Origin of the sequence: Planosporangium mesophilum (assembly GCF_016863255.1) — a bacterium.
GTDB lineage: Bacteria > Actinomycetota > Actinomycetes > Mycobacteriales > Micromonosporaceae > Planosporangium > Planosporangium mesophilum.
This window is the reverse complement of sequence record NZ_BOON01000005.1, coordinates 169,096-226,310: the sequence shown is the minus strand read 5'-3', so window position 1 is coordinate 226,310 and position 57,215 is coordinate 169,096. Positions and strand designations below refer to the sequence as shown.

General features: G+C 71.9%; 53 protein-coding genes and 1 tRNA gene (2 of these 54 only partly in view). 34 read left to right on the top strand and 20 right to left on the bottom strand.

Annotated features, from left to right (window positions below; genetic code table 11):
- The 7 genes from Pme01_RS03545 to Pme01_RS03515 form a co-directional block, all read right to left on the bottom strand.
- On the bottom strand, positions 1-781 hold the 5' portion of the coding sequence (locus tag Pme01_RS03545; RefSeq protein ID WP_168112685.1) for a succinate dehydrogenase/fumarate reductase iron-sulfur subunit. 278 nt of this gene lie to the left of the window's left edge; 781 of the gene's 1,059 nt are visible here — the first part of the coding sequence; it begins with the start codon at positions 779-781; its stop codon lies off the left edge, out of view.
- On the bottom strand, positions 781-2,742 hold the full coding sequence (locus tag Pme01_RS03540) for a fumarate reductase/succinate dehydrogenase flavoprotein subunit (RefSeq protein WP_168112686.1): 1,962 nt from the start codon (positions 2,740-2,742) through the stop codon (positions 781-783). Before Pme01_RS03540 ends, Pme01_RS03545 begins: the two co-directional genes overlap by 1 nt.
- Before the next feature lie 24 nt (positions 2,743-2,766).
- Positions 2,767-3,576 carry a succinate dehydrogenase subunit SdhC gene (sdhC, locus tag Pme01_RS03535; protein ID WP_168112687.1) on the bottom strand — a complete coding sequence of 270 codons (810 nt, stop codon included), beginning with the start codon at positions 3,574-3,576 and terminating at the stop codon, positions 2,767-2,769.
- A gap of 302 nt (positions 3,577-3,878) precedes the next feature.
- Complete coding sequence (locus Pme01_RS03530; RefSeq protein WP_168112688.1) at positions 3,879-5,273, bottom strand: TldD/PmbA family protein; 1,395 nt, start codon at positions 5,271-5,273, stop codon at positions 3,879-3,881.
- Positions 5,270-6,706, bottom strand: a complete 1,437-nt coding sequence (locus Pme01_RS03525) for a TldD/PmbA family protein (protein ID WP_168112689.1) — start codon at positions 6,704-6,706, stop codon at positions 5,270-5,272. The genes Pme01_RS03530 and Pme01_RS03525 overlap by 4 nt, the downstream gene beginning before the upstream one ends.
- Before the next feature lie 73 nt (positions 6,707-6,779).
- Positions 6,780-7,085 carry a 4a-hydroxytetrahydrobiopterin dehydratase gene (locus tag Pme01_RS03520; protein WP_239087995.1) on the bottom strand — a complete coding sequence of 102 codons (306 nt, stop codon included), beginning with the start codon at positions 7,083-7,085 and terminating at the stop codon, positions 6,780-6,782.
- A gap of 73 nt (positions 7,086-7,158) precedes the next feature.
- On the bottom strand, positions 7,159-9,267 hold the full coding sequence (locus tag Pme01_RS03515) for a S9 family peptidase (RefSeq protein WP_168112690.1): 2,109 nt from the start codon (positions 9,265-9,267) through the stop codon (positions 7,159-7,161).
- A 107-nt stretch (positions 9,268-9,374) separates the two neighbouring features.
- Here Pme01_RS03515 and mshB point away from each other — a divergent pair, with 107 nt between their 5' ends.
- The 3 genes from mshB to Pme01_RS03500 all read left to right on the top strand — a co-directional run bounded on the left by mshB (position 9,375) and on the right by Pme01_RS03500 (position 11,274).
- Positions 9,375-10,253 (top strand): N-acetyl-1-D-myo-inositol-2-amino-2-deoxy-alpha-D-glucopyranoside deacetylase, encoded by an 879-nt coding sequence (gene mshB, locus Pme01_RS03510; protein WP_168113373.1) that lies wholly within the window; start codon positions 9,375-9,377, stop codon positions 10,251-10,253.
- Between the two features lie 2 nt (positions 10,254-10,255).
- Positions 10,256-10,705: a DUF6113 family protein gene (locus tag Pme01_RS03505; protein WP_239088006.1), complete on the top strand. Its 450-nt coding sequence runs from the start codon at positions 10,256-10,258 to the stop codon at positions 10,703-10,705.
- Positions 10,706-10,812: 107 nt separating this feature from the next.
- On the top strand, positions 10,813-11,274 hold the full coding sequence (locus Pme01_RS03500; RefSeq protein ID WP_168112692.1) for a hypothetical protein: 462 nt from the start codon (positions 10,813-10,815) through the stop codon (positions 11,272-11,274).
- A gap of 10 nt (positions 11,275-11,284) precedes the next feature.
- Here Pme01_RS03500 and Pme01_RS03495 read toward each other — a convergent pair whose 3' ends face one another.
- On the bottom strand, positions 11,285-12,232 hold the full coding sequence (locus Pme01_RS03495; protein ID WP_168112693.1) for a GNAT family N-acetyltransferase: 948 nt from the start codon (positions 12,230-12,232) through the stop codon (positions 11,285-11,287).
- Positions 12,233-12,317: 85 nt separating this feature from the next.
- Here Pme01_RS03495 and fdxA point away from each other — a divergent pair, with 85 nt between their 5' ends.
- Both fdxA and dapC read left to right on the top strand, forming a co-directional pair.
- Complete coding sequence (gene fdxA, locus Pme01_RS03490; RefSeq protein ID WP_168112694.1) at positions 12,318-12,644, top strand: ferredoxin; 327 nt, start codon at positions 12,318-12,320, stop codon at positions 12,642-12,644.
- A 5-nt stretch (positions 12,645-12,649) separates the two neighbouring features.
- Entirely contained in the window at positions 12,650-13,801 is a 1,152-nt protein-coding gene (gene dapC, locus Pme01_RS03485; protein WP_168112695.1) for a succinyldiaminopimelate transaminase, read from the top strand.
- Here the strand turns inward: dapC and Pme01_RS03480 are convergent.
- On the bottom strand, positions 13,782-14,807 hold the full coding sequence (locus Pme01_RS03480; RefSeq protein WP_168112696.1) for a prephenate dehydrogenase: 1,026 nt from the start codon (positions 14,805-14,807) through the stop codon (positions 13,782-13,784). The two genes, dapC and Pme01_RS03480, sit on opposite strands and share 20 nt — an antisense overlap.
- A 132-nt stretch (positions 14,808-14,939) precedes the next feature.
- Here Pme01_RS03480 and Pme01_RS03475 point away from each other — a divergent pair, with 132 nt between their 5' ends.
- Complete coding sequence (locus tag Pme01_RS03475; protein WP_168112697.1) at positions 14,940-15,350, top strand: hypothetical protein; 411 nt, start codon at positions 14,940-14,942, stop codon at positions 15,348-15,350.
- A gap of 13 nt (positions 15,351-15,363) precedes the next feature.
- Here the strand turns inward: Pme01_RS03475 and dapD are convergent, their stop codons facing one another.
- The gene (gene dapD / locus Pme01_RS03470; protein ID WP_168112698.1) at positions 15,364-16,329 is read right to left on the bottom strand and encodes a 2,3,4,5-tetrahydropyridine-2,6-dicarboxylate N-succinyltransferase; all 966 of its coding nucleotides are present in this window, start codon (positions 16,327-16,329) and stop codon (positions 15,364-15,366) included.
- Between the two features lie 107 nt (positions 16,330-16,436).
- Between dapD and dapE the strand changes: the two genes are divergently transcribed.
- The 10 genes from dapE (at position 16,437) to nudC (ending at position 30,642) form a co-directional block, all read left to right on the top strand.
- Complete coding sequence (dapE, locus tag Pme01_RS03465; RefSeq protein WP_168112699.1) at positions 16,437-17,498, top strand: succinyl-diaminopimelate desuccinylase; 1,062 nt, start codon at positions 16,437-16,439, stop codon at positions 17,496-17,498.
- 38 nt (positions 17,499-17,536) lie between these two features.
- A complete protein-coding gene (locus Pme01_RS03460; RefSeq protein WP_168112700.1) occupies positions 17,537-18,433 on the top strand; it encodes an LOG family protein in 897 nt (298 codons plus the stop codon).
- On the top strand, positions 18,434-18,979 hold the full coding sequence (locus Pme01_RS03455) for an LOG family protein (RefSeq protein ID WP_168112701.1): 546 nt from the start codon (positions 18,434-18,436) through the stop codon (positions 18,977-18,979).
- 145 nt (positions 18,980-19,124) lie between these two features.
- On the top strand, positions 19,125-22,211 hold the full coding sequence (locus tag Pme01_RS03450; protein WP_168113374.1) for an ATP-dependent helicase: 3,087 nt from the start codon (positions 19,125-19,127) through the stop codon (positions 22,209-22,211).
- Between the two features lie 139 nt (positions 22,212-22,350).
- Positions 22,351-25,632: an ATP-dependent helicase gene (locus Pme01_RS03445; RefSeq protein ID WP_168112702.1), complete on the top strand. Its 3,282-nt coding sequence runs from the start codon at positions 22,351-22,353 to the stop codon at positions 25,630-25,632.
- Between the two features lie 71 nt (positions 25,633-25,703).
- On the top strand, positions 25,704-25,898 hold the full coding sequence (locus tag Pme01_RS03440) for a hypothetical protein (protein WP_168112703.1): 195 nt from the start codon (positions 25,704-25,706) through the stop codon (positions 25,896-25,898).
- An 89-nt stretch (positions 25,899-25,987) separates the two neighbouring features.
- Complete coding sequence (locus tag Pme01_RS03435) at positions 25,988-27,019, top strand: hypothetical protein (RefSeq protein ID WP_203935406.1); 1,032 nt, start codon at positions 25,988-25,990, stop codon at positions 27,017-27,019.
- Between the two features lie 34 nt (positions 27,020-27,053).
- Positions 27,054-28,373, top strand: a complete 1,320-nt coding sequence (locus Pme01_RS03430; protein WP_168112704.1) for a M16 family metallopeptidase — start codon at positions 27,054-27,056, stop codon at positions 28,371-28,373.
- Positions 28,370-29,692 carry a M16 family metallopeptidase gene (locus Pme01_RS03425; protein ID WP_239087994.1) on the top strand — a complete coding sequence of 441 codons (1,323 nt, stop codon included), beginning with the start codon at positions 28,370-28,372 and terminating at the stop codon, positions 29,690-29,692. The genes Pme01_RS03430 and Pme01_RS03425 overlap by 4 nt, the downstream gene beginning before the upstream one ends.
- 35 nt (positions 29,693-29,727) lie before the next feature.
- The gene (gene nudC / locus Pme01_RS03420) at positions 29,728-30,642 is read left to right on the top strand and encodes an NAD(+) diphosphatase (RefSeq protein ID WP_168113376.1); all 915 of its coding nucleotides are present in this window, start codon (positions 29,728-29,730) and stop codon (positions 30,640-30,642) included.
- Here nudC and Pme01_RS03415 read toward each other — a convergent pair.
- Entirely contained in the window at positions 30,608-30,853 is a 246-nt protein-coding gene (locus Pme01_RS03415) for a mycoredoxin (protein WP_168112705.1), read from the bottom strand. The genes nudC and Pme01_RS03415 overlap by 35 nt on opposite strands.
- A 77-nt stretch (positions 30,854-30,930) precedes the next feature.
- Here Pme01_RS03415 and Pme01_RS03410 point away from each other — a divergent pair, with 77 nt between their 5' ends.
- From Pme01_RS03410 to Pme01_RS03400, 3 genes are all read left to right on the top strand, one after another.
- Positions 30,931-33,072 carry an ATP-dependent DNA helicase UvrD2 gene (locus tag Pme01_RS03410; protein WP_168112706.1) on the top strand — a complete coding sequence of 714 codons (2,142 nt, stop codon included), beginning with the start codon at positions 30,931-30,933 and terminating at the stop codon, positions 33,070-33,072.
- A 134-nt stretch (positions 33,073-33,206) separates the two neighbouring features.
- A complete protein-coding gene (locus tag Pme01_RS03405) occupies positions 33,207-33,494 on the top strand; it encodes a hypothetical protein (RefSeq protein ID WP_168112707.1) in 288 nt (95 codons plus the stop codon).
- Positions 33,495-33,609: 115 nt separating this feature from the next.
- Positions 33,610-33,990: a WhiB family transcriptional regulator gene (locus Pme01_RS03400; protein WP_168112708.1), complete on the top strand. Its 381-nt coding sequence runs from the start codon at positions 33,610-33,612 to the stop codon at positions 33,988-33,990.
- Between the two features lie 338 nt (positions 33,991-34,328).
- On the opposite strand, the gene Pme01_RS03395 is transcribed toward Pme01_RS03400, so the two are convergent.
- From Pme01_RS03395 to Pme01_RS03385, 3 genes are all read right to left on the bottom strand, one after another.
- Positions 34,329-35,642 carry an ABC1 kinase family protein gene (locus tag Pme01_RS03395; protein WP_168112709.1) on the bottom strand — a complete coding sequence of 438 codons (1,314 nt, stop codon included), beginning with the start codon at positions 35,640-35,642 and terminating at the stop codon, positions 34,329-34,331.
- A 4-nt stretch (positions 35,643-35,646) separates the two neighbouring features.
- A complete protein-coding gene (locus Pme01_RS03390) occupies positions 35,647-36,717 on the bottom strand; it encodes a ThiF family adenylyltransferase (RefSeq protein WP_168112710.1) in 1,071 nt (356 codons plus the stop codon).
- 218 nt (positions 36,718-36,935) lie between these two features.
- Positions 36,936-37,091 (bottom strand): DUF5679 domain-containing protein, encoded by a 156-nt coding sequence (locus Pme01_RS03385; protein WP_426635364.1) that lies wholly within the window; start codon positions 37,089-37,091, stop codon positions 36,936-36,938.
- A 416-nt stretch (positions 37,092-37,507) separates the two neighbouring features.
- On the opposite strand from Pme01_RS03385, the gene Pme01_RS03380 reads away from it, so the two are divergent.
- The gene (locus tag Pme01_RS03380; protein ID WP_239087993.1) at positions 37,508-38,065 is read left to right on the top strand and encodes a M48 metallopeptidase family protein; all 558 of its coding nucleotides are present in this window, start codon (positions 37,508-37,510) and stop codon (positions 38,063-38,065) included.
- Positions 38,062-38,682: a hypothetical protein gene (locus tag Pme01_RS03375; RefSeq protein ID WP_168112711.1), complete on the top strand. Its 621-nt coding sequence runs from the start codon at positions 38,062-38,064 to the stop codon at positions 38,680-38,682. The genes Pme01_RS03380 and Pme01_RS03375 overlap by 4 nt, the downstream gene beginning before the upstream one ends.
- Before the next feature lie 28 nt (positions 38,683-38,710).
- Here Pme01_RS03375 and Pme01_RS03370 read toward each other — a convergent pair whose 3' ends face one another.
- Positions 38,711-39,964: a zinc-dependent metalloprotease gene (locus Pme01_RS03370; RefSeq protein ID WP_168113378.1), complete on the bottom strand. Its 1,254-nt coding sequence runs from the start codon at positions 39,962-39,964 to the stop codon at positions 38,711-38,713.
- A 138-nt stretch (positions 39,965-40,102) separates the two neighbouring features.
- On the opposite strand from Pme01_RS03370, the gene Pme01_RS03365 reads away from it, so the two are divergent.
- The 7 genes from Pme01_RS03365 (at position 40,103) to Pme01_RS03335 (ending at position 47,456) form a co-directional block, all read left to right on the top strand.
- Positions 40,103-41,125, top strand: a complete 1,023-nt coding sequence (locus Pme01_RS03365) for a YlbL family protein (RefSeq protein ID WP_168112712.1) — start codon at positions 40,103-40,105, stop codon at positions 41,123-41,125.
- A 98-nt stretch (positions 41,126-41,223) separates the two neighbouring features.
- A complete protein-coding gene (locus tag Pme01_RS03360; protein WP_373315441.1) occupies positions 41,224-44,190 on the top strand; it encodes a UPF0182 family membrane protein in 2,967 nt (988 codons plus the stop codon).
- 153 nt (positions 44,191-44,343) lie between these two features.
- A tRNA-Met gene (locus Pme01_RS03355) sits at positions 44,344-44,420 on the top strand.
- A 286-nt stretch (positions 44,421-44,706) separates the two neighbouring features.
- A complete protein-coding gene (locus Pme01_RS03350) occupies positions 44,707-45,036 on the top strand; it encodes an STAS domain-containing protein (protein ID WP_168112713.1) in 330 nt (109 codons plus the stop codon).
- Between the two features lie 117 nt (positions 45,037-45,153).
- Positions 45,154-46,371, top strand: a complete 1,218-nt coding sequence (locus Pme01_RS03345) for a PP2C family protein-serine/threonine phosphatase (RefSeq protein ID WP_168112714.1) — start codon at positions 45,154-45,156, stop codon at positions 46,369-46,371.
- Positions 46,372-46,530: 159 nt separating this feature from the next.
- Positions 46,531-46,956, top strand: a complete 426-nt coding sequence (locus Pme01_RS03340; protein WP_168112715.1) for an ATP-binding protein — start codon at positions 46,531-46,533, stop codon at positions 46,954-46,956.
- Between the two features lie 260 nt (positions 46,957-47,216).
- Positions 47,217-47,456, top strand: coding sequence for a hypothetical protein (locus tag Pme01_RS03335; RefSeq protein ID WP_168112716.1), 240 nt, complete (start codon positions 47,217-47,219; stop codon positions 47,454-47,456).
- Positions 47,457-47,497: 41 nt separating this feature from the next.
- On the opposite strand, the gene Pme01_RS03330 is transcribed toward Pme01_RS03335, so the two are convergent.
- Positions 47,498-49,051 carry a phospholipase D-like domain-containing protein gene (locus Pme01_RS03330; protein ID WP_168112717.1) on the bottom strand — a complete coding sequence of 518 codons (1,554 nt, stop codon included), beginning with the start codon at positions 49,049-49,051 and terminating at the stop codon, positions 47,498-47,500.
- A 77-nt stretch (positions 49,052-49,128) separates the two neighbouring features.
- Between Pme01_RS03330 and Pme01_RS03325 the strand changes: the two genes are divergently transcribed.
- Entirely contained in the window at positions 49,129-49,407 is a 279-nt protein-coding gene (locus Pme01_RS03325; RefSeq protein WP_168112718.1) for a hypothetical protein, read from the top strand.
- A gap of 64 nt (positions 49,408-49,471) precedes the next feature.
- A complete protein-coding gene (locus Pme01_RS03320) occupies positions 49,472-50,581 on the top strand; it encodes an FUSC family protein (RefSeq protein ID WP_168112719.1) in 1,110 nt (369 codons plus the stop codon).
- Between the two features lie 6 nt (positions 50,582-50,587).
- Here Pme01_RS03320 and Pme01_RS03315 read toward each other — a convergent pair whose 3' ends face one another.
- Both Pme01_RS03315 and hisN read right to left on the bottom strand, forming a co-directional pair.
- Positions 50,588-51,448 (bottom strand): hypothetical protein, encoded by an 861-nt coding sequence (locus tag Pme01_RS03315; RefSeq protein WP_203935416.1) that lies wholly within the window; start codon positions 51,446-51,448, stop codon positions 50,588-50,590.
- A gap of 89 nt (positions 51,449-51,537) precedes the next feature.
- The gene (gene hisN / locus Pme01_RS03310; RefSeq protein WP_168112721.1) at positions 51,538-52,329 is read right to left on the bottom strand and encodes a histidinol-phosphatase; all 792 of its coding nucleotides are present in this window, start codon (positions 52,327-52,329) and stop codon (positions 51,538-51,540) included.
- Positions 52,330-52,421: 92 nt separating this feature from the next.
- Between hisN and Pme01_RS03305 the strand changes: the two genes are divergently transcribed.
- On the top strand, positions 52,422-52,958 hold the full coding sequence (locus tag Pme01_RS03305) for a DUF2087 domain-containing protein (RefSeq protein ID WP_239087991.1): 537 nt from the start codon (positions 52,422-52,424) through the stop codon (positions 52,956-52,958).
- Between the two features lie 74 nt (positions 52,959-53,032).
- Here the strand turns inward: Pme01_RS03305 and rsgA are convergent, their stop codons facing one another.
- Both rsgA and aroA read right to left on the bottom strand, forming a co-directional pair.
- Entirely contained in the window at positions 53,033-53,971 is a 939-nt protein-coding gene (rsgA, locus tag Pme01_RS03300) for a ribosome small subunit-dependent GTPase A (protein WP_203935415.1), read from the bottom strand.
- A gap of 71 nt (positions 53,972-54,042) precedes the next feature.
- Complete coding sequence (gene aroA / locus Pme01_RS03295; protein WP_168112722.1) at positions 54,043-55,383, bottom strand: 3-phosphoshikimate 1-carboxyvinyltransferase; 1,341 nt, start codon at positions 55,381-55,383, stop codon at positions 54,043-54,045.
- Between the two features lie 178 nt (positions 55,384-55,561).
- Here aroA and Pme01_RS03290 point away from each other — a divergent pair, with 178 nt between their 5' ends.
- The 3 genes from Pme01_RS03290 to Pme01_RS03280 form a co-directional block, all read left to right on the top strand.
- A complete protein-coding gene (locus Pme01_RS03290) occupies positions 55,562-56,284 on the top strand; it encodes an SOS response-associated peptidase (RefSeq protein WP_168112723.1) in 723 nt (240 codons plus the stop codon).
- 155 nt (positions 56,285-56,439) lie between these two features.
- A complete protein-coding gene (locus Pme01_RS03285) occupies positions 56,440-56,838 on the top strand; it encodes a WhiB family transcriptional regulator (RefSeq protein ID WP_308441022.1) in 399 nt (132 codons plus the stop codon).
- 24 nt (positions 56,839-56,862) lie between these two features.
- Positions 56,863-57,215, top strand: partial view of an alpha/beta hydrolase family protein gene (locus Pme01_RS03280; protein WP_168112724.1) — the 5' portion only. It continues 256 nt past the right edge of the window; only the first 353 of its 609 coding nucleotides appear in the window; its start codon is at positions 56,863-56,865; its stop codon lies beyond the right edge, outside the window.

Sequence of the window (57,215 nt, the reverse complement as noted above, 5' to 3'; positions counted from 1 at the left end):
CGGTCGCGTACCCGGCCGGCTTGTCGAGCTGCTCGCGGCGGAAGATCTTCGAGCCGAGCCAGGCGATCGGATCGTATCGGCGGTCCACCGCACGCTCCTTCATCGGGATGATCGCGTTATCCGTGATCTTGATGTGCTCGGGGCACACCTCGGTGCAACATTTGGTGATGTTGCAGTACCCGATGCCCTGCTCCTCAACCGCCGCGTCCTTGCGGTCGGTCCGGGTGTCGAGCGGGTGCATGTCCAGCTCGGCCGCCCGGATGAAGAATCGGGGGCCTGAGAACGCCTGCTTGTTGTCCTCGTGGTCACGGATGACGTGGCAGACGTTCTGGCACAGGAAGCACTCGATGCACTTGCGGAACTCCTGCGAGCGCTCCACGTCGATCTGCTGCATCCGGTACTCGCCCGGCGCCACATCGGCCGGCGGTGCGAACGCCGGCAGTTCCCGGGCCTTCTGGTAGTTGAAGGACACGTCCGTGACCAGGTCACGGATCACCGGGAAGGTGCGCAGCGGGGTGACCGTGACCGTCTCCTCCGGCGCGAACGTCGACATCCGCGTCATGCAGCCCAGTCGCGGTTTGCCGTTGATCTCCATCGAGCAGGAGCCGCACTTGCCCGCCTTGCAGTTCCAGCGGACCGCGAGGTCGGGCGCCTGGGTGGCCTGCAGCCGGTGGATGATGTCGAGGACGACCTCGCCGTCGTTGACCTCGACCTGGAAGTCCTCGAGCTGACCGCCGTTGTCGTCACCGCGCCAGACCCGGAAGTTGCGCTGCTCGCCCATCACACATCACCCTTGTCGGCTCCGCCGACAGCGGCGGAATTCGAGGCTGAGCCACCCGACGCGGCGACGCCTTCGGCGGCCGCGTCGAAATCCGCCAGTTCCTCATCGGTCAGGTACTTGGCCAGCTCGGCCCGATCGAACAACCGCATCAGCTCGGAGCGCATCGTCGGCAGCGCCTTGCGCTCCAGGCGTACGTCCTCGCCCTGCAGTGAGCAGACCAGGTTGACCCGGCGCCAGTCCGGGTCCATCTGCGGGAAGTCCTCGCGGGTGTGCCCACCGCGCGACTCCTCCCGCTCCAGCGCCGCCTTGGCCGTGCACTCCGAGACGGCGAGCATGTTGCGCAGGTCGAGCGCGAGGTGCCAGCCGGGGTTGTACCGGCGGCCGCCGCCGACGCCGACCTTCTTGATCCGCTCCTTGAGGTCGGCCAGCCGGCCGAGCGACTCCTCCAGTTCGGACCTGCGCCGGATGATGCCGACCAGGTCGTTCATCACCTGCTGAAGCTCACCGTGCACGGTGTACGGGTTCTCGCCGCCCTCGCCGCGGCCCAGCGGGGCCAGCGCGTTCTCCACGGCGGCGTTGAGGGTCGCGGCCGGTACCTTGACCCGCTTCGTGGTCTCGTCGGCGCACCTGGCCGCGTACTCACCGGCCCGCTTGCCGAAGACCAGCAGGTCGGACAGGGAGTTGCCGCCGAGCCGATTGGAGCCGTGCATTCCGCCGGAGACCTCACCGGCGGCGAACAGGCCGGGGACCGCCGCCGCGGCCGTGTCCGGGTCGACCTCGACACCGCCCATCACGTAGTGGCAGGTCGGCCCGATCTCCATCGGCTGCTTCGTGATGTCGACGTCGGCGAGTTCCTTGAACTGGTGGTACATCGAGGGGAGCCGCTTGAGGATGAATTCGGCCGGACGCCGCGACGCGATGTCCAGGTAGATCCCGCCGGCGGGTGTGCCCCGGCCGGCCTTGACCTCGGAGTTGATCGCGCGCGCCACCTCGTCGCGGGGCAGGAGTTCGGGCGGGCGCCGGTTGTTGTCCGGGTCGGTGTACCAGCGGTCGGCCTCCTCCTCGGTCTCCGCGTACTGCTTGCGGAACACGTCCGGGACGTAGTCGAACATGAACCGCTTGCCCTCTGAATTGCGCAGCACGCCGCCGTCACCCCGGACCGACTCGGTCACCAGGATGCCCTTGACCGACGGTGGCCAGACCATGCCGGTCGGGTGGAACTGGAGGAACTCCATGTTGATCAGCGTCGCGCCGGCCCGCATCGCGAGCGCGTGGCCGTCGCCGGTGTACTCCCACGAGTTCGACGTGACCTTGTAGGACTTTCCCACGCCGCCGGTGGCCAGCACGATCGCCGGCGCCTCGAACAGGACGAACTCGCCGGATTCGCGGTAGTACCCGAAAGCACCCGCGATCCGGCCGCCCTCGACGAACAGTTCGGTGATCGTGGTCTCGGCGAAGACCCGGATGCGCGACTCGTAGCTGCCGGTGGCCGCGTAGTCCTCCTGCTGCAACGAGACGATCTTCTGCTGGAGCGTGCGGATCAGCTCCAGGCCGGTACGGTCGCCGACGTGCGCGAGCCGGGGGTACTCGTGGCCGCCGAAGTTACGCTGGCTGATCCTGCCGTCGGCGGTGCGGTCGAACAGCGCGCCGTACGTCTCCAACTCCCAGATGCGGTCCGGAGCCTCCTTGGCGTGCAGTTCCGCCATCCGGAAGTTGTTGAGGAACTTGCCGCCCCGCATGGTGTCGCGGAAGTGGACCATCCAGTTGTCGTTCGAGTTCGCGTTGCCCATCGCCGCGGCGGCGCCGCCCTCGGCCATGACGGTGTGGGCCTTGCCGAACAGGGACTTGGAGATGATCGCGGTCTTCTTGCCGGCGAGCCGGGCCTCGATCGCCGCCCGCAGCCCGGCGCCGCCGGCGCCGATCACGACGACGTCATAGTTGTGTCGCTCGATGTTGGTCATTGGCTGCTTTCCTTGAACCCAGTCTCAGTGGAAGAAGCGCAGGTCGGAGATCCAGCCGGCCGCGACCGCCATGACGTACGCGTCGGTCAGCATCAGCGTGCCGAGGGTGATCCACGCCAGTTGCATGTGCTTGCCGTTGAGCTTCGAGACGAAGCCCCAGGCGCGGTAGCGCACCGGGTGCTTGGAGAAGTGCTTGAGGCGCCCGCCGATGATGTGCCGGCAGGAGTGGCACGACAGCGTGTACGCCCAGAGCATCACGACGTTGACGAGCAGCACGATGTTGCCCAGACCGAAGCCGAAGCCACCGCCCTTGCCGTGGAAGGCGACGATCGCATCCCAGGTGTTGATCAGCGAGATCAGCACGGCCGCGTAGAAGAAGTACCGGTGGGCGTTCTGGAAGATGAGCGGGAAGCGGGTCTCGCCCGAGTAGTTGCGGTGGCCGTCCGGTACCGCGCACGCCGGCGGTGACGCCCAGAACGAGCGGTAGTACGCCCGCCGGTAGTAGTAGCAGGTGAGCCGGAACAGCAGCAGGAACGGCAGGGTCACCGCCGCGAACGGGATGATCGGCCAGTTCGGCAGGAACCGGCCGAACTCCGCGGACTCCGGCGCGCAGCCGGTCGACACGCAGGGGGAGTAGAACGGCGTCAGGTAGTGGTAGTCGGGGACCCAGTACAAGTCCTGCATGAACGCCCGGACCGTGGCGTAGGCGACCCACAGGGTCAGCAGGGACACCGTCAACAGTGGTGCCAACCACCACCGGTCTGTTCGCAACGTCTTCGCCGCGATCGCGGCGCGCGGCCGCTGACCGGCCGGCCTCGTTGCCGTCGTCGTCATCTCTGGCTTCGCTCCCTGTGCGGGGTGAGTGATGAGGCTCGCTGTCTTCAGTCTGCCGCCGGGCCGGGGTCCAGGGGCTGAACTGCACAGACAGCCACCCCCGACCCCGTCCCAGACGTGCCGGTGCATACGTTACGCCCGATGTGAGCAAAGACACGCAAGGAATGAGTCTTGCGTCTGCTATCGACGTTCCGAAAGATCAGCGGCCATAAATAGCCACTCGTGTGCGCAAAGTCACTCGACGCGGATCGATCGCGGAGATCGCGACCCGGCCGGCGGAGCCGAAGCGGGACGCCGAGGGCTCAGCCGGAGGCGCCGCCGGTGAAGTTCCACGACGCCAGGCGTACCGCCGGCGCCACGAACGACTCGCTGCCCCAGTCGCCCGGCTGCGTCACCGTGTGCGTACCGACGTCCAGGACGGCCCCGGGCGCGAGCGCCTGCGGGTACGCCTGGGTGAACCGGAAGTTCTGCACCGGGGTCGTGATCTCGCCGTCCTCGATGAGCCACACCCCGTTGCGGGTGAGGCCGGTGATCACCAGCGGCCGCGGGTCGAGGACCCGGGTGTACCAGAAGTCGGTCACCAGCAGGCCGCGGCGCACCCCGGCGACCAGGGCCGTCACCGACAGGTCCGCGGCGGGGCCGGCCACCTCACCGGACGGGGCGCCCGGAGCGGCGGGCAGCATCGTCATCCCCAGCGGTACCGGGCCGAAGGCGCGGGAGCCCGGATGGGCGTCGCCGGTCGATTCGGTACCGGCCTGTGCGGCGGTACGCCGGTCGTGGGCGACGCTCCGGGTCACCCCGCCGGCGACCAGTTCGAACCGGCCCTTGGGGGTGCCCTCCACATCGAACGGCAGGCCGATCGCCCGCGGCGTCGTGACGTCCTCCACGAACGTCACCGCCGGGTCGAACTGCTGCTCGCCGAGGCGCGCGAACGAGCGGTTCTCCAGGAACGCCTTGCCGTTGAACCCCCACATCGCGAAGTTGCGCAGGAGGTCGACGACGGCGTCGGACTCCAGTACCACCTCGTACTGGCCGGGCGGCAGCTCCACCGGGTTCTGGCTGGCCAGGGCCTTGGCCGCGGCGCGCATGCCGAGCACGCCGCCGTCGATGTCGGCCAGCCGCGGCGACGCGAGGCGTGCCACGCCGTCGGAGGTGCCGGTACGGGCGATGCCGTCCATCGCCGCCTCGGTCGTCGCGCCGGTCAGCGAGTGGCCGGCCGAGTTGGCGAACGCGGCGCTGACGTGGTTGGTCCGGAAGTACCCGGCGGTGGTCAGTCCCTCGGCCGCCTCGACGAACCGGCGTACCCGCACCGCCCGGTCCGCGGGCGTCGCCGCCACCGTGGCCTCGTCGACGTTGCCGCCGGTCACGGCCGGGCTCGGCGGGGTCAGCCCGGGCCAGCTCGGGTCGGGCGGGCTCAGCCGGGTCGCGGCGACGGTGCGCTCGACCAGGCTGCGCAGCCCGTCGCCGAGCTGGGTGCTCGAGCCGACCGCGGTGCGCCCGTCGGCGTGCAGCCGCAGCCGTACGTGGGTGATCACGTCCGCCACGTTCTGGTGGATGTACGAGTTGGCGAACCGGGTCAGCGCCAGCTCCCGGCGCTCGACGAAGACCTCGGCCTCGGCGCCCGGCCCGGCGACGTCGCGGACCAGCTCCAGTACCCGACCCGCGATGTCGAGCTCTGTGTCCACCTGGGTCGTCATCCCCGCACCCCTACTCGTACGTTCGTGAAACGCGCCGGAGCGGCCGGGTGGCCGGTGTGGCCGACCTGGCCGGGCTGGCCCTTGCCGCAGTTGGGGGTGCCCCACGCGACGATCTCCGACGAGAGCATGTCCATCGATCCCCAGAACCGCGGCCCGATGCCCGTGTACGTGGGGTTGCGCAGCATCCGGCCCAGCCGGCCGTTCTTGACCTCGTACCCGACCTCGCAGCCGAACTGGAAGTTCAGCCGCTTGTCGTCGATCGACCAGGAGCGGTTGACGTCCATGTACACGCCGTCGTCGGTCGCGGCGATGATCTCCTCCAGGGTGTGCGGCCCGGGCTGGAGACCCACGTTGGTCATCCGCACCATCGGCAGCCTGGCCCAGCCGTCGGCCCGTACGCTGCCGGCGTAGTCCAGGCCGGCCACGGCCGCCGAGTCCCGGCCGGCGAGCACGCCGACCCAGAGGCCGTCGCGCACCGCGTGGCGCGGCGCGGCCGGGGTGCCCTCGTCGTCGTAGCCGAACGAGCCCAGCGCGCCGGGGATCGTCGGGTCGATGGTGATGTTCATCAGCTCGGAGCCGTACCGGAGGTTGCCCAGCTTCGCCAGGTCCAGCCAGGACGTACCGGCGAAGGCGGCCTCCCAGCCCAGGATGCGGTCCAGCTCGATGGCGTGCCCGACCGACTCGTGGATCTGCAGCGCCAACTGCTCGCCGCCGAGGATCAGGTTGGTCTCGCCCTGAGGGCACAGCGGCGCGGTGAGCAGGGCCTTCGCCTCGTCGGCGATGCGGGCCGCGTGCGCGCCCAGGTCGATGGAGTCGACCAGTTCCCAGCCGCGGGTGCCGTACTGGCCACGGTACGACGGGTACGAGCGGCGCTGCGTCTCGTCCTCGCCGACCACCGTCGCCGCGATGCCCGCGCCGCACTCCCGTACGTGCTGGTCGATGCGGTGCCCCTCGGAGGAGACGAACCACTTGCGGGTGTCCCAGATCTGGTAGATGCCCTCGGCCACGTCCGCGCCGTGCTTGTGCGACTCGGCCGTGGCGTTCGCGAGCAGGTCGCCCTTGTCGGACAGGGCGACGCCGAGTGGGTCGATCTCGCACGGGCTGGCCCACGAGTCCACGCTCGCCACCACGCTGACCAGGTCGACCGCCGGACCCGGCACGCTGGTGCTCGCCTTGGCGATCTCGGTGGCGCGGGTGCCGGCGTGCCGCGCGGCGGCGTCGGACAGGTCGGGGACGGCGAAGAACCCCCAGCTCGAACCGACCAGCGCGCGGACCCCGATGCCGGCGTCCTCGTTCTGGCTGAGCTCCTCTATCTCGCCGTTGCGGGCGTTCATCGACTCGTACCGTCGATGCATCACCCGGGCATCCGCGTACCGGGCGCCGGCGGCCAGTGCCGCCTCGACTGCCACGGTCGCTGCGTCGAAGTGGGTCATGATTCGACCCTATGCACGGGAGCCCGTGCGCAGCGACCGGAACACCCGTTCCCGGTCCCCTTTCACCTCGGGGTCACGAAGAGGCGTGCGCCTCGGCCAGCTCGTCGATCCGGCGGGCCAGCGCGGTGTCCTTGGCCGTCACGCCGCCCTCCGAGTGGGTACTCAGGGCGAACGTCACGGTTCGCCACCGGATGTCGATGTCCGGGTGGTGGTCGGCGTCCTCCGCGACCTTCGCGACCTCGACGACCAGCCGGATCGCCGCGGGGAAGCTGGGGGCGTCGAGGGTACGTCTGATCTCGCGGGTATCGCCGGACCAGCCATCCAGTTCGGCCAGTGCGCCGGCGACTTCGTCTGGGGAGAGCAGGGCTGCCATACCCATGATTGTTCCAACTTCTCCGGAGTTGTGGTCCCGGAATCCCGCCGGGACCACAACTCCGGGGGAGTTTTGTGGATCAAGCCGACGGCAGTGAGCGGCGGATGAAGTCCAGCTCCAGGCGCAGCAGCCGCTCGCTCAGCCCGCCCGCCGCCATGTGGGTGGCGCCGGTCAGCGGGATCATGGAGTGCGGCCGGCCCGAGGTCAGCAACGCCGCCGACAGCCGCAGCGTGTGCGCCGCGACCACGTTGTCGTCGACCATGCCGTGGATGAGCATGATCGGCCGCGCGTCGTCCGGACCCGCCGGCGGCTCGCCGGCGATCTCGACCAGCGAGTTGTGCGCGTACACGTCGCTGCCGTCGTCCGGCAGACCCAGGTACCGCTCGGTGTATGCGGTGTCGTAGAGGGCCCAGTCGGTGACCGGGGCGCCGGCCACCGCGCAGTGGTAGACGTCCGGCCGGCGCAGCACGGCGAGCGCCGACAGGTACCCGCCGAACGACCAGCCGCGGATCGCGACGCGGGACAGGTCCAGGTCGGTGTGCTTCTCGGCCAGCGCGGCGAGCGCGTCCACCTGGTCGGTCAGGACCACGTCGGCGAAGCGCCGGTGGATCGCCTTGTCGAAGCTGGGCGACACGCCGGGGGTACCCCGGTTGTCGATGACGACCACCGCGAAGCCGGCGTCCGCCCACCACTGCCGTTCGACCCAGCGCGAGCGCACCGACAGCACCTCCTGGTGGCCCGGCCCGCCGTAGATGTCGACCAGGACCGGCAGCTTGCGGCCGGTGACGTGGTTGCGCGGGTACAGCACCCCCGTCGGTAAGCGGCGGTCGGTGACCCGCTGCAGGACCGGGCGGGGCGCGTACGGGGGGCTCGCCGCCAGCGACGTCAGCTCACCGACCGGCTCGTCGCCGCGGAACACGCGGTACCGGGTGCCGGCGTGCTCCAGCGACAGCTCGCCGATGACCAGGGTGTCCTTCGCGGCGTACGCGATGTGCCACCCCGCCGCCGTGGTGATCCGCCGCGCCTCGACGCCGGTACCGGCCGCCGCCACGCGTACCCGGTAGATGTGCTGCTCGCTGGGCTCGCCGTCGGTCGCCTCGACGATCAGGTCGCCGTCGAACCGGCCGCTGACCCGCCGTACGTACAGCGTGGGCGGGGTGAGCAGGCTGCCGTCGGCGAACAGGCAGCGGGCGTCGTACCCGTCGTGGGCCAGCTCGCCGCCGACGAGTACCCGGCCGTCGGGCAGGTACGCCGGGGTGCCCGGCACCGGCTCGACCCAGCGCGGGTCGGCCAGCTCGGCGTGGACCTGCGTCTCGCCGGTACGGGGATTGACCGACAGCACCAGGCCGTGCTGCTGGAGCCGGCGCAGCACCGTGATCAGCGGCCCGCCGGCCTCGCTCCACGACACCGAGACCAGGTACGGGTAGGTCTCCCGGTCCCAGTGCACGTCGACCCAGCCGCCGTCCAGGTCGAGCAGGTGCAGGGTGACCTCGGCGTTCGGGCCGCCCGCGTGCGGGTACGCGACGGTGGTCGGCGCCTGGTCGGGATTGGCGGGGTCGTGCAGGTGCCAGCGCGGTACCCGGGACTCGTCGACCCGCGCGGCCAGCACCGACCGGCCGTCCCGTGACCACCAGTACCCGCGGAAGCGGTGGAACTCCTCGGCCGCGATGAACTCGGCCAGCCCCCAGGTGACGCCGTCCTCGGCGGCGAGGACGTGGTCGTTGCCGTCGGGGTCGATCACGTGCAGGGCGCCTGCGGAGACGTACCCGATCCGCTGTCCGGTCGGGTCGGGCCGGGGGTCGACGACGGAGCCGGCGGATGGAACCTCCGCGACCTCGCCCGTCCGCACGTCGGCGCGGAACAGGCGGCCGCCGAGGGTGAACAGCACGCCCGCCCCGTTCGGGGTGAGCGTGTACGAGCCGATGCCGGCGGCCGACAGCCGCAGCCGCTCGCGCAGCGCGCGCTCGGCCGCCGGCAGGTCGTCGGCGCCGGACAGCAGCTGCGCCGGGTCCGCCACCAGGCGCTCCTGCCCGCCGGCGACGTCGAACACCCACAGCTTGTCGGCCGGGTCTTCCGGGCCGGAGGAGCGCAGGAACAGGACGTGGGCACCGTCCGCGGTGACGGTCACCGCTCGGGGGGCGCCCAGAGAAAATCGACGGGTACGTGCGGCCAGCTCCGGATAATCCACCTGGAAATGTTCTCTCGGCGGGCCGTGCCTTGTCATGCCATTGGCGCGTCCCTGTGCGCCCGGGGGTGCGTACAGTTGCCTGCGTGAGCATCCCTGATCGGCGGATCATGTTCGTGCACGCCCACCCCGACGACGAGACGATCGGTACCGGGGCGACGATGGCCCACTACGCCGCGGCCGGGGCGCACGTCACGCTCGTCACCTGCACCCTGGGCGAGGAGGGCGAGATCCACGTGCCGGCACTGTCCGGGCTCGCCGCCGACCAGGCCGACCAGCTCGGCGGGTACCGGATCGCGGAGCTGGACGCCGCCTGCCGGGCCCTCGGCGTGACCGACCACCGGTTCCTCGGCGGCGCGGGCCGGTTCCGGGACTCCGGGATGATGGGCCTGCCCACCAACGACCACCCCCGCGCGTTCTGGGGCGCCGATCTCGACGAGGCGGCCGGCCTGCTGCTCGAGATCATCCGCGAGGTGCGCCCGCAGGTGCTGGTCACGTACGACCCCAACGGCTTCTACGGCCACCCGGACCACATCCAGGCGCACCGGGTCGCGATGCGGGCGGTCGAAATGGCAGGTGATCTCGCGCCGCGCAAGGTGTACTGGACCGCCGTGCCGCGCAGCGTCCTCGCCGCCGGGATGGCGCAGTTCGCCGAGTCCAGTGACAACCCGTTCGGCGGCGTCTCCAACGCCGACGACCTGCCGTTCGGCAGCCCCGAATCCGAGATCGCCGCCTGCGTGGACGGGCAGAAGCACGCCGACGCGAAGCTCGCCGCGATCGAGGCCCACGCCACCCAGATCCCGCCGACGTCCTGGCTGTTCGCCATCGCCGGCAACTTCGGCAGCGGGGCCCTGGGGGTGGAGCACTACCGGCTGGCGGTGGGGGAGAAGGGGTCCGGCAGCGGCGAGTACGGCTGGGAGGACGACCTGTTCGCCGGCCTGGACACGGCGTCCGCCGGCGCGACGCCTGCCGCGGCAGCATCGGCGTGATCATGAACACCGGGCTGCCCGTCGAGACCGCTCCGGCTCCGCCTGCGGGTCCCGGCCCGGCCTGGCTGGCCTGGGTCGGCGCTCTGGTCGCGACGGCGCTCGCCTTCGTCTCGGCGGTCTGGGAGGCGTTCCTGACCCCGCTGGCCCTGCACTGGAGCAGCGGCGGGCACGCGCACTCCGTCCGGGTGCCGGTGGCGCTGCTCCTCGCGATCGCGGGCAACGCCGCGCTGGCCTGGTTCACGCACTCGGTGACCGGCAAGCCCCTCGCCGTGCTGGCCCCGTTCGCCGCCTGGACGGTGCCGATCGTGCTCGCCGCCAGCAAACGCGCCGAGGGTGACGCGATCCTGACCGCCAACAACTGGGTCGCCCTGGTGACCATGCTCGCCGGCCCGGTGAGCTTCGCCGTGACGGCCTACTGGCTGACCATGCGGTCGCTGCGGCGTCCAGCCTAGTCACGGGATACTCACAGGTTCTTGTGCTGGACGGTGACCGTCCGGTATTAGATGCTGCGGAAAAGTGGCTGCCGTATCGCTACGGCATACGGGCACGGGAGGCATCGGTGAAGCAACGGTGGTTGCCGGTCGGGATTCTCGGCGGCGAGATCTTCGCGACGAACGTCGTCGCCCGGTGGGTGGTCAAGCTCACCGGCTCCGGTGACCGGTTCACCACGCGGATCGGCGTGGTCGCGCTGATCACGGTCGCCGTCGTGATGGCCGGCGCGGCGTTCTGGTGGGCCCGCCGGTACCCGATGTCGCGGGTGGTCGGCGACCTGGCGCCCGCCGCGCTCGCGGCCTGTCTGCTGTCGGTGCTGCTCGGTCCGCTGCTGGTGGGTACGACCCCGCTCAAGGACGGCGTCGACTTCTTCATCAACCAGATCCTGTACTTCCTGGTGCTGGCGGCCGGCGGCGCGGTATTCGGCGTGCTCGTGGTGATGGCGCTGGGGCAGGACTACAAGTCGCAGTCCTGGAAGCGGTACGCCGATCAGTTGCGGTCCAAGCCCCGCCGGGTCGTGCGCCGGTAATTTCGCGGGGTCACGGGGCGGGCGCGGTCCAGGTCGCGTACGCGTGGTGGGCGCTGAAGCCGAGTCCGGCGTACATCGCCACCGCCGCCTCGTTGTGCTCCTCGACCTGCAGGTACGCGTACGTCGCCCCGGCCGCGACGGCCCACCGGGCGAGCGTGCCGACGACCGCCCGGCCCAGCCCGCGACGCCGGTACGCGGGGTCGACGGAGACCAGCGAGATGCCCAGCCAGGGTCCGCCCGCGATCACGCCCCGGCCGACCGCGACCGGCTCGCCGTCGGCGGTGTACATCCCGGCGTAGCGGGCCACCGGCACGCCGGTGAGGATGCCGCGCGCGGTCTCCGGCAGCGACCCCTTGTGCCCGGCGACCGCGGTGAACCAGCCGGGCGGGGGAGTGGTGTCGAGCCGCACGTCGTCAGCCGCGCTCGTTGAAGCGACCACGTCGGGCAGCGCGGCGGTCTGTACCAGCGTCGGCGGCGCCGGCCGCCAGCCGCGCCGGGTGATCTCGGCGGTGACCCGGCCGCCGACCGGCTCCGCAACGGTGATCTTGGGTGGCAGGCCCCGGGCGCGGTACCACGCCTCCACGGCGTCCACGGCGTCGTGCAGCGTACGGCCGGGGTCGCCGATCGGGAGGGCGGAGTTGGCGCGGGCGGTCCAGCCGCCACCGGCCCGCAGCAGCCACTCGCCCAGTTGCGCCTGCTCCGGCGCGGGCCAGCCGGCCGCCGCGACCCGTTCGAGCGCCTCCGTGGCGCTCGGCCGCCGCCGGTCCGGTACCCGCTTCGCGTGGGTGATCTCACCGCGCGGCACCCGGATGAGCCGTTCCACGGTACGGACTGTGAGATCGGTCTCGGTGAGATCAACTAGTTCGCCGAGAACGTCGGAGAAAACCTGGCGTTCGGCACGAAAACCGGCCCGGCGACGCACCACGACCCGGTGCCCGACATCATGTGGCCCCAGCACGTTCGACCACCTCCCGGGCGGGATACTAGGCTCGTACGCGCCGCGACCGGGTGCCGGTGCGGCGAGTTCAGTGGAGGGACGAGCCGTGACCTACATCATCGCCGAGCCGTGCGTCGACCTGCTCGACAAGGCGTGCATCGAGGAGTGCCCCGTCGACTGCATCTACGAGGGCAACCGGATGCTCTACATCCACCCGGACGAGTGCGTCGACTGCGGAGCGTGTGAGCCCGTCTGCCCGGTGGAGGCCATCTTCTACGAGGACGACGTGCCGGAGCAGTGGAAGGACTACACCGGAGCGAACTACGAGTTCTTCGAGGACCTCGGCTCTCCCGGTGGCGCGTCCAAGGTCGGCAAGATCGAGAAGGACGCTTCCTTCGTCGCGGCCCAGCCGCCGCGGGCGACCGAGCACTGACGACGATGTCGAGGCCAACCGGGCCGGACCGCTCGCAGGAACGGTCCGGCCCGTGGGCTGCCCCGGAGCGCCCCGCGGGCCTGTCCGCCCGGCTGCCCGACTTCCCGTGGGACCGGTTGGCGCCCGCCAAGGCGCGGGCTGCCGCGCACCCCGACGGGCTGGTCGACCTTTCCATGGGTACCCCGGTCGATCCGGTGCCGCCGCTGGTACGCGCGGCGCTGGCGGAGGCCTCGGACGCCCCCGGCTATCCGTTGACCGCCGGCTCGCCGCAGCTGCGGGCCGCGATCTCCGACTGGGTGTCGCGCTCGTGCGGGGTAGCCGACGGGTTCGAGGTACTGCCGACGATCGGCTCCAAGGAGTTCGTGGCCTGGCTGCCGACGCTGCTGGGCCTCGGCCCCGGCGACGTGGTGGTGATCCCGTCGGTGTGCTACCCGACGTACGAGGTCGGCGCCAGGCTCGCCGGCGCGACCGTGGTGCGCTCGGACTCGCTGCTGTCGGTGGGGCCGGCCCCGGTGAAGCTGGTCTGGGTCAACTCGCCGGCCAACCCGACGGGCAAGGTGCTGCCCCCCGAGCACCTGCGCAAGGTGGTCGACTGGGCGCGCGAGCGCGGCGCCGTGGTGGCCAGCGACGAGTGCTACCTGCCGCTGCCGTGGGACTCCTCGCCGGTCTCGATCCTCTCGGTGTGCGACGGGGACCTGTCCGGCGTGCTGGCCGTGCACTCGCTGTCCAAGCGCTCGAACCTGGCCGGCTACCGGGCGGGTTTCGTGGCGGGGGACCCGGCCCTGGTCCGTGAGCTGCTGGCGGTCCGCAAGCACGCGGGCATGATCGTGCCCGCGCCGGTGCAGGCGGCCATGATCGCCGCGCTCGGTGACGAGGCGCACGCCGAGGAGCAGCGGGAACGGTACCGGCGCCGCCGTGAGCTGCTCCGGGAGGCGCTGACCGCCGCCGGGTTCACGATCGAACACTCGGAGGCGGGGCTGTACCTGTGGTGCACCCGCGGCGAGGACGGCTGGGCCACCGTGGACTGGCTCGCGGAGCGCGGCATCCTCGTGGCGCCCGGCGACTTCTACGGGCCGGCCGGTTCCCGGTACGTCCGGGTCGCGCTCACCGCGTCCGACGAGCGCGTCGACGCGGCGGTCACCCGCCTGGCGAAGTAGGTCGGCACGCGGTGTAGACCACCGTCGAGTCCTCCACCACGCACGAGGTGAGGTGGCCGCCCTCGGCGCCCAGCCGCACCAGGAAGTCGAACTCGGCCGCCGGGTCGCCCTCGACGGGGAACCGCTCGGTGATCGTCCGTGTCGTCGGGTCCCCCAACGCCAGGCGCAGCCCGCGGCCCTCCTCGAAGGCCGAGGTGAGGGCCGCGACGTCGGTCCGTTCGAGGGCGTCGACGAGTTCGGCGAGGAACCTCTGGACCAGGGTGACGCTCCGGGTGATCGCCTCCCGGTTGTGCACCAGCATGTCGACGGTACGGGCGCTCGGCGTGCCCGCCACCCGGGTACCGTCCCGGAAGCTCCCCGCGGCCAGGCTCAGTACGCCCTGCCGCACCTGCGAGCGGGCGACGGAGCCGGCCAGGCTGCCGGCCAGCAGGTGCGGGATGTGCGAGGAGAGCGCGACGACCGCGTCGTGCGGCGACGGCTCCAGGGGTACGACCCGCGCCTGGAGCGCGGTCGTGATCAGGGCTGTGAGCAGGCGGAACGGCTCCAGTGGTGTGTCCGGTTCGGTGCACAGCACCCAGGCCGCGTCGTTGAAGAGCACCGGGTTCGCGGAGCCCAGCCCGGAGTGCTCGCTGCCGGCCATCGGGTGACCGGGTACGAACCGGTGCGACCACCCGTTCTCCCGGGTGTACCGGGCGATCGGCGCCTTGACGCTCCCCACGTCGGTGATGACGCAGGTGGGGTCGGTGTGCTTGACGACCTCGGCCAGGGTGTCGGGCAGGGTGGACAGGGGGCCGCCGAGGAACACCACGTCCCGGTCGGCGACGGCGTCGGCGAGGTGCTCGAAGAACGCGATGTCGTGCGTGCGGGCGTAAGACAAGGCACGCGGGTCCGGGTCCCAGCCGGCGACGTCGAAGCCCTGTTGCCGCAGCCGGAGCAGGACCGAGCCGCCGATCAGTCCGGTGCCCAGCACCGCCACCCGCAGCTCCGCCGGGTGCTTATCCACCATGCGAGTAGGTTACGGTACCCGCCCGCGCCGTCCGCCTCGCGCGGCTATCGGTGAAACCGGCCGGCGGCCCTGCGGCATACCAGGCGTAACCTCGGGTAATACCGGGCTGGCGACGCACCACTGGAGGCGGCGATGACCAGACCGAGACGACGGCCGCGGGTGACGGCGGAGGACATCGCGGTACCCCGGTGGAACATCGTGGACGACTTCATGGAAGGCCTGGGCCGGGCGGCCGTGGCGGCCGTGCCCCGCCCGGTGACCAGAGCCGAACCGCCGCGGCCGCCCCGCGACTTCCACGCGCTGCACCCCGAGCCGCCGGCCGAGCCGCCGCCCCGTCACATCTACATCTACCCGTGGATCAGCGGCATCCTGCCGTGGGGCTGCGCCCCGCGCGGGCCGATGGGCGAGGGCAGCGAGGACACCGCGGTGCCCCCGGTCGACCCGGCCGAGGCGCGGCTGTGCCCGGAGCAGCTCGACCTGGCCGTGGCCCTGTCCGACCTCTGGGCGGTGGCCCGGCTCCAGGAGAAGCACCACCCGGCGTAGCTGTCGCCGAGCCTCAGTCGTTGGCGTGCAGCGCGGCGTTGAGCTCGATACCCCGGCCGGTGCGCGGCCGTACCTCCAGCGCGCCCGTGATCGAGTTGCGCAGGAACAGCAGGCCGTTCTGGCCGGACAGCTCGCGCGCCTTGACGACCTCGGCGGACGGGAGCTTCACCTTCGAGCCGGCGGTGACGTACGTGCCGGCCTCGACCACGCAGTCGTCCCCGAGCGAGATGCCGATGCCGCCGTTCGCGCCGATCAGGCAGCGCTCGCCGAGCGAGATGACCTCTGTGCCGCCGCCGGAGAGGGTGCCCATGATCGAGGCGCCGCCGCCGATGTCGGTGCCGTCACCCACCACCACCCCGGCCGAGATGCGCCCCTCGACCATGGAGGAGCCGAGGGTACCGGCGTTGAAGTTGACGAAGCCCTCGTGCATGACCGTGGTACCGCTGGCGAGGTGGGCGCCCAGCCGTACCCGGTCGGCGTCGGCGATGCGCACGCCGCCCGGGGTCACGTAGTCGACCATCCGCGGGAACTTGTCGATGCCGTACACCGCGAGCCGCTCGCCGCGCCCCCGCAGCGCCCATTGCAGCTCGTCCACCCGGTCCGGCGGGCAGGGCCCGGCCGAGGTCCATGCGACGTTCGCGAGCAGCCCGAAGATGCCGTCGAGGTTGGCCTGGTGCGGCTTGATCAGGCGGTGGGACAGCAGGTGCAGGCGAAGGTACACGTCGTAGGTGTCCTTCGGCGGGTCGGCCAGCGAGCCGATCATGGTGAGGACGGCGGCCGTACGGAGGCCGGGGATCGGGCCGGACTCGGCCACCGACGAGTCGAACAGCTCGGCCACCGGCAGCGGCTCACCGGCCTTCGCGTCCACGTCGGGGGTGCCGAACCCCAGCTTTCCGGTCGGGTACCAGGTGTCGAGCACCTGCCCCTCGGCGGTGACGGTGGCAAGTCCCAGGCCCCAGGCGGGCGAATCGCTACTCACGGTGTCTCCCGGTTCGCTCGCTCGAGCGTCGGCCCCCGGTGCCGCGCTCCCTCACGGCCTGTCACGCTATCGCGTCGGGCCCCGCGCCGGACGGTAGGGTCGGGGCCGTGCTGAGCCCTGAGATCCTGGCCGACCCGGTCGAACTGACCCGCGCCCTGGTCGACGTCGAGTCCGTGTCCGGCAACGAGGCGGCCCTCGCCGACCAGGTCGAGGCGGCGCTGCGCGGCGCGCCGCACCTGAGCGTCGAGCGCCACGGCAACGTCGTGCTCGCCAGCACCGCGCTGGGCCGCCCGCAGCGGGTCGTGCTCGCCGGCCACCTCGACACCGTGCCGGTCGCGGGCAACCTGCCGTCGAGAGCCGAGGGCGACCTGATCCACGGCTGCGGCACCTCGGACATGAAGTCCGGTGCCGCCCTCGCCCTGCACCTGGCCGCGACGGTGGCCGAGCCGCGCTACGACGTGACGTACCTCTTCTACGACTGCGAGGAGGTGGAGGCCGAGCGCAACGGGCTCAACGTGCTGGCCCGTACCCACCCGGACAAGCTCGCGGCCGACTTCGCGATCCTGCTCGAACCCACGTACGGGCTGGTCGAGGCGGGTTGCCAGGGGACCATGCGGGCCGTGGTCACCGCGACCGGGCAGCGCGCCCACGCGGCGCGGTCGTGGCTGGGCGTCAACGCGATCCACGCCGCCGGCGCGATCATGACGACGCTGGGCGCGTACCAGCCGCGCACGGTGACGATCGACGGCTGCACGTACCGGGAGGGGCTCAACGCGGTACGCATCAGTGGCGGCGTCGCCGGCAACGTGATCCCGGACGAGTGCCGGGTCGAGATCAACTACCGGTTCGCCCCGGACCGTACCGAGGCCGAGGCGGCGGCCCACGTACGCGGCCTGTTCCCCGACTTCGAGGTGGAGATCACCGACTCGGCGCCGGCCGCGATGCCCGGCCTGGACGGCGCGATCGCCAAGGAGTTCCTCGACGTGGTCGGCCAGCCACCGCAGGCCAAGCTGGGCTGGACCGACGTGGCCCGGTTCGCGGCGGCGGGGGTACCCGCGCTGAACTTCGGCCCCGGCGACCCCAACCTGGCGCACAAGCCGGAGGAGCACGTCGAGATCTCCAAGATCCGGGCCGGCGCGGCGACGCTCCGGCGGTGGCTGGCAGCCTAACCGGCCCTTACCGTGACGCAGTCGATTACCGTGGTCGGATGGCCAACGGCAATGTCAACGGCAGGGGCAGGCGGCTGCCCGAGCGGCATCGGGGCGCTGTGACGCTCCGGCGCGAAGCCATCCCCCTCAGCACCGCCGACCAGCGGTTGCTCGACTCCTGGGGCCGGGCGGACTGGAAGACCCGGGACGCCTGGCGGGCGCTGCGCATCCTCAGCGAGTTCGTGGAGGGCTTCGACACACTGGCCGACCTGCCGCCCGCGGTCAGCGTCTTCGGCTCGGCGCGCAGCAAGCCCGACAGCCGTGAGTGGGAGCTGGCCGAGCGGCTCGGCGCGGCGCTCGCGCGGGCCGGCTACGCGGTGATCACCGGTGGTGGCCCCGGCGTGATGGAGGCGGCCAACAAGGGCTGCGCCGAGGCCGGCGGGCTCTCCGTCGGGCTGGGCATCGAGCTGCCGTTCGAGCAGGGGCTCAACGACTGGGTCGACGTCGGCATCGACTTCCGGTACTTCTTCGCGCGCAAGACCATGTTCGTCAAGTACGCGCAGGCCTTCGTCGTGCTGCCCGGCGGCTTCGGCACCCTCGACGAGATGTTCGAGGCGCTCACCCTGGTGCAGACGAAGAAGGTCACCCGCTTCCCGGTCGTGCTCATGGGCACCTGGTACTGGCAGGGCCTCATCGACTGGATGCGGGACACGATGGCGGTCGAGGGCAAGATCGGTCCTGAGGACCTCAAGCTCATCTGCCTGACCGACGACGTCGACGAGGCGGTCAGTCACATCGTCAACGCCGACGTGGCGCTGAACGCCGAGCAGCAGGCGGCCTTCGCCCGCGCCGCCGCCGAGCAGCAGGAGGCCGCGGCCGCCGCCGAGCGGGAAGCCGGCAGCCCCGAGCGGCTCTCCACCGACCGGCGGGGGCCCCGCATCGACGGGGAGATCTAGGTGGCGGCGGTCGGCGTCTTCTGCGCCTCCTCGAGCATGCTGGACCGCCGCTGGCTCGACCTGGCCTACGCCGTCGGCGTGGAGATCGGCCGCCGCGGCCACACCCTGGTCTCCGGGGGCGGCCGGGTCGGCATGATGGGTACGGTCGCCGCGGGCGCCCGGTCGGCCGGCGCGCACACCCTCGGCGTGATCCCGCAGTCGCTGGTCGACCTGGAGGTCGCCGACGCCGCCGCCGACGAACTGCTGGTCACCGACGCGATGTCGACCCGCAAGACGTTGATGATCGACAAGTCGGACGCGTTCCTCACCCTGCCGGGCGGCCTCGGCACGCTGGACGAACTGTTCGAGGTGTGGACGACGGCCACCCTCGCGCTGCACGCCAAGCCGGTCGTGCTGCTGAACGCGGACGGTTTCTACGACGGCCTGCTCGACTGGCTGCGTGGGCTCGCGCCGTCCGGGTTCGCCCGGGCCGAGGGGCTCGGGCTGCTGACCGTCGTGGACTCGGTGCCGGCCGCGTTCGACGCGATGGAGGCAGCGGTGGCGTGACCTGCGTCGATATGTCGTACCGGTCTGATCTGATCTGCCGGTGACCGCCCCCTCCCAAGCACCCGGCTCCACCCGCCGGGACTACCGACTCGTGCGCCCGGCCGGGGCGGGCGACGCCGCGTCACCGGTACCGGTCGACGATCCCATGCAGCGCCAGGTGATCGCGCACCTCGGCGGGCCGCTGCTGGTGATCGGCGGCCCGGGCACCGGCAAGACGTCGACGCTGGTGGAGGCGGTGGCGGCCCGGGCGGCCGAGGGCGTCGACCCGGAGCGGCTGCTCGCGATCACCCACAGCCGCCGGCACGCGCTGCGCCTGCGCGACCGGATCGACGCCCGGCTCGCCGTCGCGACCGGCCGCCGCACCTCGGCCCAGCCGATGGTCCGCACCTTCCCGGGGTACGCGTTCGGTCTGCTCCGACGGGCCTCCGCGCTCGCCGGCGACCCGCCGCCGCGGCTGCTCACCGCGCCCGAACAGGATCTCGTCATCCGGGAGCTGCTCGACAGCGAGTCCGAACAGGACGCCTGGCCCGAGGCGCTGCGCCCGGCACTGCGTACCCGCGCGTTCGCCACCGAGCTGCGCGACCTGCTGCTGCGGGCGGTCGAGCGGGGGATCGGCCCCGCCGAACTGGCCGCCCACGCCCGTGCCCTGCGCCGGCCCGACTGGTGGGCGGCGGCCCGCTTCTACCGGCAGTACCGGCAGGTCCTGGCCCTGCGCGACGCGACCGGCCAGGGCTCGGTCGGGTACGACGGCGCCGAGCTGGTCCGGGCCGCGACGGCGCTGCTGCTGGACGACCCGGAGCTGCTGGCGGGCGAGCGGCGGCGGCTGTCGGCCATCTACGTCGACGAGTTCGCCGACACCGACCCGGCGCACCGCGACCTGCTGGCGGCGCTGGCCAGCGGCGGCAAGCACCTCGTCGTCTTCGCCGACCCCGACTCCTCGACCTTCGCGTTCCGCGGCGCCGACCCGTCCGGCGTGGCCGACTTCCCGGACCGCTTCCTCACCGCGACTGGGGAGACCGCGCCGGTCGTGACGCTCACCCGGTCGTACCGCAGCGGCGCGGAGCTGCTCGCCGCGACCCGCCGGGTGGCGGTGCGGCTGCGTGGCCCGTCCCGCCACCGGGTGCTCGCGCCGAGCCCGTCCGCCCAGCCCGGCACGGTCGAGGTGCGGGTCTTCCGCTCGGTCACGACCGAGTCGGCGTACCTGGTGCACCGGCTGCGCGAGGCGCACCTGCTGCACGGCCTGGCCTGGTCGGACATGGCGGTGGTCGTACGGTCGACCGCCCGCCAGCTCGCCCCGCTGCGCCGGGCGCTGCAGCAGGCCGGCATCCCGACCATGACGGCCGCCGAGGACCTTCCGCTGCAGGCCCAGGCGGCGGTCGCGCCGCTGCTGCTCCTGCTGCGCTGCGCCCTGGACCCCGAGCGCCTCGACGAGGAGGCGGCGGTGGCGCTGCTGCACTCACCGCTCGGTGGGGCCGACCCGCTGGCCGAGCGCCGGCTGCGGCAGGGGCTGCGGACCCGCGCCTTCGCGGACGGCGACCGGCGCCCGTCCGGCGTACTGCTCGTCGAGGCGCTCCAGGACGCCACGGTGCTGGCCGAGGTGGACCGGCGCTGGGCGGCGCCGGCCAAGGCGGTCGCCGGGCTGATCGCCACCGCGCGCGCGGCTGCGGCCGGCGACGGGGCCACCGTCGAGGACGTGCTCTGGGTGGTCTGGCGCGCCAGCGGCCTGGCCGAGCGGTGGACCGAGCTCAGCGCGGAGGGCGGGCCGCGCGGTGCGGCGGCCGACCGCGACCTCGACTCCGTCGTGGCGCTCTTCGACACCGCCGCGCGCTTCGTCGACCGGCTGCCCGGTGCCCGCGCCGAGGCCTTCCTCGACCACGTGCTCGGCCAGGACCTGCCCGGGGACTCCCATGCGCCCACCGCCGACCGGGGCTCGTGCGTCCGCATCCTCACCGCCCACGCGGCCAAGGGCCAGGAGTGGGAGTTCGTCGCGCTGGTCGGCGTACAGGAGGGCGCGTGGCCCGACCTGCGGCTGCGCGGCAGTGTGCTCGGCTCGGAGGTGCTGGTCGACCTCGCGGCCGGCCGGGAGATGAGCATCGCCGGGCGGCTGGCCGCCCTGCTCGACGAGGAGCGACGGCTGTTCTACGTCGCCGCGACCCGGGCCCGCCGGCACCTGCTGGTCACCGCGGTGGCCGGCGGTGACGCGGAGGAGCAGCCCAGCCGGTTCCTGACCGAGCTGGCCGAGGAGATCCAGCCCGAGGCCGTACCGCCCCGCGCGCTCACCCTGCCGGCGCTGGTGGCCGAGCTTCGCGGTGCGGTGGCCGCGCCGGACAGCCCGCCCGCGCGCCGGAAGGCGGCCGCCGCGCAGCTCGCCCGGCTTGCCGCCGCCGGGGTGCCGGGGGCGCACCCCGACGACTGGTGGGGCCTGCCGGAGCTGTCCGACGAGCGCCCGATCGTCGACCCCGGCGAGCCGGTGACCGTCACGCCGTCCAGTGTGGACGTCGTACAGCGGTGCAGCCTGCGCTGGCTGCTGGAGCGCCACGGCGGCAAGGGCCGGCCGTCGCCGGAGCAGAGCATCGGCAACCTGGTCCACGCGGCCGCGCTGCTCGCCGCGGACGCGACCGTCGACCGGGCGGCGCTGGTGGACTACGTCGCCGGCCGCTTCGACGCCATCGAACTCTCCGCGCGCTGGCTGGCCGGGCGGGAGCGGCAACGCGCCGAGGCCATGCTGGACAAGCTGCTCGCGTGGCTGACCGAGAACCCCCGCCGGCTGATCGCCATCGAGCGCGACTTCCTGGTACGCCTCGGCGACGACCTGCAGATCAGGGGACGGGTCGACCGGCTGGAGCTGGACGACGACGGCCGCCTGGTCGTGGTCGACCTCAAGACCGGGCGGAGCACCCCGACCGCGGCCGAGGTGGCCGACCACCCGCAGCTGGCCGCGTACCAGGCGGCGATCGAGGCGGGCGCGTTCGACGAGTCCGACGAGCCCGGCGGTGCGGCCCTGGTCCACCTCGGTGGCGACCGCGCCGGCGCCAGGGTGCAGGGTCAGGCCGCCCTCGCCGACACCGAGGACCCCGGCTGGGCCCGGGACATGGTGAGCCGGACCGCGCAGGCGATGGCCGCGTCGACCTTCTCCGCGGTACGCAACAACAAGTGCCGGGTCTGCCCGGTGCGTACCTCGTGCCCCATCTCCGGCAACGGCCGGCAGGTCACCGACGGCGACGTCTCGTGAGCGGGCCGCCGTCCGCGTCGCGCCCGTCGTTCCCGCGCCCCTCGCGTCCGAGATCCGGGCAAGATGTCACTTCTTGCTGCTGTACGCACGCCGGTAGCCGCACAAGGTCATTCTTTGCGATCAATGTGGAGGGCCGGCCGTGACCCAGGACGCGCTGTTCCAGGTCCCCAGGCCGCGGTCGTCCGCCGGTCCCCGCTTCACCCCGCTCGAACTGGCGCGCCTGCTCGGCCAGCCGCCACCCACGCCGCAGCAGGCGGAGGTGATCGCCGCGCCGGTGGAGCCGCTGCTCGTGGTCGCGGGCGCCGGCTCGGGCAAGACGGAGACGATGGCCGCCCGGGTCGTCTGGCTCGTCGCCAACGGGCACGTACGCCCGGAGCAGATCCTCGGCCTCACCTTCACCCGCAAGGCCGCCGGCGAGCTGGCGCACCGGATCCGCCAACGGCTGTCCCAGCTCGTCCACCGGCTCGGGCGCGACGAGCTCATCACCGGCGAGCCGACCGTGGCGACCTACCACTCGTACGCCGCCCGCGTCGTCTCCGAACACGGCCTGCGCGCCGGGTACGAGCCGTCCGACCGGCTGATGAGCGAGGCGTCCTGCTGGCAGATCGCCGACGGCGTCGTGGTCAGCTACGACGGCGACATGTCGCACGTCCTGGTCGCCCCGACGACCGTCACCGAGGCGGTGCTGAAGCTCTCCGCCGACCTGTCCGAGCACCTGCGTACCCCCGCCGACGTGGCCGCCTGGACCGGCAGGTTCTTCGCCGAGATCGAGTCCAGGCCGGGCAAGATGCTCAAGTCGGTGCGCGAGATCCTCGACCGCCAGAAGGCACGGCTGCAACTGCTGCCGCTGGTGCGCGGGTACGCCGACCGCAAGCACCTGCTCGAAACCATGGACTTCGGCGACCAGCTCGCCCGGGCCGCGACCGTGGCGACGAACCACCCCGAGGTGGGCGCGATCGAGCGCGACCGGTACCGGGTGGTGCTGCTCGACGAGTACCAGGACACCAGCCACGCCCAGGTCGTCCTGCTGCGGGCGCTGTTCGGCGGCGGGCACCCGGTGACCGCGGTCGGCGACCCGGCCCAGTCCATCTACGGCTGGCGGGGCGCCAGCGCCGGCACCCTGGAACGGTTCCCGGCCGAGTTCCCGGGAGGCGACGGGAAGCAGGCGCGGGAGCTGACCCTGACGACGAGCTGGCGCAACCGCCCCGAGATCCTTGACGTGGCGAACGCGCTGTCCGAGCCGCTCGGCCACCGGGTGGCCAAGCTGACCGCCGCGCCCAGGGTGGCGGCCCGGGCGTCCACTTCGACCGTCCACTGTGCGCTGCTGGAGACCTACGCCGACGAGGCGGAGTGGATCGCCGGCCGGATCGTGGCGGCCTGGCGGACCGCGGCCGGGGCCGGCGACGACGTCGAACCCGCGGCGATCGCGGTCGAGCGCCGCCCCACCACGGCCGTGCTCGTGCGTACCCGCGCCCAGATCGCAGCCGTGGAGGCCGCGCTGCGCGCCCGGGGAGTACCGGTCGAGGTCGTCGGCCTGGGCGGGCTGCTCGACACGCCCGAGGTCCGCGACGTGGTGAGCACGCTGCGGGTACTGGCCGACCCGACCGAGGGAGCCGCGCTGCTGCGCCTGCTCACCGGCCCCCGGTGGCGGATCGGGCCGCGTGACCTGGTCGCGCTCCACCGCCGGGCCCGCGCGCTGGCCGCGTCCCGCGCCAGCGACGAGCCGCTGGTGTACTCCGTACGCGACGACGAGGCCGCGCTGGTCGAGGCGCTCGACGACCTGGGGGAGGAGGAGCGGTACTCGCCGGAGGGGTACCGCCGGTTCGCCGCGCTCGCCGCCGAACTGCGGGGGCTGCGCCGCAGGCTCGACCAGCAGCTGCCCGACCTGATCAACGACGTGGAGCACACCATCGGGCTCGACGTCGAGGTGGCGGTCCGCCCGGGCGACGCCGGCCTGGCCCGGGGGCATCTGGACACGCTCGGTGACATCGCGGCCCGGTTCGCCAGCGAATCGGAGGCGCCCACGCTGTCGGCCTTCCTCGCGTACCTCGCGGCCGCGGAGAGCGAGGAGCGCGGCCTGGCGCCCGGGGAGGTGTCCGTGGTCGACGGCGCGGTGCAGATCCTCACCGCGCACGCGGCGAAGGGCTTGGAGTGGGACGTCGTGTCCGTGGCCGGGCTGACGGCCGGGGTGTTCCCCGGCCGGCCCAACGGTGGCGACCACTGGCTGCACGGGCTGGGTGTCATGCCGTTCGAGCTGCGTGGCGACCGTGCCGGGCTGCCCATGCTGGACCTGTCCCACGCCACCGACCAGCGCGGCATCGCGCGCGCGATCGACTCGTTCGAGGCGGCCTGGGACGCCCACGACGAGCGCGAGGAGCGGCGCCTGGCGTACGTCGCGGTGACCAGGCCGCGGCGCCTGCTGCTCGCCAGCGGGTACTGGTGGGGCGAGACCGCGAAGCGTCCGCGCGGGCCGTCGCCCTTCCTGGTGGAGATCCGCGACAGGTGCCTGGCCGGCGCCGGCGAGGTGGACCGGTGGGCCGACGCGCCGCCGGAGGGCGCGACGAACCCCGTGACCGCGAACCTGCCGAAGGTGAGCTGGCCGGCCGACCCGCTCGGACCCCGTCGCCAGTCGCTGGAGGAGGCCGCCGACCTGGTCCGCGCCGCGCTGGCCGGTCGCCAGCCGGAGTCGACCGAGGACGACCCGTTCTGGATGTACGAGGTCGACCTGCTCCTGGCCGAGCGGGCCCGGCTCACGCCCGATCCGGACGCGCCGGTCGAGGTCGCCCTGCCACCGCATATGAGCGTGTCCCAGCTCGCGACGCTGCGCCGCGACCCGGAGCGGCTGGCCGCGGCGCTGCGCCGCCCGCTACCGGTGCGCCCCGCCCCGTACGCCCGCCGCGGCACCGAGTTCCACCGCTGGCTGGAGCAGCGCCTGCACTCCGACGGCCTGCTCGACCTCGACGAGCTGCCCGGTGCCGCGGACTCCGACGGGACCGGCGACGAGAACCTGGACCTGCTGCGAGAGCGGTTCCTCGAGACCGAGTGGGCCGACCGGACGCCGGTCCGGGTCGCGGTGCCCTTCGCCACCGTCGTCGACGGCGTGGTGGTCCGGGGGCGCATCGACGCGGTCTTCTCCAACCCGGACGGCAGCTACGACGTGGTGCACTGGAAGACCGGCGCCCCACCGACCGGCGCGGCCGGTGCGGCGGGCGAGGTGCAGTTGGCCGCGTACCGGCAGGCCTGGGCGGCGCTGGCCGGCGTGCCCGTCGAGCGGGTACGCCCGGCGTTCGTCCACATTCGCGAGGGCGTGACCGTGCGGCCGTCGCACCTGCCGGACGAGGACGGGCTGGCCGTGATCGTCACCAGCCTGCCGGTCGCGGGCGCCTCGGGCGTCGTAGGGGAGATTGTGCCCGGCATCTGACAACCTTCTGGCCAGTCGCGGCCGTCTTCCTCAATGCTGGCTTGCATCGGCGTGATACGGGGGAGACGGCCATGAGAGCGGATCCGGGCATCGTGGTGGGCCGGCGGGGGTCCGGCGTCGGAGAGGTGCTTGTCGTCGTCGCGGTCGCGGCCGCCGGGGTGCTGTTCGCCGCGGCGCTCGCACTCGGCCCGTGGCCGACCGCCGGTGCGGGACATTCGCAGGTCGTCCGGTTCGACCCGCCGGCGGTGACCGCACCGCGCGGCTGAGCCACGTCGACGTCGAGCGATCCGGTGGAGGGTGGACCGCGCCACGCCCTGTGTTGGGCGCGACGGATGCCTGCGACACTGGCAGCACGATGACCGAGCAGCGTTCACCCTGGGCCCGTCCGCCGGCCGGTGCGCACGACCCGGCCAATCCGGACGACCCGGCCGGCGGCGTCGCATACCCGCCGGCGCCCACCGCGCAAACCCCCGCCGAGCCCGCCGCGCGGACCCCCGCCGAGCCCGCCGCGCGGACCCCGGCCGCGCCGCCGCGCAGACCCGGCTACCGCGCCGGCACGGTCACCGGGCTCACCCGCACACCGGCGCCGCTGGCGGTCCCGCCGGCGGATCCGGCCGGGGACAGGGATCCGGCCCGGCGCAACCGCAGCATGCTCTGGTGGTTCGGAGGTACGGCCATCGCCGTGGTCGCGGTCGGCGTGGTCGTGGTGCTCGCGATGGTGATGACCGGCGGCGGCTCGCCGTTCGACCGGCGCCCGGCCGGCCCGAGCGACACCCGGCCCGATCTCGCCAAGCTCTGCCCGCCGCCGTCCCACGACGCGCCCGGCGGTCCACCGGCCGCGCCACCGCCGCCGGGCCCCCGCACCGACGACGCCGCCTCCGGCATCTCGTACGCCTCGTACGGCGAGCCGTGGCTGCCGTGGCACGACACCTGGACCAAGGGGACCCTGCGGGTGTCGTACCAGACCGGCCAGTACTTCGTGACCGAGAGCTACCAGGACCCGCTCGGCTTCCGCAGCCAGTACCTCGCCTCGATCCTGTCCGGCTCGGTACCCGCGGCCAACAACGACTCGCTCAGCCTGGATCTGGAGTGCACCGGCCGGCAGGTGGCGGCGGACGTGCGGGCCGAGTACTACCCGCAGCCCAACCAGATGGACGTGCTGCGCGACGAGCAGACCACGCTGGGCGGCCGACCGGCCTGGGTGACCACCTTCCGGATGCGCTTCCACCAGGCCGGGCTCAAGGCCACCGACGAACTCGTCGGGGTGGCCCTGGTGGACGTCGGACGGCCGCGCGCGGCGATCCTGTACGTGTCCATTCCGGGCACCCACCGCCAGTACGACTGGGTCGTGGACAGCGTTCTGGACTCAGTACGGCCGGTGGGATGATCGGACGCCGCGCGGACCGGTTAGTGTCGCAAGGGTGTCTGTTCGTAGTTCCGCCATCCGGATTCCGGCCACCAAGTACCCGGTGGAGCGCCTGACGCTGCCTAATGGCCTCCGCGTGGTGCTCGCCCCCGACCGCAGCGCTCCGGTCGTCGGTGTCGCCGTCGTCTACGACGTCGGCATCCGCTCCGAACCGGAGGGGCGTACCGGGTTCGCGCACCTGTTCGAGCATCTGATGTTCCAGGGTTCCGAGAACCTGGAGAAGCTCGCCCACTTCCGATACGTGCAGGGCTCCGGCGGCACGTTCAACGGATCGACCCACCTCGACTACACGGACTACTTCGAGACGCTGCCGTCCAACGCGTTGGAGCGGGCACTGTTCCTCGAGGCCGACCGGATGCGCGGGCCTCGCCTGACGAGTGAGAACCTGCGCAACCAGGTCGACGTGGTCAAGGAGGAGATCCGGGTGAACGTGCTCAACCGGCCCTACGGCGGCTTCCCCTGGCTGAAGCTGCCGCCGGTCATGTTCGACACGTTCCCCAACGCCCACGACGGGTACGGCTCGTTCACCGACCTGGAGTCGGCCACGGTCGAAGACGCGGCCGAGTTCTTCCAGCGGTACTACGCCGCCGGCAACGCGGTCCTGTCGGTCTCCGGCGACTTCGACGTGGCCGAGGCGACCAGGCTGGTCGAGGAGCACTTCGGCGACGTACCGGCGCGGAAGGCGCCGACCCGGCCGGACTTCGACGAGCCGGACCTGGCCGAGGAGCGCCGCCACTCGTACACCGACCGGCTGGCGCCGCTGCCCGCCGTCGCGGCCGCCTGGCGGGTACCGGATCCGATCGACGACCTGGCCGGGTACCTGCCCTATGTGGTGCTGGCCGAGGTGCTCACCGACGGCGACGCGTCCCGCCTGGTCGAGCGCATGGTGCTACGGGACCGCAGCGTGACCAGCGTGGGCGGGTACCTCGGATTCATGGGCGAGCCGTTCGCGGTACGCGACCCCACCGCGCTCCTCCTGCAGGCGCACCTGCCCCCGGGCGGCGACGTCGGCAAGGTCCTGGACACGATCGACGAGGAGTGCCAGCGGATCGCCACCGACGGTCTCGCGCCGGGCGAGCTGGCGCGTACCCAGGCCCGGATGGCCACCCACCTGCTGCGCGACGTCGACGCCGTACTCGGTAGGTGCCTACAGATGGCGGTGCTCGAACAGCAGCGCGGCGCGCCGGAGCTGATCAACGAGCTGCCCAGGCTGATCGCCGAGGTGACCGAGGAGCAGATCCTGGCCGCCGCGGCGGCTCTCACCGCGCAGCGGCGGGCGTCCGTCGAGGTCATCCCCGGGGGTGGAAACAAGTGAGGCAACTGCCGGCACTCGGGCCGAACCGCCCGTTGAAGCTGCCCAAGATCGTTGAAGAGACGCTGCCCAACGGCCTGACGGTCATGGCGATCCGGCGGCCGGCGGTGCCGCTGGTCGAGGTGCGGCTGCGGCTGCCGTTCGCCCGTGCCCACCTGGCCCGCACGGCCGTGCTGACCCAGACGATGCTGTCCGGCGCGGACGGGCTCACCGGCGTGGAGATCGCCGCCGAGCTGCAGAAGGTCGGTGGCGGCCTGAACTCGGGCGCCGACCCCGACCGGCTGCTGCTGTCGGGCAACTCGCTCACGGCGGGGCTCGAACGGCTGCTGGAGATCATGTCTTCGGTACTGACCGGCGCGTCCTACCCGTCCGGCGAGGTCGCCACCGAACGCGGGCGGCTGGCCGACCGGATCCGGGTCGCGCTCAGCCAGCCCTCGCACCTCGCCCGCGAGGCGCTGCTGAAGCGGATCTACGGCCGTCACCCGTACGCGGTGCAGACGCCCACTCCGGAGCAGGTCGTCTCGGTCACGCCCGGCGCGCTGCGCAAGCTGCACGCGGAGCGGATACATCCGGCCGGCGCGATCCTGGTCATCGTCGGCGACGTGACCCCGAACAAGGCGATCGCCGCCGCCGAGCGGGCGCTCTCGGCGTGGACCGGCGACGGCAAGGACGTCGAGCTACCGGCGGTGCCGGAGCTCGAACCCGGGCCGCTGACCCTGGTCGACCGGCCGGACGCGGTGCAGTCCTCGCTGCGGGTGGCGCTGCCGGCGGTACCCCGTACCCACCCCGACCACGCCCCGCTGCAGCTCGCCAACCTGATCTTCGGCGGGTACTTCTCGTCCCGGTGGGTGGAGAACATCCGCGAGGACAAGGGCTACACGTACGGGCCGCACTCGCTGATCGAGCACGCGGTCGCCGGTTCGTCGCTGACCGTGGCGGCAGAGGTGGCGACCGAGGTGACCGGCCCGGCGCTGCTGGAGACCATGTACGAGCTCGGCCGGCTGGCCAGCCTGCCGCCGCGCGAGGACGAGCTGGAGCAGGCCCGCCAGTACGCGCTGGGCACGCTGCAGCTGGGCATGTCGACCCAGGCCGGGCTGGCCGGGCTCGCCGTCACGTACGCGGGCTTCGGGCTGCGCCTGGACTACCTGGCCGACCACGCGGGCCGGCTGGCCAAGGTCTCCGTCGACGAGGTGGGCGCCGCCGCGGCCCGGTACCTGGCGCCGGCGAGGGCGGTCAGCCTGGTGCTCGGCGACGCCGAGCGGATCGAGCCGTCGCTGTCGGCGCTGACTCCGGTGACCCGGGCGGGGAGCGAAGTGGTTTGAACCCGAACGGAGCACGTCAGGTCCAGGAGTCGGAACTGCCTCCGGGCGGCCGGGTCACCGATTTCGACCGGGCCGCCCACCGGCGTACCGATCCGGAGTGGCTGGCGCGGGCCTGGGTCGATGCCCTGGTGGTCGTGGTCGACGACGGCCGGGCGCTCGTCCGCGACGAGCCGCCCGGCCTGGTGCTGACCCCGTCGGCCGAGGTGGACCCCGGCGCCGAGCGCTACTTCCTGGGTGAGGACGCGCAGGGCCGGCCGTACTTCGCCGTCCGGACGGAGGTCGCCGCGCCGCCCGGTACCCGCAAGGCGAACGTGCGGGAGGTCGGCCACGTCCTCGATGAGCCGGACGCCAGCCTGTTCATCACCGCCGTCGCGCTGGTCAACTGGCATGCGCGGCACCTGTACTCGCCGCGCACCGGCAAGCCGACCACGGTCACCCAGGGCGGCTGGACCAGGGTGACCGAGGACGGCGAGACGCTGTTCCCGCGTACCGATCCGGCGGTGATCGTGCTCGTGCATGACGACGTCGCCGGCCCCGAGGGTCGCTGCCTGCTCGGCCACAACGGCGCGTGGACCGCGCCCGGCTGGGCCCGGCGGTACTCCTGCCTCGCCGGCTTCGTCGAGCCGGGGGAGCCGGCCGAGGCCACCGTGGTCCGGGAGGTAGGCGAGGAGGTCGGCGTCACGGTCCGTGATGCTCGTTACGTCGCCAGCCAGGCGTGGCCCTTCCCGGGCTCGCTGATGCTGGGCTACCTCGCCGTAGCCGACCCGGACCAGCCGGTACGGGTCGACGCCGACGAGATCACTGACGCCCGCTGGTTCACCCGCGCCGAGGTGGCCCGTAGCCTCGCGGGCGACGAGACCGATTTCGGCCTGCCGATGGCCTCATCGATCGCGCACTACCTCGTGCGGACCTGGCTCACCGGTCCGACAGGGTCGCCAGCTGGGCCTTGACCTGCACAATCGTCGGGTTGGTGAGCGTCGAGCCGTCGGCGAACAGCACCGTGGGAACGGTCTGGTTGCCGCCGTTGACGTTCATCACGAACTCGGCGGACTTCTCGTCGGCCTCGATGTCGACGACCGTGTACTCGATCCCCTCCCGGTCGAGCTGGGTCTTTAGCCGGTGGCAGTAGCCGCACCACGGCGTCGAGTACATAGTGATCATTCCGGTCGCCTCCGATAGCTGAACCTTGACACGTGCTTCCGGCAGAACGTCGCACCGGCCTGAGATGATTCCACGTTGTGGCGCAATCTTCTGAACCTGCCGGGCGGGTGCTCGCGGGCCTCGACGACGAACAGCGGGCGGTGGTGGTGGCTCCGGCCGGCCCCGTCTGCGTGCTCGCCGGGGCGGGCACCGGCAAGACCAGAGCGATCACGCACCGCATCGCGCACCGGGTGCTCACCGGGGAGGTGCGGCCCCAGCACGTACTGGCGGTGACGTTCACCGCTCGGGCCGCCGCGGAGATGCGCAGCCGGCTGGCCCAGCTCGGCGTCGCCGGGGTACAGGCCCGGACGTTCCACGCCGCCGCGCTGCGCCAGTTGCGCTACTTCGCGCCGCGCCTGTTCTCCGGGCGCGAGCTGCCGGAGGTGATCGACAGCAAGGCCCGGCTGGTCGGGCTGGCGGCCGTCCGGGCCGGACTGCGCGCCGACCGCACGACCGCCCGCGACCTCGCCAGCGAGATCGAGTGGGCGAAGTCGTCGATGGTCGAGCCGTCCGAGTACCCGGTGGCCGCCGCGAAGGCGAACCGCGAGACCCCGGTGGACCCGGCCCGGGTGGCGGAGGTCTACGCGGCGTACGAGCGGGTCAAGCGCTCCAGCGGGGTGATCGACTTCGAGGATCTGCTGCGCACGGCGGTGTGGGCGATGGAGGAGCACGCCGACGTCGGCGAGCAGATCCGGTCCCAGTACCGGCACTTCGTGGTCGACGAGTACCAGGACGTCAACCCGGTGCAGCAGCGGCTGCTGGAGACGTGGCTGGGCGGCCGTGACGACGTGACCGTGGTCGGCGACGCCAGCCAGACGATCTACTCGTTCACCGGGGCGACCTCGTCGTACCTGGTCGACTTCCCCCGGCAGCGCCGGGGCGCGACGGTGGTCCGGCTGGTGCGGGACTACCGGTCGACCCCGCAGGTGGTCGGCCTGGCCAACGCGGTGATCTCGCAGGCCCGCGGTGACCTCGCGCGGCTGCGGCTGGAGCTGGTGGGTCAGCGCCCGAGCGGGCCCGAGCCCGACCTGCGGGTCTTCCCGGACGAGCCGGCGGAGGCGGAGGCGGTGGCGAAACGGTGCGCGGAGCTGGTCGCCGGCGGCCTGCCGGCCAGTGAGATCGCGGTGCTGTTCCGTACCAACGCACAGTCCCAGAGCTACGAGGAGGCCCTCGCGGAGGCAGGCGTGCCGGTGGTCGTGCGGGGCACGGAGCGCTTCTTCGAGCGCGGCGAGGTCCGGCGGGCGATGGTGGCGCTACGGGCCGCGAGCCGCACCACCGTGGCTGACACGCCGCTGCGGGAGGCCGTCGTCACGGCCCTCGAAGCGGTCGGATGGCGTCCGGAGGCCCCGCCGGCCGGCGGCAACGCGCGGGAGCAGTGGGAGGCCCTGGCCGCGCTGGTCAACCTCGCCGAGGAGTACGCCACGGCCGCCGCGATCCCGCTGCCGGGAGCGGCGGCGATGCCGGGCACCCTGGACGGTTTCAACGAGGAGTTGCAGCGCCGGGCGGCGCTCCAGCACGCCCCGACGGTGGAGGGCGTGACGCTGGCGTCCCTGCATGCGGCCAAGGGGCTCGAGTGGGACGCCGTCTTCCTGGTCGGCCTCGCAGAGGGCACCCTGCCCACCACGTACGCGAAGACGCCGGAGGCGGTGGAGGAGGAGCGCCGGCTGCTCTACGTCGGCATCACGCGGGCCAGGCAGTGGCTCTGGCTGTCCTACGGCGGGGCCCGCTCGCCCGGCGGGCGGCACCGCCGGCCGTGCCGGTTCCTGCCCTCCCTCGACCCGGAGGCCGCTCGGGCGCCCGCGCGCCAGAGTCAGAAATCCGACGGCACGCGCCGACGGGCCGCCGTGATGTCCTGCCGGGTCTGCGGCAGCGCCCTCCTCAACGGCGTCGACCGCAAGCTGGGCCGGTGCTCGGCCTGTCCGTCGACTATGGACGAGGAGCTGTTCGAGCGGCTGCGCGAGTGGCGCATCCGGGTCGCGACGGAGCAGAAAGTCCCTGCGTACGTGGTGTTCACGGATGCGACCCTTACCGCGCTGGCCGAGCGGCAGCCGCAGCGGCTGGAGGAGTTGGCCGGTATCGCCGGCATCGGCCCCCGCAAGCTGGGCCTGTACGGCGACGCGGTGCTCGCGTTGATCGCCGGAGCCGACATAGATGATCTTGCTCCAAAAAATCTTGCATAACTTCTTCGGAAAATCGTTTGCGCCGCCATCGCGGCCGGGAATAGCCTGCTGACACACCACGAGGACGGCAGATCCACGCCGACCGTGCGGGGTGCGAACCACGTCGCGACGAGAGCAGACAGGAGGTGGACGACGTGAAGCTGATGACCATCAACAGGCGACCGTCCACGCTGCCTGCTGCCTGCGCTCAGGTGCTCGGCGTTCCAGTCTCGCCCGTCGCTTCCACCCTCGCCCACGCCAGCGTGGGCCACACGGGTGTGGTCGGCGGACTGGTTGTCGGCACGTCGCAGATCCAGGCTCAGCGGGCCCGCATCGAGGGGCGCAATGCGTCCACGTACGGGCTCAAGGCCAAGGGCAGCGTCGAGGTCGACATGACCTTCGGCGATGTCCGCGGAGTTCCACCTCGAGGAAGGCCGGTCTAGACAAGATCTAGACCACCGGCTCACCTCGAGGCCGCGGAACCCGCAACCGGGATCCGCGGCCTCAGTCTTTTACCACGAGTAATCAAGACCCCGAGCAGAAAGAGAGGTGACCGGAATGAGTCTGGCGACGGCACCCCTCGACCTGAGTGTCGAGGTGGGTGCGGACCGTCTGCACACGTCGGCGTCCCCGGTGAGGTCGGAGCTACCCTGCCGCACGTTCGACCCGGACATGTGGTTCGCCGACGCGCCCGCCGAGTTGGAGCTGGCCAAGTCCCTGTGCGCGGAGTGTCCGCTGCGCGTGGAGTGCCTGGCCGGCGCCCTGGAGCGAGCGGAGCCCTGGGGCGTGTGGGGCGGCGAGATCTTCGACCGGGGCGCGGTCGTGCCGCGCAAGCGGCCGCGTGGCCGCCCGCGTAAGGAGGATGTCGCCCGGGACGCCGTCCTGCGCGTCGAGGTCGCGGCTCGTACCGCGGCCGTCGTCGCCGGAGTGGCGGCCTGACATGACGATCCGTAAGCCCGCCAGCCGTCGACTGCGACAGCCGCAGTCGGTCCGGCCCGAAGCGCTACCGAGCAGACCACGACCGAGGAGCACCACCGTGAACATCCCGACCGGCATACAACTCATCAACGAAGCACTGTCACGAGCACGAATGCCCCGGCCTCAGGACCTGGGGAATTCTGAGGCTCACCGTTCCGCCCGGCAGATCGCGATGCGCGTACGTCGTGAGAGTGCGCGCATGCTGGGTGAGTAACCTTCCTTGATCACCACAACAACGGCGAAGGCGTGGCCCCGGGGTGCACCCCGGGGCCACGCCTGTCTACAGACTGTGGGGACCTTCAGTCCGAGAAGCCCGGCAGCCACTCCTCGACGACCTCCCGGTACCGGGCCTTCGCCTCCAGTTGGCACAGCACGCCGATGGAGCCGAGCGTCACCCGGTGCACCAGCAGGTAGGCCGGCGGCAGGTTCAGGTTGCGGCCCAACTGGTACGCGGCGCTGCGCGGATTGGCCAGCCGGGTCGCCTCCGACCGCAGCCAGGACCGGCTGAACCGGAACTCGGCGACCGCGATCGGCTCCAGGATCGGCACCAGGTAGTCCAGGACGGCCTGCGCGTCGATCTCCAGGTCGGGCTTGACGAAGCCCTCGTCGCGGAGCCCCGTCAGCACGGCCTCGGCGTCGCTGTCCAGGGCGAGCCGGGTCAGCCGGCCGATCTGTCCGAGCATCCCGTCCGGCACCCGCGCGACCGCGCCGAAGTCGAGCACACCGAGCCGGCCGTCGGCCAGGATCCGGAAGTTACCGGGGTGCGGGTCGGCGTGCAGCAGCCCCTCGGTCAGATGCGGTGCCGAGAAGTGCAGCAGCGCCAGGCGCTCGCCGGCGGCGTCCCGCTCGGGCTCGCTGCCGGACGAGATCAGGTTCGACAGCGGGGTGCCGTCCACCCACTCCGTGACGATGACCCGCGGCGAGGAGGCCACGACCTGCGGTACGTAGATCATGTCGTCGCCGTCGTACGCGGCCGCGAACGCCCGCTGCGCCGAGGCCTCCAGCTCGTAGTCCAGCTCCTCGACCACGCGCGCCTTCAACTCGCTGACCAGCGGTTTGACGTCGAGGCCGGGCTGGATGACGCGGAACAGGGCGGCCAGCCGGCCCAGCTGGTTGAGATCGGAGATCAGCGCGTCGCCGGCGCCCGGGTACTGGACCTTGACCGCCACCGCACGCCCGTCGGCCCACACCGCACGGTGGACCTGCCCGATGCTCGCCGCCGCCGCGGGCTTGTCGTTGAACTCCTGGAAGTGATCCCGCCAGTCGGCGCCGAGGGAGGACGCGATGACCTTGTGAACGCTCGCGGCCGGCAGCGGCGGCGCGGCCTCCTGCAGCTTCGTGAGCGCGGCCCGGTACGGCCCGGCCACCTCCTCGGGCAGGGCGGCCTCGAACACGGACAGCGCCTGTCCGAACTTCATCGCTCCACCCTTGAGCTGCCCGAGCACGCTGAACAGGTGCTCGGCGGTGCGCTGCTGCACCTCGGTGGAGATCACTTCGGAGGCCATGCCGGTGACGCGCTTGCCCAGGCCCAGGGCGGCTCGACCGGCGAACCCGATGGGGAGCGACGCCAGCTTGGCCGACCGGCTGACGGCTCGGCGGGGGATGTCGGTCATTGCGTCAATTCTTACCTGTTCTTGGCAACGATCGGCGAACTCGTCGGCAATCGCATGTGGGATGCGGGGGCCAACTGCGCCGTCTCTCGCCGCCGGCGCCGTCGATCTCGATCGTAGCTCCCCTGGTACGCGGGGATCCGCCGTCGAGGTACGCGAGGATCTCGGCGACCGCGTGTCCGACCCCGATCAGCGTGGTCGTGGCGGCGCAGGCCTGGCCCGTCGGCGGCGCGGTGGCCAACTGGGCCGCGAGCGTCGGCCAAGCCGGGTCACGGTCGAGGCGATGCAGGTCGAGGCAGGCGAGGCACGGTGAGCCGGCGGGTGGTACGAACGGGCCCACGACGACCGCACCGTCGCGTACCGCCACCGCGAGGTGCGGAAGCCGGCGCCGGGCGTAGGCCCGCGCCACGAGGGCGGCAGGGGTCGCGTCGGACCCCGCCCGTACGACGAGCGTCAGGTCGTCGGGTCGCAGGGGCGTCACGTGGACCTCCGGGGCGACCCGGGTGACCACCTCCCGCACCGCCTCGCCGGCGGGCCGGCCGACGTCGGCCACGGACAGCCCGCCGGGGACCACGTCGTCGCCGGAGACCGTGCCGGGCACCCGCGTCGGGACGTGGCCCACGCCCGCCGCGGCCAGCGTCGCCGCGATCGGGGCCGCCAGCCGGGCCTGCCCGGTGACGAGTACCCGTGACAGCGCGCGCCGGCGCAGCGCGTGGGCGGGCGTACTGGCCGCTCCCGCGTCCGGACGCGCGGCGAGCGCGGTCGCCTCGGCCGCCAGCCGGCCGCGCCGGGGCTGCGGTACGCCGGGCGGCAGCAGCGCCCGCGAGTCGATCAGGACGCCCGCCTGGCGCAGGGCCGCGAGGACCGCGGCGACCTCGGCGGTCGGTACGCCCAGGGCGGCGGCGTCGGTGAAGATCGCCCGTTCGGTACGGGCGCCGTTGAGTAGGCCGAGGATGCGTGCCGAGACCGGCTGGGTGAACTCGACGATGATCGCCCGTTCGGGGTCGGTGCCGAGTTGGAGAGTGGTGCGGTCCCGCCACAGCGGGCGCAGGTGCGGTAGCAGCGTCGGTCGGTCCATGCGGCCAGAGGATGGACGATCCGCGCGGCGCCGGGGCGGTTGTCCACAGCCCCGGGGGAGGCGGGTGCCGCCCGTCCACAGCCGTACCGGGGGTTGTTCACACGGGGTGTGCTGAAGTGTCGGGTTTTGGTCGCCGGCCGGACCTCGGCCGGTCCAGACCGCCACATCGCGGGCCGGACCGGCCGTAGGTCCGGCTGACTCGTCCGGTCAGGGACGGATCAGGCCTTGCCCAGGATTCGGTTGACGGTCGTGCCGCAAACCGGGCAGGCGCCCTTCGCCATCTTCATGCCGGTCTTGGATACGGCGACCTCGCCCTGGAAGTCACGCTTTTCCTTGCACTTGACGCAGTAGCCGTTGTAGGTCTCGGCCACGATGCCCTCCTCATGGTTCCCGCCGGCACGGTTCTGCCGACGGCTGTATCAGTCGACGCGCTCGGTTCACCGCGGCAGCGGGTACCGCCGCCACCGCCGGTTTGGCGGCGGGGGGTAGCGGTACCACGTCGCCACGTGAGCGAGTAGACCACGTGAGTCTGCCTTGTCTGAGTCTCGGGGAAAGTGTGGTTATGCGAGACACGCCGACTGATTATTGTCCACAGGTTGTGGATAACTCTGTGGGTAAGGGTGTGGGTGACGGTGGACAACACGTGACGCGCGGATGGATTCGGCGCGTCCGGCGGCGAGTCGCTCCCTAGGAATCTTTCGGACAAGATAGCTGGAAACATCCTCATGCGGGCGGGTGACAGAGAATTGACTCTTGCGCCCCATGGGCGGATGCCGGCTAGCGTGCCCACGTGGGCGGTACCCCCGGGCTGCGCCAGAACACACTCCGCAAGCCCGTCGTAGAGGTACGGCGCAGCCAGCGCCGACGGCGGACCGTGTCCGCGTATCGCGAGGGTGAGCGGGTGGTCGTCCTGATCCCCGCCCAGTTCTCCCGCGCCGAGGAGCGCGAATGGGTCGACCGCATGCTGGAGCGCCTCGACGCGCGCGAGCAGCGTAGTCGGCGTACCGACGCGGCCCTGCAGGCGCGGGCCATGCGCATCGTCACCCGGTATCTGCCGGAGTACGCCACCCTGGCGCGCCCGGTGAGCGTGCGATGGGTCACCAACCAGAACGGCCGCTGGGGCTCCTGTACCCCAGCCGACCGCACGATCCGCATCTCGCACCGGGTGCAGGAGATGCCCGACTGGGTGATCGATTACGTCCTGCTGCACGAGTTGGCCCATCTCGTCGTGCCCAGCCACAACTCCGACTTCTGGGATCTTGTCGCCCGCTACCCCAAGACCGAGCGTGCACGCGGCTACCTTGAGGGGGTGTCCGCCGCCGTCTGCCTCGGGATGAGTGACGATTGAGCCCGCGTGTTGTGATCGCCCTGTTCAACCAGGTCAACTGGGCACCGCCGGGAATCAGCCTGGCCGATTGGCGGCGGGCGCTGGCCGAGGACGTGGTCGACCTGCTCGGTACGCTCGCCGCGGCCGAGCCGGCGATCGCCGTGTCCCCGGCCGACCGCGACCTCGCGGCGGCCGTCGCCTGGCCGGGCATGCCGGTGTACGAACTGCCCGACGCCACCCCGGTCGACGCGCTGCGGGCCGCGGCCGAGGACGGCTACGAGCTGGGGGCGGTGCTCGCCGCCGACGCGCCGGACCTGCCCGGGATGCTCATCGGCAAGCTGCTCCAGCCGCTGACGAGCCGGACGGCCGCGGTGGCGCCCGCCTCCGGCGGCGGGCTGCTGGGCGTGGCGAGCCGGCTGCCGCTGCCCGACTGGCTGCCGCAGGTCGACCTGGACGGTGGCCGGGCGGAGGACGTACGCGAGGCGGCGCCGCGCAAGGCGCTGGTGGCCGTCACGCCGGGCTGGCACCGACTGCGCGGCCCGGACGATCTCGCCCGGCTCGATCCGGGCCTCGAAGGGTGGGAGACGACCCGCGCGCTCCTGTCCACCGGCAATCTTGGACACCTGGCGGGGTCATAGGCCCGCCAGGTGTCCAAGATCGCGGAGATCAGGTACCGGGCGCGTCGTCGCCCAGCTCGTTCTCCAGATCGGTGAGCTCGAGCGACGACTGCGCGTAGCTGGTCGGGTCGGCGAAGGCGTCCTCGTCGGGCAGCAGGTCGGGGTGGCCCCACAGCGCGTCCCGGTGGGAGATGCCCCGGTGCTCGGTGAGCGCCGCCCACAGCGCGGTCGCCTCCCGCAGCCGGCGCGGCCGCAGTTCGAGGCCGACCAGGGCGGCGAACGTCTGCTCGGCCGGCCCACCCGCGGCGCGCCGCCGCCGGAACGCCTCGGCGAGGCGGACGACGTCGGGCAGCCGGTCATCGGCGGCCCGCTCGACGACGTGGCTGACCCAGCCCTCGATCAAGGCGAGCGCGGTCTCCAGCCGGCCCAGGGCGGCCTTCTGCTGCGGGCTGTCCTCCGGCGAGAAGACGCCTTCCAACGCGATCTCCTGCATACCCTCCGGGTTGGTCGGATCGAAGCGGTTCATCGCCTCCTCGATCGCCTCCCGGTTGACCCGGATGCCGGCGGCGTAGGTCTCCACCGCGGTGAGTACGTGCCCGCGGAGCCAGCCGACGTGCCCGAACAGCCGCTGGTGGGCGGCCTCGCGCAGGGCCACGTACAGCCGGACCTGGTCACCGGAGATCTCCAGGCCCTCGCCGTACGCGTCGATGTTGGCCGGTACCAGGGCGGCGGTGCCCGCCGGTCCGAGCGGCAGCCCGATATCGCCGGCCGACAGCACCTCAGCGGCGAGCGAGCCGAGCGCGGTACCCAACTGTCCGCCGAACAGCGCGCCGCCCAGCGAGGTCACCATCGAGGTCATAGGGGTGAGCTGGCCGCGGACCTCCTCGGGCACCAGGTCGGCCATTGCGGCCACCATGCGCGCGGCGACCGGGTCGCACAGCTTGCGCCAGACGTCGAGGGTGGACGTGATCCACTCCGACCGCGTCCACGCGGCGGTGGAGGCGATGCCGGAGGGCAGCGCCGACTCCGGCTCCAGCCACAGGTCGGCCAGGCGGAGCGCTTCCGTGACCGCCGCGCGCTCGGCCGGGCCGACCGCGGGGTCGCCCACCGGGGCCTGGTCGGAGGGGGGCGGGGGCGCGCTGGTCCCGGGCGGGAGCGTCATCCCGAACGGCAGCTGGCCGCCGCCCATCCCGGGCGCGCCGGTGAGATGCGCCTGGGCGATCTGGCGGGCGAGGTCCCAGTTGACGGGCCCACCGCCGGGCGTTGCGAAGAGCTGCTGCAGCTGGCTCAGGAACCGTTGCATCTGCTGCGGGTCGTTGGGATCCGGCAGGTCGCCACCACCGGGCAAACCGAATCCGAACGGGGTGTCTGCGGGCACTGTTCAACGGTACGCGATGCCTGCTAGCGGTCGCCGTGGAGCGTGCCGGATAGGCTCGCGGCCATGAGACGTCGTGGTGCCACCGTCCTGTTCGGCGGTGTGCTGCTCGCCCTGCTGCTCTGGCAGGCCTTCTTCGCCATCCGGGTGCCCTACGTGGCGCTGGGCCCGGGGCCGACCGTGAACACGCTGGGGCAGGCCGACAAGCACGACGTCATCAGCGTCACCGGCGCGCCGGTGAGTACGTCGGCGGGGCAGTTGCGCCTGGTCACGGTGAGCGTCACCACGGACCTGACGCTCTTCGACGCCGTCCGGGGGTGGCTGCAGCACGACTACGCCGTGGTGCCGCGCGAACTGGTCTACCCGCCGGACCAGACCCAGCAGCAGGTCGACCAGCAGAACGCGCAGGATTTCAAGGACTCCCAGACCAGCGCCGAGACGGCCGCGCTGACCAAGCTGGGTTACCCGGTGCAGGTCACCGTCCGCGAGGTCAAGGCGGGTACGCCGGCCGACGGGATCCTCAAGCAGGGTGACGTGATCACGGCGGTGGACGGTACGCCGGTGGCGACCCCGGCGAAGCTGACCGAGGCGATCAAGTCCAAACCGGCGGGTACTCCGCGTACCTTCGCGTACACCCGCGGCGGCGCCGCGGCCACGGCGACGATCGTCCCGCGCCCGGAGGACGGCAATCCGCGGATCGGCGTCACCGTGGAGCCGAAGCAGCCGCACCCGTTCCAGCTGAAGATCGACCTGGACAAGATCGGCGGTCCGTCGGCCGGGTTGATGTTCACTCTGGGCATAATCGACAAGCTCGACCCGGCCGACCTGACCGGTGGTCAGGTGGTCGCGGGGACCGGCACGATCGACGACGAGGGCAAGGTCGGCCCGATCGGAGGCATCCCGCAGAAGCTGGTCGCGGCCAAGCGGGACGGCGCCAAGGTGTTCCTCACCCCGGCCGCCAACTGCGCGGAGGCGTCGGCCAACGCGGTGCCCGGGCTGCCGCTGGCCAAGGTCGCCACATTGGACGACGCGCTCGCCGCGCTCCAGGCCGTCCGGGACCACCGGCAGCCCGCGCTCTGCACCCCCTGAGCGTCGGTTTGGTCTAGACCGGCGCAGGCCGGGCGCTGTACGTGACTCGAACCCGTACGCTGGTGGCGTTTTCGTGACGCGAGCGGGCGGAGTCGACCGTGGTAATGCGTACCCCCATGGCCAGGGTGAACCGGCGGGGCCGGGTGACGATCGTCGTTCTGGCCGTGCTGTTCCTGCTGTTCACGCTGTTCGACCGCATGATCGACGCGTGGACCGACTGGCTCTGGTTCGACGAGGTGCACTACCGCCAGGTCTTCAGCGGCGTGCTCACCACGCGGCTGGTGCTGTTCGCGATCTTCGGTGTCGGCATGGCGGTGATCGTCGCGGCCAACCTGTACCTGGCCTACCGGATGCGCCCGCTGCTGCGTCCGCACTCGCTCGAACAGCAGGCGCTTGACCGGTACCGGCTGCTGCTGGCCCCCCGGGTCGGCACCTGGATCACCGGCTTCGCCGTGCTGGTCGGGCTGTTCGCAGGCCTGTCGGCGCAGGGACGCTGGCAGCAGTGGATGCTCTTCTCCAACGCCCAGCGGTTCGGGGTCAAGGATCCGCAGTTCGGCCTGGACGTGGGGTTCTACGTCTTCGAGTACCCGTTCTGGCGCTACCTGCTCGGCGCCGCCTTCACCGCCGTCGTCGTCTCGGTGCTCGGCGCGTTGGCGATGCACTACCTGTTCGGCGGCGTACGCCTGCAGGGGGCCGGGGAACGGATGACGGTCGCCGCGAGGGCACATCTCACCGCGCTCGTCGCGATGTTCGTCCTGCTCAAGGCCGTTGCGTACTACCTCGACCGGCGCGGGCTGCTGCTCGGGCACAACGACAGCGCGGACGTCTCCGGCGCCGGGTACACCGACATCAACGCGCTGCTGCCGGCCAAGGAGATCCTCGCGTGGATCTCGGTGGTGGTCGCGATCGCGATCCTGGTCTTCTCCAACGCCTGGATGCGCAGCCTGCTGTGGCCCGGCGTGGCGCTGGGCCTGCTCGTCATCTCGGCGGTCGCGATCGGCGGGGTCTACCCGTACGCGGTGCAGTCGTTCACCGTCCAGCCGAGCCCGCTGAGCAAGGAGCCGCCCTACATCCAGCGCAGCATCGAGGCGACCCGCCAGGCGTACGGGCTGAACGACGTGAAGGTGACCGCCTACGGCGCGGCGAACACCGTGCCGCCCGCGGACCTCGCCGCGGACAAGGGGACGGTGCCCAACGTCCGGCTGCTCGACCCGGCGGTCATCTCCGACACGTACACCCAGTTACAGCAGGCGCGCGGCTTCTACGACTTCGGCGACAAGCTCGACATCGACCGGTACCCGTTCGAGGGCGCGACGCAGGACTACGTCGTCGGCGCACGGGAGATCAACTACGGTCGGCTGAGCCCGCAGCAGAGCAACTGGCAGAACAAGCACACGGTCTACACGCACGGGTACGGCTTCGTCGCCGCCCCCGCCAACCGGATCGTCTGCGGCGGCCAGCCGCTGTTCGTCTCCGGCTTCCTCAACGACGCCAGCACCGACAACAAGAAGCCGGCGGGCAGCGAGTCGTGCTCGACGCCGACCGAGCAGATCAACACGACCCAGCCGCGCATCTACTACGGCGAGCGGATGAGCGAGTACGCGATCGTGGGCGGCCCCGCGGGCAAGGACGCCGAGTTCGACCGGCCGACGAGCGGAGCCGACCAGTACTTCAGCTACGACGGCAAGGGCGGGGTGGGGGTCGGCGCGTACTGGCGCCGGCTGCTCTACGCCGCGAAGTACCGCGAGACGAACTTCCTGCTGTCAAGCGTCTTCAACAACAACTCCAAGCTGCTGTACGAGCGCACGCCGCGCGACCGGGTCGAGAAGGTGGCGCCGTTCCTGAAGCTGGACGGCGACCCGTACCCGGCCGTGATCAACGGGCGGGTGGTCTGGATCCTCGACGGCTACACGACCTCGTCGACGTACCCGTACTCGCAGCGGGTCAACCTCCGCGACGCCACCAGCGACGCCCAGACCGGTACCGGTACCTTCGCGCAGGCCCGTGAGGAGGTGACCTACCTGCGCAACTCGGTCAAGGCCACGGTCGACGCCTACGACGGCACGGTGAAGCTGTACAGCTACGACGACAGCGACCCGGTCCTCAAGGCGTGGAACCAGGCGTTCGGCGGCAAGCTGATCGAGCCGCGCAAGAACATCCCGGCCGAGTTGGAGAAGCACTTCCGGTACCCGGAGGACCAGTTCAAGGTCCAGCGTGAGCTGCTGGCCCGGTACCACGTGACAGCGCCCGACCAGTTCTTCTCCGGGCCGAACTTCTGGCAGGTGCCCGACGACCCGTCGCCGGATCCGGAGAAGCGCGCGCAGAAGCAGCCGCCGTACTACCTGGTCGCCCAGTTCCCCGGCCAGGAGCAGCCCCAGTTCCAGCTGACCGCGGTGATGACGCCGCGGAACCGGCTCAACAACCTGGCGGCGCTGATCTCGGCCTCGCTGGTGAACGGGAAGCCGCAGATCCAACTGCTCCAGATGCCCGAGGGCAGCGGCACGGAGGGGCCGAGCCAGGTCCAGCAGAACATGACCAGCATCCCGGAGGTCACCAGGGATCTGACGCAGTTCCGCAACCAGAGCTCCAAACCGGTCTACGGCAACCTGCTGTCCCTGCCGGTGGCGGGCGGCATGCTGTACGTCGAGCCGCTCTACATCCGCAGCACCACCGAGAACTCGTACGCGCTGATGCGTAAGGTCCTGGTCAGCTACGGCAAGTACGTGGCGTACGAGGACACCCTGCAGGGGGCCATCGACAGCCTGGTCAAGCAGGGGGCGGGGCAGCCGCCGAGCAGCGGGTCGCCGACACCGCCGCCGACCACGGCGCCGCCGGCGCCACAGACCGGAGCGGTGGCCGAGGCGGCGAACCGGATCCAGCAGGCGATCAGCGACCTGCGGGCGGCACAGCAGAGCGGTGACTTCGACAAGTACGGGCAGGCGCTGAAGGCCCTGGACGACGCGGTGAAGGCGTACCAGGCGGCGCAGCAGGCGTCCGGCGGGGGAGCGCAGCCGGCAGGTACCGCGGCGCCGTCGTCCAGCCCGTCCCGCCCGTCCAGTCCGTAGCGTCGCTCTTCGCGATCTTGGACAGTGGTGCCACCTCCAGGCTGCACCACTGTCCAAGATCGGGCCCTGGGACGGCCGCGGGACGGCGGTGACCTAGGCCACCCGAGGCCGGTTTGGCGATCAGAGACCGGTGCGCTAATGTTTACCAGGCGACGCGGGGTGGAGCAGCTCGGTAGCTCGCTGGGCTCATAACCCAGAGGTCAGAGGTTCAAATCCTCTCCCCGCTACCAGGGAAAACGCCCCCTCAGAGATCATCTGAGGGGGCGTTTTCGCGTCTCCCGTAGCCGCACCGCGGGTCGTAGGGCCGCCCGGCGCCCGGCGAGCGGTGAGGCGACCCGGTCGGGGCGAGGGCCAGGGCGCGGGAAGACCGGTCGTGACCTTGCCGGCGCTTCCTCTGACCGAGCCGGCGAGACTCTTCCCATGACCGGCGACTTCATCGGTTACCCATCCTCCCTGCATAATCCAGACATCGGGTGTGCGTCCCGGCGCCACCCAAGAGCCGGCTGAGGAGCGACAATGACCCTGACAGTCTCGACGGATCGTCGCGACGGAGGGATTCTGTACCTGATCGTGACCGGTGAGGTCGACCTCGCTACGGCGGACGTCCTGCAACAGGGGATTGCTGCCGGCCTGGAGGCAGACGATGTTCCAGGCATCGTCGTTGACCTGACCGAGGTGACCTTCCTTGACTCGTCCGGCATCAGGGTCCTGTTGAAGGGGCGTCGGTCAGCCGAGGAAAGGGCCAAGAGCTACCTCGTCGATGCTCCTCGGGGCGTAGCACGCCGGATCCTGGACCTATCGGGCGTGCGGGAGCATCTCGCCTACCAGGGGACCGAGGGCCGCTGACGTCGCTGGGCGCCGTCTGGTTGCGGCGGTCTCAGCGGGAACGTTGGTTGTGTGACCGTCGCCGGGTCCTGTCCGGCGGCCGACGCTGGACAAATCCGGCGTAGCTACGATTCGGGCGTGACGACTGAGCCGGACACCTCATACAGCAGTGAGAGACTGCGCCGCCTACAAGCGGTGACCGACGCGGCCCTGTCGCACCTGGACGTCGAGGATCTACTCGTCGAACTCCTGGACCGTGTGCGGGAAATCCTGAACGTCGACACCGCCACGGTTCTTCTCCTGGATCCCTCCGGTCAGCAACTCGTTGCCACCGCGGCTCGGGGCCTCGAAGAAGAAGTTCGCCAAGGAGTGCGGATACCGGTCGGCGCCGGTTTCGCTGGCCGGGTGGCCGCCGGCGGACAACCCGTACGCATCGAGCACGTCGACCCCACCAATGTGGTCAACCCGATCCTGCTCGACAAGGGGATCGCTTCGATGCTCGGCGTACCGATGATCGTGGCCGGACGTGTCATCGGTGTTCTGCACGTCGGCACGCTAACCCCTCGTTGGTTCTCCGATGACGACGTGGACCTGCTGCAACGGGTCGCGGACCGAATCAGCCTCGCCACCCAGGCCCGGTTGGCCAGCATCGACCGCGCCACCACGGTGGCCCTGCAACGTAGTCTCCTGCCCGGCCGGTTAGGCATGATTGACGGTATCGACGCGGCCGCTCGGTATGTTCCCGGCGCCGAGGTCGGAGTCGGCGGCGACTGGTACGACCTGTTTGTTCTGCCCTCTGGCCATGTCGGAGCCGTTATCGGCGATGTGGCCGGTAACGGTCTGCAAGCCGCCGTGGTCATGAGCCGTATCCGCAGCGCACTACGCGCGTACGCGTTGGAATCCAATGACCCCGCCGAGGTCCTGACCCGCCTCGACCGCAAGATCCAGCTCTTTGAACCCGACGCCATGGCCACCGTCGTCTATGCCGTGCTCGACCCGACCCGCGATCAGGCCGTCATGTCCGTCGCCGGGCACCTGCCACCTGTCCTCGCCGAGCCCGGCCGACCGGCCCGGCTGCTCGACGTGCCGGTGGACCTGCCCCTCGGCGCCTACCCCTACACTCGCCGCCGCACCGTAGACGTGCCGCTGACCCACGACAGCCTCGTGCTCTTCTACACCGACGGGCTCATCGAACGGCCCACTCGACCCATCGACCAAGGTCTCGAGCTTCTCGTCGGCGCGCTGACCCCCGGATCGGCTGAGCGGGTGTGCGCCACCCTCATGGCCGCCCTCATCGGCGACGAACCCACGAAAGACGACGTCGCCATCCTCGTCCTTCATAACGGCCACCAGTAGTCGCTATCTCCTGCGGAATCTGCCTCTGATACCGGCGAGCCTCCTCAGCGACGTGCGGCCAGGTCGGGCCGAGTAGCTCAACTCTGTCGTTGACAGGGTTTCCTGTCCTGGTCTTTCCGGGTATGGGCGGGTGGTGGCTTGGTCGAGGGGAGAACGCTGATGAGTGTCGAGGATGACGATCAACGAACCTTGATCGATGAAGTCATCACGCTCGGTAACGTAACCGAGCTGCGCAGACACGTGTTACACCTGGCAGCCCGCGCCGGCCTGGACACCCGACGCGCCGAGGATTTCGCGCTCGCGGTCAACGAAGCGGTCACCAATACCATCCGGCACGCCGGGGGAAGCGGCGAGCTCGTCGTCATTCAGGACGACGCACGTCGGTTGATCGCCGAGGTCAGCGACCAGGGACCAGGAATACCGCGCTCAGTGACGATCACCCTGCCGCCGCCCGATGATCTCGACGGCGGTCGAGGCATGTGGCTCGCCACGGAATTGACCGATCACGTCGAGGTTCACAGTGGCGACGGCGGGACGACGGTTCGGCTGGAGATGTCCATGCAGCACGGCGAACCGAGCCGGTGACGCTCACGCCACATCGTCGTTGTTCGATCGATGTGCTGCGTTTACCCGGTGGGGGAGAGGGCAGTCGAACCCCGTGTACTGGACCTTTGCCTTCGTATGGCATGCCGGCGACGTCGAGGAGGACGTCGACCGGTTCCCGTCACCACAGTCCGGGTTCCACTTCAGGCCACCCACCCGGCGCCGCTGATCTCATTCGGGACCGGGGACATCACCCGGATCGGGCGAGGTAGCCGTGGCGGGCACCGACATAGCGTTTCGGCATGGCCGATGAGCTTGAGGAACTCTTCGTTCGCCAGGTCGACGTGGGCGTAGCCGACATGGACGTCTCCACCGACCAGGGCGTGGTCAGCACCCAGGTGGTTGTGGAGCGGGCCACCGCGACGGAGCGCGAGAGCGGCGAGGACCGGCAGTTCCTGCTGGTGTACGGCGCCGCCGAGGTGCCGGCGCTGGCCGATGCCCTGAAGGCGGCGGCCGAGCGGGCGTTGGTCGGACGGACCTGAGACCACCCGGCACAACGACCGCCGCCGCCAGAACTGCCGCGTCAGAACTCCTGCCGGCGGCGGAGGGCGGCGGGCCGGCCGTCGGGGTCGGCGATCAGCCGGTACACCGGGCGGGCCCAGATGGCCGTCGCCGGCTTCAGTACCGGCGGCGTGTACCTGCGCAGCCGGCCGGGCGGGCGCGGCCGGACCCGGCCCGCCGCGTACCAGTCGTCCAGCTTGCGGGCGCTCGCGTCGAACGCGTCGAACGCGGCCCCCGGGTCGCGCAGGTCCTCGTCGTCACCGTCGGCCCGGTCCAGGTGCTCGCGTGCCAGCGTCAGCCGTAGGTCGCGCGCGTACGCCCCGGTCGGGTCCAGGACCGCGCAGGACAGCTCCGAGTCGTACGTCCACGATCGCAGATTCACGTTGTCGGAGCCGACCATCGCCCACACGTCGTCGACGACGACCACCTTCGCGTGCACGTACACCGGCGTGCCCTGATGGTTCTCCGGGCAGTACACCGCCACCCGGTCGCCGCCGACGTCGAACAGCGTCCGCATCGCCCGCATCCGGCCGTACTCCTGCGCGGTCTTCGAGACCCGGCCCTCCTGGTCGCTGAAGCGGGGTACGACCGCGATCATCCGCAGCTCCGGCCGGTCCGCGAGCGCCTCGGCGAACGTCTCCACGACCTCCTTCGACCACAGGTACTGGTCCTCGAAGTAGACCAGTCGATCGGCGCGGGCCAGCACCTTGCGGTAGCCCCGGGCGATGCTGCGCTCACCCTGCGGTGCGAAGGCGTACCCGGAGCGGCGGTACGGGTACGTGCGGAGCAACTGGACCGCGTGGTCGCCGCAGGCGGGCGGGTCGGGCAGCCGCTCGGGCAGCGGGTCGGGCGTGACGTCCTCGCCCTGGATCCGGTCGCGCGCCAGATGGAGCGGGTTGCGGGTGAGTGGCGCGGGGTCCTCCCAGCGCTCCCGGAACACCGTCTCGACGTCGCCGACCGCCGGCCCGCGGATCTCCACCTGCACGTCGTGCCAGGGCGGGCGGGGCCCGTACTCGGCCGCCATCGACAACGCCTGGGGGTCGCCCCGGTGGTCGGCGTCGTCGCGCCGGCTGTGGCAGAGGTCGATCCCGCCGACGTAGGCGACGTCCAGTTCGGGGCGGCCGGGGTGGCGCAGGACCACGAACTTCTGGTGGTGCGAGCCGCCGTTGCGTACCCGCATGTCGAGCAGGCACTCGCCGCCGGCCGCCTCGATCTCCTCACCGAGGTGGCGGTTCTCGGCCTCGCTGAACTGGAACTTGTCCAGGTGCGAGCGCCAGATCAGGCCCTTGACCACGACGCCGCGCCGGGCCGCGTCGCAGAGCACGCGGCCGACCTCGGTACCGGGCCCGTCCAGCCGCTCGTCCGGGTCACCCCGCCAGTCGGAGAACACGAGCAGGTCGCCGGCTCGCATCCGTCGGATCGCCGCGAGCAGTTCGGCGAAGTACGTAGCGCCGTGCACGAGCGGCCGTACCCGGTTGCCGGTGGTCCACGCCGCGCCGTCCGGGTGACGCGAGTCGAGCGAGGTCGCAGGGTTGCCGCGCTCCTGCGCTAGCAGGAACCAGTCGTCGAGTCGCACACCCGGCCTCCCCATCGCATCCGTTCGGGTGGATGACACAAGGGTGCCCTTCCGGGCCTCGCGGCATGCATGGCCGCGTGAGTTCGGGGGTACTGCTGCTGGTGGAGGTGATGACGATGGTGTGCCACCGGAGCCGCGCGACCAGGCCGGCGTTGGCGCTGTGGCTGTTCGTGCTGCTGGCCGATACCGCCGCCGCCGGGAACATGACGACGGTCGGCTACCTGCTCGCCGCAGTCGTCGTCGCCGCGGTCGCGCTCGCCGCGCTGTGGCTCACGACGCGCGAGCACCATCAGCGCAAGCCGCACCCGGTACGGGTCCGCGCCGCCCGCCACGAGCGGTGGGGCCGCCGTCGATAGGCGAGCAGACAGGGACCGCGCGTCGATCGCCGGCATCCAGCCGGCCGGACCGTACCCTCGGCGCATGGCCCTACCCGCCGTCTCGACGACCGCCGCATCGATCCGGGACCGGCTCACGCGGGTACGCGAGAACGCCGTTCTCGTGGTCCAGGCCGGTAGCGCGGCGGGCCTGGCCTGGTTCGTGGCCCACGACGTCGTCGGGCACCAGCAGCCGTTCTTCGCCCCGGTCGCGGCGGTGATCCCGCTGGGCGCCGCGCTGGGACACCGGATCAGACGGGTCTTCGAACTCGCCGTCGGGGTCGCCGTCGGTGTCCTCGTCGGCGACGTGTTGATCTACCTGATCGGCACCGGCCCGTTCCAGCTCGCCGCGGTCGTGGCGCTGGCCGTGACCATCGCCCTCTTCGTCCGCGCCAGCCCGGTCCTGGTCATCCAGTCCGCCTCGTCGGCGGTGCTGGTGGCCACCGTGCAACCGCCCGGGGCCGGCCTGGCGTACCCGAGGTTCGTGGACGCCCTGGTCGGGGGCGGGGTCGGTCTGCTGGTGACGGCATTGCTGCTACCGCCCAACCCGCTGACGGTCGCGCATCGGGCGGCCGAGCCGCTGCTGAACGCGATCGCCGACGGCTTCGAGGGGATCGCGGCGGCGCTGGACGCGCGTGACCGGGCCGCAGCCGAAGAGGTGCTGGAGCGGCTGCGGGCCACCAACGCCCAGCTGACCGAGTACGCCAACGCGCTGGCGGCCAGCCGCGAGGCGGTGCGGCTGTCACCGGTCTGGCGGCGCTACCGCGAGCAGCTGGCGCGGTACGCCGAGAGCGGCCCCGACCTCGACCGCGTCACCCGCAACGCGCGGGTACTGGCCCGGCGTACCGTCGCGCTGCTGCGCGACGAGGAGCCGGTACCGACCGAGCTGTTCGCCGCGGTGGAGGCGCTCGGCACGGCTACCCGTCTACTGGCCAAGGCGCTCGAGCGCGGTGAGGACCCGGCCGCGACCCGGGAACGGGTCTGCGCCGCGGTCCGCCACGCCTCGCGGGCCCATGACGCGACGCTCGGCTTCTCCGGCCAGATGGCGATCGGACAGATCCGGTTCGTGGCGACCGACCTGCTGCGCGCGACCGGCATGGACCGCACCGAGGCCGAGAAGACCGTCAGGAGGGCCTCCATGACGCCGAAGGACTGACGCGTGTCAGTCCGAGCGGTGCGAGCCCCGGCCGGCCGCCACTGGCACCCGTGCCCTGCTGTGCGCGTGGCCGTGCTGTGGTTCGGCGTAGAAGCTCAACCCGATCACTGCGAGCAGCGTCACCAGGAAGCCTGCCGCGGCGAGCCACTCCCGCCCCGGCTGGATCTCGTCGCCGAGCAACAGCAGGCCGACGGCGGCCGCGGGTACGGCCGCGGCGGCGTCCATCGCGGCTACCGCGGAGGTGGTGGAGCCGCGCTGCATGGCCATGCCCAGCAGCAGCTGGCCCACCACCGAATGGGCGATCAGCAGGTACAGCAGCGGGTCGGTCACGAACTGGTGGATCGAGTCCGCCCCGGCGAGCGGACGGGAAGCCACGGCCGCCGCGGAGAACGCCACGCCGGCCAGCGAGCCAAGCGCGACCGAGCCGTGTGAGCCGTGCAGCCGGGCCGCGAAGAAGCCCACCACGGCGATCACCAGCAGGGCGATGGCCAGCCCGACAACGCCGGCGAGGCCGAGCGGCCGGGACGGGTGGGGCTGGGCTGCGAGCACCAGCCCGGCCAGGCCGCAGGACAGCGCAGCGAGCAGCGCCACCTCCGCCTTGGGTAGGCGCCACTTCAGTACCAGTACGCCGAGCAGGGTGGTGACCCCGAGACCGGCCGCCACGGCCGCCTGTACCAGGAACAGCGGCAGGTCCCGGCGGGCCAGGAAGGCCAGGGAGAAGCCGGCGAACTGGCAGAACAGCCCCACCAGGTACGTCTTGCGCTTGCCCAGGCTCAGCAGCAGCCGCAGGTCGAACCCCGGGTGCAGGTCGGTACGGGCGGCGGCGACGGACTGCAGCAGGTTGGCCACGCCATACGCGGCGATCATCGCCGCGAGGAACAACCAGCCAGCAGACATCACCGGGGAAGGATAGACCCCGAAGAAGCGCCGTCGAGTCAGGACGTCGGGTAGTCGGGTCACTCACCCAGACGGGCGTAGATCTCGCTGTGCAACTTTCCATTGGTCGCGATCGCGCTGCCCCCACCAGGCCCCGGCCGGCCCGCCCGGTCGGTGAACGTGCCACCGGCCTCGGTCACGATCGGTACCAGCGCCGCCAGGTCCCACAGCGACAGCTCCGGCTCGACCATGATGTCCACCGCGCCCTCGGCGAGCAGCATGTACCCGTAGAAGTCCCCGTACGCCCGGCTGCGCCAGGTGTGCCGCATGATGTCGAGCATGGCGTCCAGTCGCCCGACCTCTTCCCAGCCCGTCAGCGACGAGTAGCAGAACGAGGCGTCGGCGAGCTGGCTCACGCCGGAGACGTGGATCTGGGTGGCGGCGGACTGGTGACGGCCCGCGTACGCGCCGAGCCCGGTCGCGGCCCACCAACGGCGGCCCAGCGCCGGGGCGGAGACCAGGCCGACGACCGGCTCGTCCCCCTCCACGAGCGCGATCAGGGTGGCCCAGACCGGTACGCCGCGGACGTAGTTCTTGGTGCCGTCGATCGGGTCGATGATCCAGCGGCGCCGGCCCGTCCCGGCCGCGGGCGTCGCGCCGTACTCCTCGCCGAGCACGGCGTCGCGGGGGCGGGCCCGGGCCAGCGTCGCGCGCAGCGCCTTCTCCACGGCGGTGTCGGCGTCGGAGACGGGTGTCAGGTCCGGTTTCGCGCTCACATGCAGGTCGAGTGCGCGGAACCGGGCCACCGAGATCGCGTCCGCGGTGTCGGCGAGCAGGTGGGCCAGGGCGAGATCGTCGGTGTACCGGGCCATGGCTGCAAAACCTATCGGACGTGCGCTATCGCCGCACGTCAGCGGTGACCGGCCCGACAAGCGGCTGGCGGCCGCGGATATCTTGGATAGCCGTGAGACCGGAAGCGTTGTGCGGGTTGCTGGCCGAGACGGATCGGCTGCGGGTGTTCTCGGCCGTCGTGCTGGGGGCCGATCTTCCCAGTACGGTCGCGGACCGAACCGGCCTAGCGGCCAGGACCGTGGTGGCCGCGCTCCGCCGGCTCCAGCACGGCGGCCTCGTCGATGTCGTCGACGGCCGGTTCGTCGCACAGGTCGACGCTTTCAAGGACTCGGTACGCGAGTACGCGCCGCAGCCGGCCGAGACCGAGCCGCTCGACCCGGACCGGCAGAAGGACGCCATCCTGCGTACCTTCATCGTCGACGGCCGGCTGGTGCGGATCCCGGCGGCGCACGGCAAGCGCCGGGTGATCCTGGAGCACCTGGCGGCGTGTTTCGAGCCGGGGGTGAAGTACCCGGAGAAGGCCGTGGACGCGATCCTGCGGGCCTGGTACCCCGACTACGCCTCGCTGCGCCGGTACCTGGTCGACGAGGCGCTGCTGGCCCGGGAGAACGCGGTCTACTGGCGGGTCGGCGGTTACGTCGAGGTCTGAGGCTCGGTCGAGGTCTGATCGAGGGCGATGGTCAGGTCGGCGACCCGGGCGTCGTCGGTGAAGGTCGGCCGACGCTAGCCGGTGGTGTCAGTGTCCTCGCCGCTGCGGGAGGCCAGCAGCCGGCGGTACGACAGCAGCCGGCGCGGGTCGGCCCCGCCCTCGGCGATCAGCTTGTCCAACCCGCAGTCGCCGCCGGCGCCGGTGTGGTCGCAGTTGGGCGAGCACCGGGTGGTCGCCTCGACCAGGTCGGAGAAGCCGTGCAGCAGGCTGTCCGGCGAGACGTGGGCCAGGCCGAACGACCGGATGCCCGGGGTGTCGATGATCCAGCCGCCGGCGGGCAGCGGGAGGGCGACGGCGCTGGTGGAGGTGTGCCGGCCCTTGCCGACGGCGCTGACCACCCCGACGGCCCGGTCGGTGCCCGGGACGAGTCGGTTCACCAGCGTCGACTTGCCGACCCCGGAGTGGCCGACCAGGACCGAGAGCCGGTCGGTCAGGGCCTCCATCAGCTCGGTGGGCTCCTCCTCCGGGCGGCACAGCACGTACGGCAGGTCCAGTTCGGCGTAGTAGTGCAGGACCTCCTCGGGGCCGGCCAGGTCGGCCTTGGTCAGGCACAGCAGCGGCTCGATGCCGGCGTCGTACGCGGCGACCAGGCACCGGTCGATGAACCCGGTGCGCGGCGGCGGATCCGACAGCGAGTTGACGATGACGAGCTGCTCGGCGTTGGCGACGACGACCCGCTCCTGGCGCCCCTCGATGCTGTTCTCGACGTCGTCGGCGGTGCGCATCAGCGTGGAGGTCCGCTCGTCGATGCGCACGATCCTGGCGAGGGTGTCGGAGCGCCCGGACACGTCCCCGACGAGCTGTACCCGGTCGCCCACGACCACCCCGCGGCGGCCGAGCTCGCGGGCGCGCATCGCGACGACGATCCGGCCGTCGCCCACCTGGCAGGTGTACCGGCCACGGTCGACCGCCACCACGAAGCCCTCGACGGCGTCCTCGTGGCGTGGGCGGATCCGGGTACGCGGCCGGGTGGACCGGCCGGGCCGTACCCGTACGTCGTCCTCGTCGTACTCGCGCGGTCGCCTCAGCGCTCTACCCCTCGCTGGTCACCCGTTTTCTCGCCCACCATCGCCGACCATAGTGCCGGGAACTCCGGCATCGTCTTCGCGGTGCATGCCACGTCCGTGAGCTCGACGCCGGGCACCGCGAGCCCGATGACCGCGGCGGCGTGGGCCATCCGGTGGTCGTCGTAGGTCTCGAACCGCCCGCCGGTCAGGGGCCGGGGCCGGATCTCCAGCGCGTCGGGCCGCTCGGTCACGTCCGCGCCCAGGCTACCCAGCTCGCGCGCCAGCGCCGAGATCCGGTCGGTCTCGTGCCCGCGCAGGTGTCCGATGCCCCGTAGCCGCGACGGTGAATCGGCCACCGCCGCAAGAGCCGCGAGTACGGGCGTGAGCTCGCCGACCTCGGACAGGTCGGCGTCGAGGCCGTGTACCGCGCCGGTGCCCCGCATGGTCAGGCCCCGGGTGGACAGGCCGGGCTGGCCGCCCATCGCCGACAGCAGTTCGCGCAACCGGTCACCGGCCTGGGTGGTGCTGCTGGGCCAGCCGGGCACGGTGACCGCGCCGCCGGTCACCAGGGCGGCGGCCAGGAACGGCGCGGCGCCCGACAGGTCGGGCTCGATGTCCCAGGCCCGGCCGGCCAGCCGGCCCGGCTGGACCGCCCACACGTCCGGCGTGCTGTCGTCGATCCCGGCTCCGACCGCCCGCAGCATCTGTACGGTCATCTCGAGGTGCGGAGCGCTCGGTACCGGGGGCCCGACGTGACGTACCACCAGGCCGCGGTCGAAGGCCGCGCCGGCGAGCAGCAGGCCGCTGATGAGCTGGCTCGAGCTGGACGCGTCGATCGTGACCTCGCCGCCGGTGACCCGGCCGGCGCCGCGCACGGTCAGCGGCAGGTTCCCGCCCCCGGTCGCCTCGATCTCCACCCCGAGCCGACGCAGCGCGTCGATCAGCGGCGCCATCGGCCGTTGCCGGGCGCGCGGGTCGCCGTCGAACGTCACCGGCCCCTCGGCGAGCCCGGCCACCGGGGGCAGGAAGCGCATCACCGTGCCGGCCAGGCCCACGTCGGCCTTTGCCGGGCCGTGCATGGGGCGGGGGCGTACCACCCACAGATCGTCGTCGCCGGTGCTCACGGTCGCACCCATGGCCTGCAGGCCGGCGGCCATGAGCATGGTGTCCCGGGCGCGTAGCGGGGCACGTAGGGTGCTCGACCCGGCCGAGACGGCCGCGAGTACGAGCGCCCGCGCGGTCATCGACTTCGAGCCGGGCAACCGTACGGTCGCCGCGACGGGTCCGGCGGCGGTCGGGGCCGTCCACGGCCGCTCGGATCCGGACGGTCGGGTAACGGCGGGGTTGCTGTCTGCCACTCGTACAGTCTGCCGAACGCGTCCGGGCGCCGACGATCGCGTCCCACATGGTCGCCACGACTTCGCCGAAGTCGTGGTCTCGACGGGTGCCCTGAGGCCACTACTTCCTGGAACTTGTGCAGATCATGGCGGGTGAACGGGGCGGCGGGGCGACCCTGTCACCGGTAGCGTGGTTGCCATGTGCGGCCGGTACGCGACAACCCGTAGCGCGACTGATCTCAGCGCGCTGTTCGAAGCGAGCGACGAGACGGGTGACGGGCTGGCCGCCGACTACAACGTGGCGCCGACCGACGCGGTGCCGATCGTGCGCCGCTCCCGCAGCGCCGGCGACCAGGTGCTGTCCCTGGCCCGGTGGGGCTTCGTGCCACCGTGGGCCAAGGGCACGAGCGGCGCCGCCCGCATGATCAACGCGCGCGGAGAGACGGTGGCGACGACGCGGGCGTACGCGCCGTCGTTCGCCACCCGGCGCTGCCTGGTCCCCGCCGACGGGTGGTACGAGTGGGTCCGGCTCTCGCCCAAGCAGCGCCAGCCGTATTTCATGACCCACCGCGGCGGCGACGTGATGGCCTTCGCCGGCCTCTGGACGGTCTGGGGGGACAAGCTCCTGACGTGCACGATCGTGACCACGGCCGCGGTCGGCGAGCTGGCGGGGGTACACGACCGCATGCCGCTGGTCCTGCCGGCCGGCCGCTGGCGGCACTGGCTGGACGCCGACGCCGCGACCGCGGCGGCGATGATCGGGCCACCGCCCGCCGAATACCTCGACTCGATCGAGATCCGACGTGTCGGCCGCGCGGTCGGCGATGTCCGCAACGACGGCCCGGGGTTGATCGAGCGGGTGCCCGCGCCGGCCCTCGGCGGCTCCGTGGGGCAGCCACAGGACCTGACGCTTTTCGACTGATACGACGGTAATTGGGAGGCGGCTTTTACGTAATCTCGCGCAACGCACTTGTCGAAGTGCGCCGATGTGCGGTAGAACACAGCGCCGGTGGGCGTGGTGTTCTAAGTCTGTGTGCGCCCGCCGAATAGTCGTAAACCCACGGGGGAGGTGGGTGCATGACCCGGGCGCGAATGCCACGTCCACACGAGGTTGCTGCAGCCAGGCGCGATCCGCGGCTTGTCCGCGCGCTCAGTGAACGCGATCTCGATCCGACGTGGCGCACCAGGGGCCTGTGCCAGAGTGTTGATCCGGAGACGTTCTTTCCGGCGCCCAGCGAGCCGGCGGATGCCGCCGTCGCGCTGTGCCGGACCTGCGACGTGCAGGGCTCCTGCCTTGCCTGGGCGCTGGACGTCGGTGACTGCCACGGAGTGTGGGGCGCCACGACCCCGCGCGAGAGACGGGCGATGCTCGTCGCCTGGCGCTCGGAGGTGCACAGCGCGCCGTACGACGCCGAACGATTGGCCGGGATGAACGTCCTGCGCGTACTCGAGCAGGTGGGTGCCGCCAGCGGATAGCCGGACGGCTGCGACGATGCAGGCATGATCGAGGTCGCCACCCCGTACGGACCGGCACGGCTCGACGTCGACCAGCCCACCACCGCGCCCAGGAGCCTGCTCGTGCTCGGCCACGGCGCCGGTGGTGGGGTGGACGCCGTCGATCTCGTCGCCGTACGCGACGCGGCGGTCGCCGCCGGCGTGGTCGTCGCGCGCGTCACGCAGCCCTACCGGGTGGCGGGGCGCCGCGCGCCCGCGCCGGCCGGCCAGCTCGACCGCGCCTACGTCACCGTCGTCACCGCCCTGCGCGACCTGGTGCCCGCCGGGCTGCCCCTGATCGTCGGGGGCCGCTCCAGCGGTGCCCGGGTGGCCTGCCGTACCGCGGCTGAGCTCGGCGC

Coding starts and splice junctions, on each gene's coding strand:
- Pme01_RS03540 (WP_168112686.1), bottom strand. CDS start 2,742: ATGACCAACATCGAGCGACACAACTATGACGTCGTCGTGATCGGCGCC.
- sdhC (WP_168112687.1), bottom strand. CDS start 3,576: ATGACGACGACGGCAACGAGGCCGGCCGGTCAGCGGCCGCGCGCCGCG.
- Pme01_RS03530 (WP_168112688.1), bottom strand. CDS start 5,273: ATGACGACCCAGGTGGACACAGAGCTCGACATCGCGGGTCGGGTACTG.
- Pme01_RS03525 (WP_168112689.1), bottom strand. CDS start 6,706: ATGACCCACTTCGACGCAGCGACCGTGGCAGTCGAGGCGGCACTGGCC.
- Pme01_RS03520 (WP_239087995.1), bottom strand. CDS start 7,085: ATGGGTATGGCAGCCCTGCTCTCCCCAGACGAAGTCGCCGGCGCACTG.
- mshB (WP_168113373.1), top strand. CDS start 9,375: ATGTTCGTGCACGCCCACCCCGACGACGAGACGATCGGTACCGGGGCG.
- Pme01_RS03505 (WP_239088006.1), top strand. CDS start 10,256: ATGAACACCGGGCTGCCCGTCGAGACCGCTCCGGCTCCGCCTGCGGGT.
- dapC (WP_168112695.1), top strand. CDS start 12,650: ATGTCGAGGCCAACCGGGCCGGACCGCTCGCAGGAACGGTCCGGCCCG.
- Pme01_RS03480 (WP_168112696.1), bottom strand. CDS start 14,807: ATGGTGGATAAGCACCCGGCGGAGCTGCGGGTGGCGGTGCTGGGCACC.
- Pme01_RS03475 (WP_168112697.1), top strand. CDS start 14,940: ATGACCAGACCGAGACGACGGCCGCGGGTGACGGCGGAGGACATCGCG.
- Pme01_RS03460 (WP_168112700.1), top strand. CDS start 17,537: ATGGCCAACGGCAATGTCAACGGCAGGGGCAGGCGGCTGCCCGAGCGG.
- Pme01_RS03450 (WP_168113374.1), top strand. CDS start 19,125: ATGCAGCGCCAGGTGATCGCGCACCTCGGCGGGCCGCTGCTGGTGATC.
- Pme01_RS03440 (WP_168112703.1), top strand. CDS start 25,704: ATGAGAGCGGATCCGGGCATCGTGGTGGGCCGGCGGGGGTCCGGCGTC.
- Pme01_RS03435 (WP_203935406.1), top strand. CDS start 25,988: ATGACCGAGCAGCGTTCACCCTGGGCCCGTCCGCCGGCCGGTGCGCAC.
- Pme01_RS03415 (WP_168112705.1), bottom strand. CDS start 30,853: ATGATCACTATGTACTCGACGCCGTGGTGCGGCTACTGCCACCGGCTA.
- Pme01_RS03400 (WP_168112708.1), top strand. CDS start 33,610: ATGAGTCTGGCGACGGCACCCCTCGACCTGAGTGTCGAGGTGGGTGCG.
- Pme01_RS03395 (WP_168112709.1), bottom strand. CDS start 35,642: ATGACCGACATCCCCCGCCGAGCCGTCAGCCGGTCGGCCAAGCTGGCG.
- Pme01_RS03390 (WP_168112710.1), bottom strand. CDS start 36,717: ATGGACCGACCGACGCTGCTACCGCACCTGCGCCCGCTGTGGCGGGAC.
- Pme01_RS03370 (WP_168113378.1), bottom strand. CDS start 39,964: ATGCAACGGTTCCTGAGCCAGCTGCAGCAGCTCTTCGCAACGCCCGGC.
- Pme01_RS03365 (WP_168112712.1), top strand. CDS start 40,103: ATGAGACGTCGTGGTGCCACCGTCCTGTTCGGCGGTGTGCTGCTCGCC.
- Pme01_RS03350 (WP_168112713.1), top strand. CDS start 44,707: ATGACCCTGACAGTCTCGACGGATCGTCGCGACGGAGGGATTCTGTAC.
- Pme01_RS03340 (WP_168112715.1), top strand. CDS start 46,531: ATGAGTGTCGAGGATGACGATCAACGAACCTTGATCGATGAAGTCATC.
- Pme01_RS03335 (WP_168112716.1), top strand. CDS start 47,217: ATGGCCGATGAGCTTGAGGAACTCTTCGTTCGCCAGGTCGACGTGGGC.
- Pme01_RS03320 (WP_168112719.1), top strand. CDS start 49,472: ATGGCCCTACCCGCCGTCTCGACGACCGCCGCATCGATCCGGGACCGG.
- Pme01_RS03315 (WP_203935416.1), bottom strand. CDS start 51,448: ATGATCGCCGCGTATGGCGTGGCCAACCTGCTGCAGTCCGTCGCCGCC.
- hisN (WP_168112721.1), bottom strand. CDS start 52,329: ATGGCCCGGTACACCGACGATCTCGCCCTGGCCCACCTGCTCGCCGAC.
- Pme01_RS03290 (WP_168112723.1), top strand. CDS start 55,562: ATGTGCGGCCGGTACGCGACAACCCGTAGCGCGACTGATCTCAGCGCG.
- Pme01_RS03285 (WP_308441022.1), top strand. CDS start 56,440: ATGACCCGGGCGCGAATGCCACGTCCACACGAGGTTGCTGCAGCCAGG.